The organism is Aliiroseovarius conchicola, assembly GCF_041403445.1.
Taxonomy (GTDB): domain Bacteria; phylum Pseudomonadota; class Alphaproteobacteria; order Rhodobacterales; family Rhodobacteraceae; genus Aliiroseovarius; species Aliiroseovarius conchicola.
Map to the genome: position 1 here is coordinate 115,344 of NZ_JBGEHL010000007.1, position 57,671 is coordinate 173,014.

Here is a 57,671-nt window from a genome sequence, read left to right on the forward strand (position 1 = left end):
CGGAAGAGGTTGGTTGTTCGCCAAGTGTTGTTCAATTTTTTGGGCCCGCAACCGGTCCTCATTCCGGCCCTGCCGACGCGACCGCCAGCCAAGCGCGAACTCGATATCCCATTTTCGAGCCGCCCATATTTTCTGAATAAACGACAATGGCTTAAGCGACATGTGTGGCGCGATTGTATCAAAATAAACCAGAGTCTCGACATCCTCACCCGCGTCCCTCAACTGGCGCATCATCTCGTATGCGACAACACCGCCTCCTGAATACCCAGATAATCTGTACGGCCCGACTGGCTGATATTCCCGAACAGCGCGCAGGTAACGCTCCGCCATGTCCTCAATCGTCTGATCAACCTCCGTACCGCCATCAGACCCACGCGCGCGCAAACCAACAAATGGGATGCTTTGATCTAGAAAGCCAGCGAGCGGCCGGAAGTTCAGGATGTTCCCGCCCGCGCCGTGAACACAATAAAATGGGCGTACATATTCCGAACCCTTGGAAATCACGACAAGCGGGCTCCACGTCCCCAACGGGCTGGGATCTCCATTTTCTTTGATCTTCGCCTCCATCGGGACTTCGCCACTCAGTTCCGCCTTTTCACGCACCAATGCCGCCAGTTTCGCGATAGATGGGGCAGCAAACAGGGTCGCCAGCGGTAATGACACCTCGTATTCTTTGCGAATACGTCCAAACATGCGCACAGCACTTAGAGAATGACCACCCAAATCGAAAAAGTCATCATCCAAGCCGACCCCATCGACGCCAAGGATCTCTCCCCAGATGTCAGCAATCTTGGCGGCGACCGGATCAGAAATCAGCCCCCCGGAACCCTCGCGTTTTTTATTGCTTGCCAGTGGTTTATTGGCCTCGACCATCGCCAAGGACACCAAGTCCAACGAGGACGGCGACACCACTAGATGTTTGCCTGGATGCGCAAACACCCGAGCAAATACATCTGCGGCCTCGGCATCACGAATGCCTGTCGCCAATAGCTGGTCGGTCAACCGTGGTGTAGCGGTTTCGGCTGACAGGCTTGCCCGATCAATGGCTCGCAACGCAAGATGTTCAATCACCACCAACGGCATTCCGTCCTCGGTGGTGATCAACACGTCAAACGCCACAAATGACCCTTGCGTGCCTGCCACTTTGACCGCGCGGCTGATCACCCGGCCCGGCATTGGTGCAAACACCCGGATACGTTCGGCCGACATGGGCGCATAGAGTGGATCATCGGGACCTAGCTCAAGTAACCCAAGCCCGAATGTAGCCGCCATGTCTAACAGAGCGGGGTGCAAAGGGTGCGTCCCAAGATCGGTCTCAAACGCCGCTGGCAGACAGAAATGTCCCTCAATCACTGTGGCATTTCGATAGGTGTCGGTCAGATTGTCCCAGCGCGGTCCGAAGGCAATCATCTCTTCCTGAGTGGCCCTCGTATCATGCGCTGCGGGCATCAACTCTGTAGTCCTGACCAATGCGTCAGGCAGAGTGCTGTCTTCCGATGTCACAACCTTGATACGCATCTGGGCGTGATCTGTGGCTTGTGATCCACTGCCAAGACGACTGCTGACCTTAAGATCGTACCCGTCCAGCACCGGTGTCAGCGCAATCTCCATCAACCGCGGCAGGCCCTCAGCAAACACCATAGGTTGGGCCAGTGAAACGGCCTTGATCTCAAACGGTTTGCCTTTCAGTTCCTGTTCGGCCGCCTCGTATGCCAGTTCAATATAGGCCGCTCCGGGCAACACCGCGTCACCTCCAACGATGTGCTCGTTAAGCGCCCAATCGGTTTCTGGGTCCAAAAGCCTGTGGAACCGGATCTTACCCGCTTCGCCATTTGATCGTTCACCCAATAGACCGGCTGAAGCACCCACCTGCTCGTGCCCATATGCGCGCGCGGCCATACCGCTATCTCGCCACGTACCCCACGCGATGGACAACCCGTCCGAGCGTGACGCCGCAAAAGCATCCACCGCCGCATTCCCCGCGACATAGGCAACCTGCCCCGGTGGACCGACCTCTACCGACGTCGATGATATTGTCGCGAAAAAATCCAACGAACCGTCTGGTAACAGTCGGCCCAACAGCTCAGCACCCGTCAGTTTTGGGGCCATAACAGCCGCGGCCTCTGCCGCCGAGCGCGCTGAAAGTGGCGCATCATCCAGAACGCCAGCTGCATGAATCAAGCCATGTATGTCGCCAAATTTTTCTTTTGCTATACCAACGGCTTGTTCGATTGATCGAGCTTCAGTGACATCCGCTGCCAACGTCAGCACCTGTCCGCCCAAGGCACGTATCTGATCGTCAAACGCAGGGTCTGGTGTAGCATTGCGCGAGATAAGAATAACTTGGGCCTGCGCTGTTTCGGCCAACCACAAGGCCATGTTGCGGCCGATACCCCCGGTTCCCCCGGTGATCAGATAAGTCCCACTCTGACGCAGCCGCGATGGTAGATCACTGCGATCCGCAAGGGGCGGCGCCGTGGCCGTCCGCTTGCGGATAAACCTCTCTCCCTCACCGCGCAGGGCGACATGGTCTGCCAGGCTCGAGTCAGCCAGTTCAAACAGGATATCCGCGACGAAATCCTTGGCGTTTGACGGGACATCGATCAGCGTTGTGCTTAAACCCGCTATCTCACGAGGCGCCGACCTGACCACACCCAACAACGTCGCCTGTTGGGCAGAAACTTTGTGACCGTCCAAAGCGGCTGTGTTGCGCGACACGAACCCCAGACGAATGTCCGGCTGCAGATCGGCCTGCTGAAGCATTCGCGCCAAGTCATAGGCATTTTCGAACGGTTGATCCTGCTCCAACGGCCATAAAGACAAGATGTATTGCGGTATTTCCGAAAGAGACTGACCCAGCAGGTCGTAGTCCTCTGACATATTGGGGCGTAGTTCAAACCCATCCTCGGTGGCCGCGAACTTATCGCCCGGCTTGATGCGGATCACGCGAGCACCCGCATCGGTAATCACCTGACAGACCTCATCTGAGAATGTGTCAGAGTTTGCAAACACCAGCCACTCTTGCCCAAGATCGGGTATCGGCCCCTGCCTGGGAGCTGGGCACCATTCCAGTGTCTCGAACCACTTGTCGATGTCTGGGATGCGCGGGATGATCAGGGCATCTTCGGTCTCCGCCCTGTGCAGCCTATTACCAGGCTCGATCCAGTGGCGCTGTTTTTCAAATGCGTATGTCGGCAGCGAAACGCGCCGGCCTGCGTCGTTGATGGCCTTACCCCAATCGATTTCGTGGCCGACCGCCCACAAACCTCCGAATGCGGCAAGGACTGCGCCGAATTCATCGACCTCTTCCGTAGGTGTCGGGGCAGAAGGCAGGATAGCAACGGCGGGGTGCGCTGTTTCTGCCGCGCCAACCAGTGGGCCGAGCGTTTGGCCCGGACCGACCTCGATCACGATGCGGTTTGGGCTGTCCAACGCAGCCGCTACCGCGTCTGTAAAACGCACGGTATGGCGCAGATGGTTTACCCAATAGTCGGCGCTGGTCAGATCACCCTCTACGGCCCAATCCCCGCGCAGGGACGAGATCATTGGGATCTTAGGTTGGGTAAAAGCAACGTCCGCAAACCCGTTGCGGAACCTATCCAATTGCCCCTCTAACTGACGAGAATGCGCAGCAACGTCGATGTGGATGCGGCGCGCTTCAAACCCATCATTGGACAGCGCTGCCTCAAAGGCTTCAATCTCAGCCAGGGGGCCAGAGACGACAGTTGTCTCTTCCGTGTTGATCGCGGCAATATCCAGCCCCACAGGCAATCTGGTCAGCGTCTCTGCTTCGGAGAACGGTACGGTGGTCATCGCCCCAGCCGGAGCCGCGTCCATGACCTGCCCGCGCAACGTGACAATTCTCATCGCGTCTTCAAGGCACAACGCCCCTGCAACAACGGCACCAGCATATTCTCCGACGCTGTGTGCAAGCACGAGGTCCGGCGTGATTCCCCAGCTTTTCCAATGCTCTGCATAGGCATATTCAAGTATGAAAAGCGCAGGAATTGCATAGCCGGATTGGCCAAGCTTCGCCCGCGCTTCGTCATCGTCTAATGCGCGTTCGAACATCATCTCCAACAGATCCGGTGGCGCGTCGGCCGGCAGAGCCTTAAAGCATGCCGTCACTGCGTTGGCGAAAACCGTCGATTGCACCAGCATCTCTGCGCCCGCACCTGGGTACTGCGCGCCCCCGCCGGGAAACAAAAACACGATTTCAGTTTCCTGATCACTTACAGTCGCTTGTTTCGATTGCAAATGGGTCTTGGCTGCCAGCACCGCTGCAAGCTCGTCGCGCGATCGCGCCGCTACCACCCTACGCTCGGCAAAATGTCGACGCCCTTCGCGCAGTGTAAATGCTATATCTTCGGACGCTACATCAGTATCTGCCAAAAAAGCGCACCAGTCCTTTTGCGCACCAACAAGTGACGTCTCGGTCCGAGCGGAAAAGGGTAAGAGCTGCCACCGGCCATCATCTGGCGTGTTCGGCACGTCCGGGGCTTCCTCCACCACTACATGGGCGTTGGTGCCCCCCACCCCAAGTGAATTCACCGCCGCACGCAGTGGCATGTCGCCCCGGGCCCAGTCCCGGCCTTCGCTAACAACTTGAAAAGGGCTGCGATCAAAGTCGAACTGCTTGTTCGGATGCGTAAAATTCAAGCTGGCCGGAAGATGCTTGTTGCGCAGCGCCTCGACAACTTTGATCAAGCTGGCAGCGCCTGCTGCAGTATCGGTGTGACCGATATTGGTTTTCACCGACCCGATCGCAATGCTTCCTTTGGGCGCTTCACCATAGACTTGGTCAAGAGCGGTTAGCTCAATCGGGTCGCCAATGGGTGTCCCGGTCCCGTGGGTCTCGATGTAACCGATCGAGGCCGGCTCTACGCCAGCCAGCGCCACGGCTTCTGCGGCAGCCTCCGCTTGTCCATCAACCGATGGTGCCAAGTAACTGGCCTTACCCACCCCATCATTGTTGATCGCACTGGCCAGAATGACGGCCTTGATGTCATCGCCATCTTCAATTGCATCTTCGTACCGTCGCAATACAACCATTGCGGCACCCGATCCAAAAACCGTTCCCTGGCTGTTTTCGTCAAAGGCTCTGCAAATTCCGTCCGGTGACAGAATTTCACCCTGTGAATACCCATAGCCGACCCGATGCGGCAGCTCGATCGTCACACCGCCAGCCAACGCCATGTCGCATTCCATATTCAGAAGCGAGTTGACGGCCGTATGGACCGCAACAAGAGACGTTGAACAAGCTGTTTGAACGGCCACGGACGGACCGGTAAGGTTCAAGACATAAGACAGGCGTGTGGTTAGGAAATCCTTGTCATTTCCCGTATGCCGCAGCAGGAAATACCCTATGTCATCAAGAAGTTCCGGATTAGTCAGCAGGTTATAGGTCATATAGGCCTGCATGCCCGACCCGGCATAAACCCCAATGCGACCATCGAAGTTCTCGGGCATATGCCCAGCATCTTCCAAAGCCTCCCACGAGGTCTCTAGGAAATGTCGATGCTGTGGATCCATGATCGACGCCTCTTTCGGGGAAAACCCGAAGAAACCGGCGTCGAAACACTCCATATCCGGCATGACGTGGGCAACTTTGACATACCCTGGGTCTGCGAGTGTTTTCCGCGATACACCCGCCGCCAACAATTCCGCGTCAGACAGACGTGTTTCGCCCGACCGACCGTCGACCAGCATTTGCCAAAAATCGCGAACAGTCGGCGCTGATGAAAAGCGGCCCGATCGCCCAATAATCGCGATCTTGGTGTGGCTGTTGTCACTCGTCATGCGCTGATTCTCATCCCCTAAGCCGCGCTTCAATAATGCAACCTATCAGCGTCTTCCCATTCGCGCCAACCTTGCAGCAGCGCGAGCCGCCCCTCGGCTGGCCGCACTGTCTTTTTTATCATCATTTCCGCCAGACAAATGCTCAGCCAACCCGCGGATTGTAGGGAAACGGAACAGATCGGTAATAGCGATATCCCGACGCAACTTTTCTTTCAGTAAGCGCTGAACCTGCACAACCAAGAGAGAGTGTCCACCCAGATCAAAGAAGTTCTCGGTGACAGATACCTCTGGCACATCCAGTGCTGCTTTCCAAATATCGGCGACTGTCGCTTCAATTTCGGTCTCGGCCTTCTCGATCCGACCCGAGATATTGCCAACAGACGGCACCGGCAGCGCATTTCGGTCTATTTTCCCATTCGGCGTCAACGGCATCTTGTCCATCGCGACGATAATCGACGGCACCATGAACTCGGGCAAATCTTCAGCCAACGCATCGCGCAAGTCATCAGGCAACACTGGCGCCGCTTCAGCGGTGACATATCCCACTAGCCGCTGGTCGGACGGACCGAAACTGATGGCCTTCACGACAACATCTTGGACACCGGGCTGTGCTGACAATGTGGCCTCGATCTCGCCCAATTCGATCCTGTAGCCGCGAACTTTTACTTGCGTGTCCATCCGCCCCAGAAACTCTATCGTTCCATCCAGGCGCCGGCGCACAAGATCGCCCGTGCGATAGAACCGACCTTCGGACGTTTCGACAAACCGCTCCTTGGTCAGATCAGGACGCTTCCAATAACCTACGGCCAACCCCTCCCCTCCGATCCACAGCTCTCCTTCAACAAGATCGGGAAGTGCGCGGCCTTCGGGTGACCGGATGCTCAGTTCAGTGTTCGTGACCGGATCGCCCAACGGTATCCGATCCCCAACCTCATCCAATCTGGCCACGGATGACCAGATCGTCGCCTCGGTCGGGCCATACATGTTCAAGAGGGTGCCTGACATCGCGTCACGAATTGCGCGCGCCAGTTCAAGCGAAAAAGCCTCGCCCCCCACCATCATGACGTCCAAATGCCCCAGCGCCGTTTTCCCGGCATCGTCGGCGGCCAGCAGGGTTGCCATCGGCGGCGTACATTGAAGATGCGTAATATCGCGATCCATAATTTCTTCGGCCACTGTCGCCTTGCGATCGACCCCACCTTCGTTTTCAAGATTGTCCATCAGCGCTTTGATGTTGGGCAGATTTTTCAACACCACATCCGTGTCGATGCCAAAGTCGATCAGACAGCCGATTTCGTCCACGCCCATCTCTGCAACACGGCGCACAATCTCGCCCGCGCTGTCTGGCGTGCCAAACAAGCCTGACGTCTGATAGTAACGATCAAATGCATGATCCAACAACACATCGAGGTCTTCAGGCGAAAGCTCTTCTTTTTCGAACATTTCCTGGGGCGTCAGCCCCTTACCCTCGGCGCGTTCCGCAATCAACGGCGATGTCCACGACGCCTTCTTCAGCAGATCCACAGAGCTTTTTAGATAGCCTTTCATCGGCTCACGCGCCATTTCACGTACGGTTTCTTCGTCGTCACCAACAAAGCTGTGCAGCATCAAAACCACGTGGCCGCTGCCCTCATGACCAGCATCCCGCCAAGCGACACGATAGGCGCGAATTTTCTCGGCGACCTCCTCAAAACTTTGGCCCAAAAGGTGGGTCAGCACGCCGCAGCCATGTTTTGCAGCGGCAGCGAATGTCTCGGGGTTACCAGCGGCGGTCAACCACAACGGAATATCTTTCTGAACCGGACGGGGGTGGATTTCCAGATCCACCGGCTTGCCGTCATGGCCATCAAAGCTCAGTATTTCTCCGTTCCAAAGCTTGCGCAGGGTATCAACGCCCTCCAACATAACATCCTTACGGTTCGCAAAACTGTCGGGGTTCAGGATGAAATCATTCGGTTGCCAGCCCGAGGCCAATGCGATCCCCGCCCGACCGTTTGAAATATTGTCGACCAGTGACCAATCTTCGGCAACCTGTACAGGATGGTGTAACGGCAGCACACAAGACCCGGCACGCAGCTTGATGTTCTTGGTGATGCCAGCAACCGCGGCGGCCGCAATGGCTGGGTTCGGATAAAGCCCACCAAACGCGTGGAAGTGGCGTTCGGGGGTCCAGATCGCCTCGAACCCGTTTTCATCGGCAAATTTGGCACCTTCCAGCAACAAGCGATAGGCGTGGGGGCCAGACCCGGACGCCTCGGACGCGAAATAGAACAGTGAAAAGTCTGGCAAATTCGTCTCGCTCGCCCCATCGCTTTGCAGCACAAGGGTCGCGCCACGTGATAAAACCCAAAAAATCTCTAGCACCGAGATATCGAACGACACAGACGTCACACCCAGTATCCGAGATGCTGGGGTCAGCGGCACTGCCTCGTCCATCGCTGCAAAGAAGTTCATCACCGTCTTGTGCGGGATCATCACGCCTTTGGGTTTGCCCGTCGATCCAGACGTGTAAATCAGGTTGAACAGATCTTCGGAGGTTCCGTCCCGATCATATGGTTGATCGCTGGTCGCGTGCGGGAACAGAGTTTTCTCGGGATCCAGTCCCAACCGCGCCGCCGCTGAAGCACTGGCGACGATCAGATGTGCCTCGCTGTCATCGATCATGTAGGTGATGCGATCTGCGGGATAAGACGGATCAAGAGGCAGGTAAGCCGCGCCGGTCTTCAAAATGGCCAGCATCGCGATGACCAAATCGGCAGACCGCTCTAGGCAAAGCCCCATGATCGTGCCACGCGCCGCGCCGCGCTCTGCCATCGCAGCAGCCAGCGCGTCAGAGGCTTGATCTAATTCGCGATAGCTCAGCTTAGCATCGCCAACCTCCAACGCCAGCGCGTCGGGCGTTTCTCCCACCTGTTGCGAGAACGCCTCGTGGACACGATGCGTATGGTCAAACGCTTCGCCCGTCCGCACCATCGGCGTCGGTGTTCCCAGTGGCAAAGTCGCAAGATCCGCATCGGGCGCATCCTGAAATTCGCCAAGAAACACCGAGAAATCATCGGCGATGGCCTGTATGGTCCCAGCCTCAAACGCGCCTTTCCGAATATGAAGGGACATGGTGTCCGCAATCAAGGCAATCACCGCGTTGTCTGGTGCAGGGGCCGCTTCACAAACGACCGTCGACAAAATTTGGCCGGCAACATCTTGCGACCCGCCATGACCCAACCGCGCAGGTAAATCGATGGCCATTGATCCGTAATCTAGGCCGGTGATACGCAGCTCCGCGACCTTCGCAGTTCGAGGAACATCGATGGCCACAGGGACAAATACGGCAAGGCTTGGATGCTCAAACCCAACAGGGTAACCTAAAGCGATCTTTGAATGGCCAGTCAGCCCCCCGACCCAAGCGGCCCACGCCTTCGCTAACCCAGCGATGTCAATCGGCTCCGCCAGCAGCGGCAGCACTTCAAACCCCTGCTCTACATTATGCGCTTTGGGATAGGGCGGGATTGCCGGTGACAGATCGGCGTTCAGAAGCTTATGCCAGCGGCTTTCCGCAGCAACCACATCGCGCTGCTGTTCATCGCTCAACGCCGCGACATTGGGCAGTTGGTCGCCCACTTTCGTGGCGAGAGAGGCCTTGTTACCTGCCACATCGGTCAACCCGGTGAATGTTACATCGTCCGTTGCCGTTGCGATCGTAATACCACCTTCATCGATGCGCAGAACGGACCCGACTGGTGCCGTACTCGTCGAACCCGCCTGCGCTTCATCAACCAGCAAAAGCTGGGTCCCGGTCCATAATTTGGCGCGACCCATCGGATTGGGCATGGTGCCGAAGTCCAACGCGCGGACCAAACGACAAATATCGTCGGCTCCGGCTATCGGATCGATCACACCGCCCGAAGGCAACCGCGCGTCGCGATCGTAAAACACGCTAGGCGCATCTAGAATCATTTCCTGTACCGAGCCACGCGCCAACTCAGCCAGTAAGTCACTGAAACTTTCGAGCGCAGCTTCGTAGCACCGTGTGTTAAGACTGAACGTGGTCTCGCCAGCCAAGACATCAAAACTCTGAGTCTTTAACACGGCCTCTGCGGACATTCCGTACCCTAGCCTGTACCACGTCACGGCATGCGTCTTCTCACCGGCCAATACAGACCAAAATGGCACATTCGAACCCGTCCGCTGCGGCAAAGGGCCATCATGCAAATTGATTGCATATCGGTCCGCCAGATCGATTACTTGGTCAGGTATGACCTCGGTATTTGCTATGCTGAAAACATAGTCGCACTGGCGGTCCGCAATCTTGGGATCGGCCAAGGTACCTAGCCAAGTAAGCCCCTGTCTACGCACCCACGCCTGAATCGCGGGGTCGTCCGTTATAACCCCAGAAATCTGGTGCCCATTCTCTACAAACACATCTGCGCATTGCGCCAAAAGCGCCCCGTCTCCACAGAATACAGCCTTCACGATCAAGCTCCTGAAATAAGGGTCAAGGCCAGCCTCAGAGAGGCCAACCTGTCGCGCGCGTTCTGTAGAGGATAGTCAACGATATTGTTCACGATAAGACAACAGCTACACAGAGAAATAGTGCTCGTACCGGCGTAAAATTAGCGCTTTGACAGCAACGGCTTAGGGCCAAAAGTGGCGAAGAAGACGGCACTGACAGAAAAATAAAACAGAGCAAAACCCCAGTAGGTCTCAATCCCGCCTGTGGTTGGCGCGACGGGAAACACGAGTATCGAGCTGTTAAAAAACACCTGCATGGTCAACACCACAAGGGCACTTCCGGTTCGGGCGTAGAAGAACGCACACATGATCGCGATACCAGTTTGATTGAACAACAGACCGCCCAGAGGAAGCCCTGGCACAATTCCCATCTGTACATAGACCATGGGCGTCCACCATGCGGTCCAAAACAACCCAACGATCAGCGCGGACACAAAAGGTGTAAACCGCTCCGAGAGTTTCTGAACAGCATATCCGATCCAAACGATTTCACCGATGAACGAGCTTATGATGATCACCTGCATCAGGCGGGGGCGAGACACCAGCTCAAAGCTCGCCTGAATCTCAGATATGCCGGTGCCAAGAATGATGCCTTTAAAGAAAAGGACAAGAATACAGTTTAGCGCCCCCCAACCCGCCGCGAGAATGAACCACATCGGGGAAACGCGCCAAACCGTCATGGGTTTCAATAGCGCCCAGACGCCACGCGCTTGCCGCGCCAGAAACACTATCAAGATCAGAAACGATCCAAGCAGCAGAAACCGGCCCATGTTGTACAAACCACGTGGCAACCAACCTGCATCGATAGCAGCAATGAAAAGAGCATTCAGGATGACGATGCCAAATAGAAAAACCCACACTTCGTGCTTACGAAGAAAATCCATTGCACGCGGCCCCGACGTGGAAGTGGTTGTCATGTGTTTCGCGGTTTCGAGTTTGTTGCCATCATCATGATCCATCGAATTGGGCCCATCTGGTGTTCTTCTTCAAAACGCACATGATAACCTAACTTTTCCAAAATATGTCTGTAGTTATGCGAAAAGGAATTTTCCTGGCCGAAAATCCGACTGTCGTGATCTTTTGTCAAATCATGTTTAGGGTCAAGCGGTTCCACAAGCGCGATCAGGCTACCGTGTTGCTTGGTATGCCGCGAGAACAGTTGGTTAATGCCCCGTTGCGAGAAATATTCAAGTACCCCGCCATAGGTGAACAAAAGCGTTCCGGGGCCGGTGTTTTTGGGCACCCACTCTTGCGCATTACCGGCGACGAAACTCAGCGCTGGGTTATCCTCGTACCGTTTTTGGTTAGCCGATATGATCATTGGATTGATATCCAAACCAGTGAACCTCTTTGTCCCTGTCAGGCGCTTCGAACAATAATCCAAAACCCGCCCATCACCACAGCCGATCTCAATCATCTGTTCAATTAGATTTCGTTGTGCATAGTCTTCGATCTGTTCAACAAGCTTGAGGTGAGGTCCAAGAAACCAGTCCTGAAACCGGTGCCCATACCGCAGATAATAGTCATTTGCAGTATCTGTTTGCCAAAATTGATGGAGCGAACTTTCACTCGCATCCTCATTGCCTGTTTTCATCGCGCGGTGGCTGCGGGAATACAGAATGGCCCGCTTCAGGCGAATATGACGTCCGCTGTGCCGACCGGTTTCGATGTCACGTACAACATCAGGGAACAGTTTCTCACCCATTTGACCGACCAAAATCTTGGCCTGTTTCTTGAGGATGCTCATGGCACACCTCCTTATGTAAAAATTCATTTGCTACAAAGCTGCAATCGTACACACGCCGCCAACAGAAATTTTTGGCAGATAATTTGCGCGTTCGGATCAGTATACTATAAAATTTAGCCTATTTCGAGCTTGCCCACGAAAACGTGTGGCCAGGGCAGATTGCGGCGGCCCTCAACGATACACGAAATCCCGTAAATACTTCTGCAATCTCGTTTTTTCCGGCGTATCTTTGAAGCTTGCTGGGGTCAGGTCGCGTGCCTTCAGCAACCGTTCAAGATCACTCTTGGACTCAGCCACATAGACACCCTCATGACCTTTCAGGTGATGGGCAGTTGCCAACTGATGCTCGTTTCTATGTTCGCCAAGCGAAGCCTTGCGCGGCATGATAATCACGGGTTTCTGGACCCGCTTTGCGGTCAAAATCGTGCCAATACCAGCATGTCCCACAAGTATGGTCGTGCGTCCGATGATGTCGTCATATTCATCCGGCGTCAGAAATGACGCATGGTCGATGTTAGCGTATTTTGCATCTGGATCGGCCGTCTGGGCGAAAACGTCAACAGGCAAGTCCGCCGCGATTTCGTCGATCATCGAAATCATGCGATCAAAGGAAAGTTGCGTCCCGACGGTCACGAAAATCATAGTAATGACCCCTTATACTGGCCACCTTCAGCCTCTGCCACAGACTTCCACTGCGACAACCACAAACTCGCAAATCGCTTGGCCAATTTGCCCGATGCTGATGCCTCTTCTGCGTTCGCAATGCTGTCTACCCAAATCGTCTTGCGGCGCATTATCCACGCAAGCGCCAGCGCGATCACACCAGGCAAAGCTCCGGTGGTGATCACCACGTCAGGGCGGACGCGAATCAAAACACCCATCATTTGCACCGTACAGATTAAGGCCTTGAAGGGCGCGTTCTTGTTGCAATCCTTGACCAAAGCAAAGCGCTCAAACCCAGATTTTTGCGGTAAACCGTCCATCGTGGTGACATAGGTCACATCCTTGGTATCGAAGGCCGCACAAATTTGGCCCAGTTGATGCCAATGCCCGCCCGCGGAAGCAACCGCTAGAATACGAGGTGGCGTTTCGGATATTTCTGTCATCGAGGATGTCCATCAATATTGCGCAAATGTCATATTCCAAACCACTGGCGCGATTGTCTAATTCGATTTCGCGGCGCTAGTTTCGTAAGCCACATAATGGGGACAACGTACACCATCCCAAACCGCCCGTCACCTGTAAGCACGACAGCGATAGTCGCGAGATTTGCATCTTGTGAAACACCCGACGAGCAGGCACATCTGTATGATGATCGCGCGTGCCCACATATCGGACAAGGCCAGCCGGGTGCTTCTGTGCCTAATCGCCATCAATGTGGCCATTGAACTTGTGCTAACGGCTTCGGACGTCGGCATTCTGGATCGCGGAGGTCTTCGCCAGAGCGTCTATCAAAATGGCGCGTTCTGGGCGGGCCTCTTACACAACTGGCGCCCCAACTACGCCGCGCAGCCTTGGACCATGTTTGCGACATATGCATTCTTGCACGGTGGGTTGGCCCATCTCGCAGGCAACATGCTGACCCTTTGGATTCTGGGGCGAATGGTCATTGCGCGTGCCGGTCTGAAAGGTTTTTGGATCATCTATATCCTATCAGCGATTGGCGGCGGCCTGGGTTTCGGCCTTCTCAGCCTGTCGGCCCGCCCCATGGTCGGTGCGTCCGGAGCGTTATTCGGCCTGATCGGCGCGGTGCTTTATTGGCGTTGGAGCTTTCATAAACGAATGCGACACGCCCGGTGGCCGGTGCTGAGAACCGTCGGCGTTTTGGTCGGTCTCAACCTTCTATTGTGGGTCCTATTGGGCGGTTTCCTTGCATGGGAAACACATTTAGGGGGCTTCGTCGCAGGGTGGCTGACCGCAGTGGCATTTGATTGGCACGCGCGCCGTCAGCTCCGCCGAGGTTAAATCTTCTGGCCGATCGCCTGACGCAGCATCCAGATCATGCGTTGCGTACGAAGGCGGATCAACGTCGCAGCCGCGCGAAGCTTCTCGCCCATACTATCCAACTTGTCGCTACCCAAAACTTTGGGAAGGTGCACGATCGCACTAGCGGGCATTGCCAGCGCCCTAAGCGCCCAACTCGCGCGCGCACGCGCGCCGTCGCCATTCACACCGAACAGTTCCTGGGTCAAACGTAGCCACTTATGGCGCAAGGCAGCCCAGTCTGAACGGGAAGGATGGCTTACCACTAAATCCTCTCGGTAAATCAGCTTGTGCCCCTTCGAGACAGCACGGGTGCTCCAATCCAAATCCTCAGAGACACCTCCACGAAAACCACCCACATCTTCGAAAACTTCGCGTGTCGTGACAAGATTTCCGGATCCAGTAAAACCTTGAACTTCAATGTAATTTTGAAAATTGAAGGCAAAGACTGCCTCAAACGCCTCGGCACCGTTTCTTGGCGGAGGCGTTTCATCAAAGACATCAACCCGCCCGCCGATCAGATCAGCCGTCGGCGCAACTTCATGTGCCTTAGCCACCCAATCATCGGCGGCCACACAATCGGCATCGATGAAAAACAACAGCGGCGCAGTTGTTTCAGCAACACCACGATTGCGCGCGGCAGCCGCGCCCTTTTCTGTCTCGACCACAAAACGAACTTGCGGAAACTCGGCCTGAACATCGGCATACGATTCCGTGGAATTGTTGTCGACCACAAGGATGTCCACATTCGACACGTCATTACGCATCAACGCAGTCAAACAACGCCCAAGCCGCACCGGATCATTATAATGTGGAATGATGATGGCTGCGTCAGGCGTGGCCATAACCATACCCGTATGCCCCGTCCGTGAAACGGCTCTTGTTTAACACAATCCCCATTACGCTGGTGAGTTCGGACAATTGCCGCTCCGCCACATCGACCTGCTCCGTCGTCGTGCGCTCGGCTTCGGCCACCAAAAGCGCACAATCCACGTTCTGTAAGAACCCAAAATTATCATCAGCCCCAATCAGCGGTGGCATATCAAACAGCATAAGATCTGGTTCATACTCATCCTGTAGTTCATCCAACACCAACTTGGTTTGAGAGTTTTGCAGGATCTCCGATGCGTTATGGATATGGCCGCTGTTCAAACCGACTGCGACGTTGTCACCAATCCTGCGCCCGTGTTCAGCAAAGCCTTTCTTACCGGTCAGCACGTCACCCATGTTACCATCGCTTTGCTGACCAAGAACCTTCGCCAGGCCTTGGCGTCGTAAATCTAGATCTAAGACGATTGTATGAAGGTCCGACTGGCGCCCAAAACTGAAAATCAGGTTAGCCGCTGTCGTGGTTTTCCCACACTCGCTATGCGGAGAGACCAGCGCAACGCGCTTCCAACCATTGTTAGCAGCCTGTTGAATTATACGTGTACGCAGCATATCAAACGGCCCGGCTTCCGCGCCACCATTGCGCGCAACCAGTCGGTTCTGCTGTGCAGCTCTGTCGGATACCTCAAGCGGCGCAAGTTCTGACCAAACCCCGGAACCTACGGTTGCCGATGCGGCCCGTGCTGCTGGCGTCTTACGGGCAGGCGCAGACCCTTGGCGCTGTTCTCGCGCCTTTTCAATGGCGGCTTGTAGCTTTTCCATATCATCAGATCCTTTCTACAAAACCAGCACGCTCACCAGCGTACGCCCAACTTGTCCATGATCCGCTCAGCCAGCAAATCAAGCGGCTGATAGAATGCATGCACGGCGTAAACGGCAACGGGGATTCCCATTAATATCAACAGTACACCAAGTATTCGGAATGTGCGCCCATGCGACTTTTCACCAACTGCCGGAATATAGGGGATCGTCGCCAACGGCGCGATTCCCAACTTCGAAACAAGATCCTCCGGCCGTCGGATAGAGCGGTTGAGGAACTCCAATAGAAACACCAAACCGGCACCGACCAGTATTCCAAAGAAGCTTCCGCCACCGGCGATCAGCGGCCGATTTGGCTTGCTAGGTTGGCTCGGCACTGCTGGCGGCTCAATTACCGAGATGCGCTGACCCCTGGACATAACCTCGATACGTTCACCGGTACTTGCGCGCGACAACCGGTCGACGGCGGTGTTATACTGCAACTGAAGGTTTTCGTAGTCTAGTTGAAGCTCATCCAGTCGAATCGAGTTGCTCGGTGTCTTCTCGATGGATTCCGTCAGCTCAGCCAACTGCTTCTGGGCACTTAACTTTTGTTCGTTCAGCCCGTTCTGGCGAGCAGAAATCTCCGCAAGCTGAACATCCAAAAGCGAGTTCCCGGTAACCTCTTGATCATCTTCCGACGCAGGCAATGAGCTGATAGTTTCTTCCAGCTGCTTGATGCGCGCTTCCAAGATTTTCACACGTGGGTTCTCTTTGGAATAAACGGCTAGCGCGGTGTTAAGCTCTGCGCGTAGTGTATCCAGCTGCTTTTGCTCGGGCGTAAGAGAAGGACCCCGCAACCCCCCAACCTGCCCAGTCGTTTCAAAGATACGCACCAGACGCTTGCGTTGTTCATCAAGACTCAGGGTTTCACGCTCTAATTGCGCCAATCTCTCTTGCATTAGGGACTGCTGGCTCAACCGATAGTCCAGACTCTCGGGCAGAGCGTCCACATTCTCGGTCTTGAAGGCCAGAATACGTGCGCTCCGCTCTGCGAGCTCCTGGTTCAAACGGCCGACCTCTTGCTCAAAGAACTCCAGTGTCTGCGTCGCCCGTCCGGTACGCGATTGGACGTCTTCTTTTTGGATCAGCGTCAGATACTCGTTCAAAACACCCGCTGCCTTCGACCCGGTCGGAGCCACAAATGTGATCGTCATCAATGCCGCTTGGTTCAACCCCGCAGTGCTGCGAATGGAGGTGCGTGCCCGCATCGCCTGGGTAATCCGATCAGGAGTCATTTCATCTTGGTTTTCAAAGACTTGTAGTTTATTCGCAATCTCGATCAAATTTGCGCGCGTCATCAGTTTCTGTTCAAGAACCTGCAGCTGTTCCTGCGCCGGAGTGCGCGCCGTAGATGCGGCGAGCTCATCCGGGATTTGCGGTGATTCCACAATCAGCGTCATCCGTGACTCGTAGGCTGGCGGCAAGCTCATAGACATGATGACGGACGCCGCACCGATAACGGTTGCAACGATCAGAAAATAAGGCAATCGCCTGATGAATATGGATCGATAATATTTGAAGTTGGTTGAAGCCATAGCCTGTTATTCCTCGCCCTGGCACGCCTAGAAAGGTAATGCGCACATCAGAGCCGTGATCCTAATCAATAATTTTTTTCATATACGCCGCCGCTATCCAGTTTTCTTCTCGGGCAGGCCGACGCGGCGACCTTGTCGCAAGAACAAGGGTTTGGAAAGGTCTTCTTCATCATCCTCCACTTCGGGTAGATTGCTGGCAAAGAAAACGCCGTCTTCCAAAACGCTCCGCACTGCACTGACCGAAACGCGCGACTGATCGCTGCTCCAAGCATATAGCAATGACAGCTCACAAAGCTGATTGACCAGACGGGGAATACCCTTGGTTGCGGCGAATATCTCTCCGCAGGCTAGGGGCGTGATTTCCCGCCCTGTTCCCCCAGCAACCTTCAAGCGATGTTTGATATAAGAACGGACCGTCGGTTCATCCATGCCCTCAAGATGGAAGCTCGCCGCAACGCGTTGCGCCAGCTGGCGCATGTTTGGGCTCAGCACGATCCCCTTCAGCTCTGGCTGCCCGACCAAGATCAACTGGATCAATTCGTCCTTGTTGGCGTTGATATTGGTCAGCATGCGCATCTCTTCCAGACCTTCACTGGATAAGTTCTGCGCCTCATCAATGATCAAAACGACCCGCCGACCTTCGGCATATTCACTGATGATGCTTTCCTGAAAGCGTTGGAATAGCGTGACATAATTTTCCGCCGGCTCGAACGGGATCGACAGAGCGTTCATAACCCATTGGAGCAGCTCGCCACGGTCTCCCTGCACGTTGGACAGCAGACCGACACGCACAGAATCATCCATCTGACTGAGCAGTTTCTGCACCAGCGTTGTCTTACCCGATCCAATCTCGCCTGTAATCAAAGTGATGGGCGCGCGCGACATCACACCAAACTCCAGCACGGCATAGGCACGCTTGTGCTGCTTGGACCAAAACAAAAAGCTCGGGTCCGGCACCAGAGTAAAGGGCCGCTCGGTCAATCCGAAATGCCCGGTATAGAGTTCGTCGGAATTCATATTCCTATCTGACTTCCTGATATAATCCCACAATGGCTAAAGCTTACTTGTGGCTAAAAAATGTCAAAATCCAAATTGCTTCTCGCATAATACAGGGCGCTCTACAAACTGACAGGTCTCCCTCAGACCGTATACCAGATCACCCTTAACATAGCGCATCTGCCCTATCCTCTTCGTGGGCGGACACGCAACCAAAAAAGATTCGAGAAGAATCATAACCCTGCCATCGTTATGACATCGTGAAAGATCAATAAAATCGTGCGGGGCATCGCATTATACATCTAGACGAAACAATTAACGGGGGGTAAAGAGGCCCCGAGTGTAGATAAAATTTTTAGTTTCCAAATGCTTAACTGCACTGTTGGCGCTCTAGGCGGAATTGTGCTATAAATAGGGCATTAATGTGGTAAGCTCTTGTTGGGGTAAGGAGAGCCGGGAACTGATTTTAACTGACTCGGCTGGTTCGCAAGCTGCTGCGCCTGCATGACAATAGAGATTATTTTATCTCATGGGTTTCCCTTGTCAGGTGCTGCTTTTTTTGAGGTGTAGAAAGAAATGACTACTCATTTTAAAGACTTTTCCAATGCCGGAACTGATCTGGCAAAAACACAGAAATTTTACGTCGCTGACACCCATGTTCGCCCTTATCGCGATCGTTTTAAGCGCCTTTTTGACATCGCTTTTGTCATTGCTGCGGCGCCAATCGCGATTCCTTTGGTGGGGTTCATGCTGCTCTTGGCAATGCTAGATGGCGGAAAGCCATTCTATCGCCAGCGCCGCATCGGCAAAAATGGCCGGATCTATAGCATGATCAAAATCCGCTCGATGGTTCCAAACGCTGATCAGCGTCTTGAAGCGTATCTTGAGGCTAACCCTGAAGCACGCGAAGAATGGGACAGCACACAAAAACTGAAGAATGACCCGCGTATTACAAAAATCGGGAAGTTCCTGCGCAAGTCATCCATGGATGAGCTGCCGCAACTTTGGAATGTGTTGAAAGGCGACATGTCCGTCGTTGGGCCCCGCCCAATGATGGAAGACCAAAAGTCGCTTTATCCTGGCGCGGCATACTATGCGATGCGCCCCGGCATCACTGGCCCTTGGCAGGTGTCTGACCGTAACGAAACTACTTTTGCGCAACGCGCAACCTTCGACACGCAGTACTATTATGAGCTGACGATGAAGAAGGACGCAGAGATTCTTTGCAAAACGGTAGGTGTCGTGCTGCGGTGCACAGGTCACTAAACGAATAAGGCTTTCGGGACTGTCTCGAAAGCCTATTTTTGTTATGCGTCCAGAACCTTAGTTGGTCGGGCGCAATACATGTTTGTAGAGCAGATGCTCCGAAAGCAATGTCGCAACCCATAACTAGTTCAACGCCAGGTCCGCTTTTCAATTGTGTAAATAGGCGACATTGCCGCCAAAACGACCACCAAATTTGGTTTTTATCTTTTGATTACAAGCCCACCCGCGTTATCTTAAAGCAAGCCTTATGGCAGCCAGGGGATTCAAGATGTTTAAGAAAATTTTCGCACTAATCGCTGCCGTCTTCACGGTCAGCATTTTTTCATCGAATGACGCACTTGCTCAGAACGGATATAAAATCCGCGCTGGTGACACATTGCGTGTCGAGGTTGTCGAGGATGCGAACCTAAATCGTTCGGTTCTGGTTCTTCCCGACGGCTCGATCAGTTTCCCGTTTGCCGATGGCGTACGTGCAGCAGGCAGAACGACCGGGCAGGTCGCCGCAGCGCTAGCCAGCAGTATGTCATCCAATTTTGCGGCAACTCCGAATGTCTACGTATCGGTCGGAGAGATCGGCCGGAGCACCGGTGGTTCAAGTGCGCCCAAAGCACCCAAAACACAGGATATTTACATCACGGGTGAGATCAACAGCCCCGGCAAGCTAGAAGGCCGCCGTGGCATGACGGTCTTGCAAGCGATCGCCCAGGGTGGTGGTCTTACTCGATTTGCAGCCCCGAAACGCATTCAAGTGCGCCGTGGTAGCAAGATTTACAGCTATAACTACAACACCAATGCTGGCAACATCCGCCTGAAAGCGGGAGACGTCATCATTGTACCGCAGCGCAAACTTTTCGAATAGGCGTACGCGGCTAAACGAGCAGAGGTAAGCAGGTGGGCAAAAAAACAAAGATTACCGCCTTACTGGCCGGAACCACCCTATTGGCAACTGGGCTGGTTCCCGTCATCGCACAAGAAGCCAGCACTGGAGACACGACAGCGGGCGGTGTCTCCATGACGCTGGGTGTCTCGTCAACGTTGCGCTTCAACGACAATCTAAGTCTCAGCGATCCCTCTCCGGGAAACACAACATTGTGGGACAACACGCTTTCATTTGGGTTGCTCAGTGAAACTGGTGTGGCAACCTTCAGCTTCGATGCGGCCGGCACGGTTCGGACCTCAAATACGCCAGGCCGTTCAACCGAAACCAGCTTTGACGACCCTTCGGTGGCATTGCGTTATCAATTAGAAAGCGTGGACACATTGTTCAGCGCGGAGGCCAACTATCAGCAGGTCTCGCTTCGATTTGAAGACCCACTTCTTGGCCTCGATGACCTGATCGAAGATGGCTCCGGCCCCGAGGATCCGCTGTCACTTGATGGGGTGCGGGGCCGCGCAAACGCGCGCCTCAGCTTTGAAACCGGGCGAACGCGGCCTTTGGGTTTCGGGGCTGCTGTTGAGTACGAACAGACAAGATACTGGGACACGACAAACACCAGCCTGTTTGACGATGATACAACCCGCGCCGAAGTATTTACACGCTTGCAATTCTCACCTGTTATGGAAGGTCGGGTCGAGCTGTTTTGGGAAAAATACGACGAACTTGACGACACGGCTCCGAACGGATTGCGGTCATCGCGCGAAACACGCGGGGCTACGGCCAGTCTAAGTTACGAAATCGATGCGATAACGCGGATGAACGCCAGCCTTGGCTACACCGAAATCGATCGCTCTGACGCACCAAATCAAGACGGTATCACCGGCGCAGTATCAATCACACGGGACTTCCCGACCGGCAGCCTGACCGCCGAATTCTCTAGTGACATCAACACGACCGGACGGCGCGATACGGTGGAAGTTACCGGCGCGTTCGACCTTCCAAACGGCTCGCTGACTGCGGGGGTTGGAGCCACCCGCTCCAACGACGGCGATGTTAATTTCATCGGCAATTTGGGCTACACGCATGAGTTTGCTTTGGGCACGATCACAGCAACACTGGATCGCAGCTACAGCAACTCTGATGCCGGGATTGAGAACGAAACAACCCGCGCAGCGCTTGGGTTCGACCGAGAGCTGACGCCAGTTTCATCCATCGGGTTTGATCTGGACTACGCAGAAGTAACCGACATCGCCGCCGCAAGCACCACCGCAGTGTCAGGTCTTCGCGCGACATATACTCATGAGCTAACAGCAGATTGGGGCTTGTCGACCGGATATGAATACCGGCGCACCGAAACGACAGGCGAAACCGACCGTCATTCGAACGAGTTGTTCCTGACGATCGAACGCGAGTTCCGCATTCGCTAGGTTTTCCAGCAACGCTAACTAGACAAGAAAATACCCACCCCGGCTTTCTGTCGGGGTGGGTATTTGAATTCGTAGACCTAAATGTTAGATCAATTCGCGATGGAGGAAGCGGGGCCCTCTTTGACGGCCACAACCTGCTCCGACTTACCTCCGACGTTGCTTCCCGCCCCTAAAGCGATGTTCAAACGCACATAGTTCAGTCCAAGCTGGCGCAGGTTTTCAGCCAATGCTGTGTCCGCATCCGCGATCCGTTCTTCGGCGTTGATCAAATCCCGAATAGTCGCGCCTTCCCGCTTCAAAAGCTCCTGCGTCAGCTCCAACGCCTCGCGGTTCAAGCGAACGCGGCGCTGTGCCTCGACGACCGAACTGCGGCTGGCTTGATAGGCAGCCAGTGCATTTTCAACCTCGCTGAGCGATGTCAGAACTGTCGACCTCCAACCGCTATATTGCTGGCGTGCCACCGAATGACGCGCGGCGACCCGTGATTTGCCACTTTTCAGAGGCAGAGATGGCAAGTTCAAGGCCGGGCCAATTGAATATTCCCAACCATCGTTTGTGCCATTGGTGCCGTACCCAATCATACCGCTGAGTGACAAAGACGGATACAAATCTGCGCGTGCAATGCCGACATTTGTGACGGCTTCATAGTAACTGCGCTCGGCGATCTTCAGATCGGGGCGGTTGCGCAGAAGATCTGCAGGAACCCCAGTGCGCAGTGATTTTGCAGGGCGTGGTTGTTTGGCGTTGCCGTCAAGATTGATCCCCAAACGCGCAGGTCCAACACCGGTCAGAACAGCAATTTCATTCTTACGGCTGCGGATTGCAGCCCTAACAGCCGGAATCTGCGACTGTGTTTCGGCGACAAGTGCTTCGGTCTGCACCACATCCAATTTTGTCGCTGCACGACGATCAAACAGTTGCTTTGTCTGCGACACAGCACTGCGGCGCGACTTTAACTGTTGTTGGCGCAGGACAAGAAGACGTTGGTTATATCGAAGATCGACATAGGCATTCGACAAGCTCAGAAGAACTGTCAAACGCGCCGCATCAACCTGTGCGTCCGCCACATCGACACGCGCGGCGGCAGCTTGAATCCGCTGACGGCGCAATCCATATGGATCAAGGATCCACGCAAGGTTAAGCTGAGCCGAACCACTGTCAGTCGACCCAAGGCCTAGGGCATTTTGGGTAATACTTTGGGAATTCGTGTACGACGCCGACGGTGTCGCACTCAGATTACTTGGAATTGTGCCTTTATTGGCATTTGCCTCGATGACCTTTTCTCGGGCGATCTCTAGGTCGATATTGCCCGTCATTGCCCGTTCAACCAGGTTGTTGAAGACGGGGTCTTTGAACCCCAGCCACCAACGTTCATCTGCCAGGGGCACAGGAACTGCATGTGACGAAATACTCGAATATGATTTGGCAAATTTAAAGAATGGAAGTTTATAGGGTTCGTCTGTTGCACAACCCGAAAGCCCGATTGTGGCTGCCAACACGCATCCCAAGACTGGCGCATTGCGCCTAGTATTCTGTTTCATAATGCTACCCGTCTGCCTCGCCAGCCGTCTTTGCGACTGTTATTTTCACGGTTATTTTGAGCAAACACTGCCACAGAAGCGGGTTTTCACCAAGAAATAGTCAGGTTTCCCTTAATCTACATGCGAAGGTTGACAAAAAAACCACATAGGGAACTTGCAGGTGCTGTGCCCTACCCTTCACGGAACGCCCGTCTAAGCTGCTGCACCAAAGGCTCTGTCAGATAAGTCAGGACCGACCGCTCACCGGTTTGCAAGAAGGCCTCCACCGGCATGCCGGGGATCAATTCGACCTCTCCCAATCGTGCGATCTCGTCGTCAGGCAAGGTCAGGTCAATGCGGAAATAGCTTTCCCCTGTTTGAGGGTCTTCCACCGATGTCGGTGATATCCCCGACACCGAACCGTAAAGTTCTGGCGTGGTACGTTGGTTAAACGCCGGAAAGATCACCTTGGCGGTTTGACCGACAAACACCTGATCAATCGAGCGTGGGTCGACCTGCAATTTAAACTCCACACCGTCGGACAACGGCACAATTTGCGTGATCGTCGCCTCGGGCGCGACGACGCCACCTTCGGTCGTGGCCTGCAATTCATGCACAATCCCGTCGGTCGGCGCGAGGATATCTACACGTTCCAGCTGTTTCTCGACGGTGACAATTTGCAAGATCAGTTCTTCGCCCTCTGCCGTGGTCTCGCGCAACTCAGTGACCACTTGTTCTTTGAATTCACGGTCCGCCTGCAGAATTTCCAGCTCTGTGTCGCGGATCGAGTTATGGATGCGCGCCAGTTCAGACTGATGTTCTGCAATTTGGCCCAGCAGCGACGACTCGCGCCCCTGAAGTTCCAACAATTCACTTTCGCGGATTAGACCCTCGTTGTTCAAACCTTGAAGGTTTGCCAGTTCCTGACTGACATATTCCAACTGGTCTTGTTTGGATTTGATCAGCGCCTCCACACCCGAAATCTGATTGCCAAATTGCAGGATGCGTTCGGCCAATTGCTCTTTACGCCCGCTCAGAACTTCGGCTCGGGCGACAAAGATCTCGCGCTGTCCCTTGAAGTGTTGGTTCAGGTCGATGCCAGACAAATATGGACTGTCGATATTAAAAGTCGGTGCTGTCAGTTCCTGATACTCGGAGTCCAGCCGGGCTTCGCGTGTTACGACTTCGGCCAAGCGGTTGCGGTAAATTTCCAAGTTGATCTGCAAAAGGCTGGGATCCAAACGCAACAATACGTCACCCTTGCTGACAACATCGCCATCTCGGACCAAAATTTCGTCGACCACACCACCATCAAGGCTTTGAACCTGTTTGGGTAAGCCCCGCACAACAACCTTGCCGGGGGCAATCACTGCGCTGGTTATCTCGGTTGCGTACATCCATACGAAGCCGCCAATCAGAAGGGCCAAACTGGCCACGGCCCCTAGAAAAATGGGCAATGCCATGCCAGTTTTTACATTCCGAAGCGACTGTTTGGGCAGATTACTCATTGGGTCATACCTCGAATACAGCGCTGGGGCCCGCCGAGGGGGCAGCGGCCGGACGTTGTGGGGCTGCGTGTTGCAACACATCTTCCTTCGCGCCAAATCGGCCCAACCTGCCCTCATGCAGGATCAAGATTTTGTTGACCGCCTGAATAACACTTGGCCTGTGCGCCATGACAAGAACGGTGCATCCTTTCTTGCGCATGCCCATGACAGCGCTAGCCAACGCCTCGTCCCCTTTCGCATCAAGGTTCGAGTTCGGCTCGTCCAGCACCAACAATCGGGGTGTTCCGTAAAGCGCCCGCGCAAGACCCAGACGTTGGGTCTGTCCGCCGGAAAGGGGTTGATCCGTGGTGCCCACGAAAGTCGAGTAGCCTTCCGGCATCTTCAAGATCATGTCGTGCACGCCAGCGATGCGGGCCGCGTCGATCACGTCGTCATCCTTGGCGTCGGGATCAAATCGCGAGATATTCTCCGCAATCGTCCCCGGCAACATTTCGACCCGTTGAGGCAGGTAACCGACGTGGCGTCCCAAATCTTCGGTGCTCCACTGATTAAGCGTCGCGCCATCCAGCCGGATTTCCCCATGATCGGGTTGCCAAAGCCCAACCAGTAAGCGGGCCAGGCTGGACTTCCCCGCCGCAGAGCTGCCAACCACGCCAAGCCCATCGCCGGGTTCCAGTTCAAAACTGATACGATCCAAGATGCGGGGACGGTCGCTGACCAGTGAATTCTTGGCGGTCAGTTTGGACAGGTTAATGACCTTCAAATGCCCTTTGGGTTCGGGCAAATCAAAACCGCTTTGCGGATCCGGCAGGTATTCCATCGCCTCTTTCAAACGTCGATGTGCATCCCCTGCCCGGCCAATGGTCCGCCAGTGGCCGATGACCTGATCGACAGGCGCCAGCGCCCGCCCTGCAATGATTGAGGTCGCGATGATCATCCCCGGCGAGATTTCCTGACGCAGCGCAAGGAAAGCGCCAACGGTCAACAAGGTCGATTGCAACAGAAGTCGGAAGGATTTTGAGAACGCAGTAACAACCTCGGACCGATCACCGCCAGCTTGATTGTGCCCAAGCGTCCCTTCGTGCAATCCACGCCAGCGCGCCGTAACTTTGTCGAGCATCCCCAGCGCCAGAACAGCCTCGGCGTTGCGACGCGTGCGTTCAACGAAAGAGCGTTCGATCCCTTCACTTGTTCCGGCGTTTTGGATCGGATCGCGCGATGCCATCCGGTTAATGGCCGCCGCCAAAATCACAACGCCCGCGCCTGCGACGGTTAGCCAACCAAGCCACGGGTGAATGAAGAACACCACAGCAAGAAAAATTGGAATCCATGGCAGGTCAAACAGACCCAGAATTGCCGGGCTTGCCAAAAAAGACCGTATCATCGACAGGTCCTGCACCGGATTATAGTGTTCCTTGTTGTCAACAAAGCCCGATCGCAACCAGAACCCGAACGCATCCGCCCCTAGTTCCTGATCCAACCGATAACTAGCGCGCGACAACAGACGCGCACGCAAAAACTCATACACACCCAAGAACGCGTAGAGTACGACAACGATGATAAACAGTCCCTGCAACGTCGCGACTGAACCACTGGACAGCACGCGGTCATAGACCTGCAACATATATAGCGGTCCGGTCAGCATCAGCAGGTTGATGACGGCGCTAAAAAGGCCAACGGTAATAAAGGCACGACGAAGGCGCGACAGCTCTTTCCGATACGGATTCTTCTTGGTTCTCACAGAAAGCTGTTCTGACACATCAATCATCCCCGCGCGTGCCTGCATCTATATTGTGCCTACTGTGTTCCGATGTGGGATGTGATGCAAGAACTGAACGGCATTTGATCGCCAATTGGCGCGTACGAATGTGTCTGGGGTGTGGTAGTCAGGCCGGCGTTGCTCTGAATTAGCTTTGCGGTTCGTCGGGTCCGTGCATGACATAAGTACGGATCAAGTAGATCATCCCAATGCTAAGCAGTGCGGCTCCGGTTCCAACCGAGCTGTAAAACCACAGCGCCATCCAGAAGGAATAGCCATTGAACAAAGCAAGCACGGCGGTTCCGAGCCCAACGAGCATTCCAAGAACAAGAGCACCGATTACCATGTTCAACTCCCGTCTGACCGCTGCCTATTCAAGCACATACGGCCCACTTCATTCATATCTTCCTTCCGCAGAATCAATCATGCGGCAGATTCGTGGCACAATTAAGGCGCGAACGCCTGTAAGTCAGGGTTGTAAACGCGAACGATGCGTATCGCCGAAGGTTCGATCCACATCGCGCGCTTGGTTCCTGAGTGGTACAAGCATTAAATCACACCCTCAACCAATGCGGGAGTCCTCAAAACAGAAAATTTGAGAATAAGCGAATCCGTGCCGAGGGCAAAAACGAGCATCCTCAATAGAATAAGGGAATAAACTCGCACTCCCTATCCCAAAGGATATATGATAAACCGCCTATCGGTTGAGTCTATTGGGTTTTTTCCAGTCTGGCCCCCATCCCGATGTCACACACAGCAGTGCCGGTTCCCCGCCGAACATCACTGGGAAAGCAAGCGGCAACATGCTGACCGCTTCCCATCCCTTGTCGCCCGACGGCCTCGATCGTGTTGGCGGAAAAGAATCACCCTGAAATTCGCTTCGCTAACACCGGGAACAGAACGGCGCCTAGAAAAATGCCCAAAATCGAAAAATTATTGCGCCAAATCCCACTGAAATTGCATATCAACCCGCACCTTCACGCTGGATTCACGCACACATGACGCCCACCCCCTAGGTATGCCTTCGGTTCATCATCCTTGGGGGCGCACATGCTTGCTGCTCAATTTTTGCAAGAAACGCCAAATTTGGGTATCATTTCGAAACAATCTTGTGCGTCACGCACAAAGGTTTCCGAAGGAATGCCAATGGACGTCGAACACACAAGCCATCGCGAGCTGGACATTTACCTATTTGGCCCGCTCGCCGTACAAGATCTTGATGGCACCCCTTTCACACCAAAGAACCAGAAATCCAAAGCTGTTCTGGCCATGTTGGCCCTTGCACCGCGCGGGTCCAGATCGCGGGTCTGGCTGCGCGACAAACTCTGGAGCGACCGCGGCGAAGATCAGGCCTCTGCCAGTTTACGGCAGGCGCTTTTGGACATTCGCAAATGCTTCGGGCCCGAAAAGAAAGACATCTTAAGCGCCGACAAATACTCGGTGTCTCTGGACCTGTCGCGCATCCGCGTCGACGCAATTGAACTGATCGGGCAGGTGGAACGTGGCGAGGCATCGACACCGGTCAGCATCGACACCGTTGCAGAACACTTTCTTGAAGGTTTTGACATCTGCGACCCGGAGTTTGAAAGCTGGCTGACACTGGAACGCCAGATCTGGGAACAGCGTCTGGTCGAACACGACACCGATACAGCCGAAGCGCCCAGATCAGATGTCGCCAGCGATGTATTGGGCCTGTCGCGCGCGCCAGATCCCCTGAACGGTTCCGACCCGAAAATCAACACGCACTTGAACACGACACCAACAACACCGACTGCGCAGGACAGCAATTGGGCCATTGGCATTCAAAGCATGGTGGCCAGCGATCAACACGCCAATCTGATGATTGACAAACTGTCACGCAACCTGCGCGAAATGGGGCGCATCCCTGTGGTGCGCACGTTTGAAAACCAGCCCGTGTCGCAAATGCGCGGGGCCTTTGGACGGGTCGATGTCCCGCTTGTGCTGCGCATAGCCGAGATCAATCAGGGCCCTGTGGTGCGCTTGTCGGCCGAATTGCTGACCGGGTCGAACGGCGTGACGGTCTGGACTGCCAGTCAGGCCTTCACAGCCGAAGACTTCGCCCAACCCGCCTGCCCTGCTTTGAACGGGCTGGTTGCGCAGGCAGTGATCCAGATCGGACGCCATCTGCAAACGCAGGCCATCAATCCGCAGATGGCAGGTGCTGGACAGTTGATCGAATGCATCTACCAGATGTTCGGCCTGTCGGTGAACGAGCTCAGCACAGCCGAAGACAAACTGACTCACTTGCTGAAACAACAACCGAACGCGCAGACCTATGCGTGGATGGCCTTTGCCAAGTCGTTTCAGGTCGGCCAACGGTTCACACCCGATGCCGCCGCGCAGATATCCGAGGCGCAGTACTACGCCACGCGTGCGCTGGAGGAAGACGAGTTCGATCCGCTTGTCCTGTCGCTCGCGGCCCACATCCATTCATACTTGTTCAGCGAATTTGATATGGCCGCATCTCTGTTCGAGCGCGCGTTAAAGATCGACCCGGAACAGGCGATTGGTTGGGACCTTTATGCGACGATGAATGCCTATGCTGGCGACACGCAAAAATCGCTGGCAATGGCATCATGGGCGCAGCATTTAGGATCAAATACACCCATCAGTTACTATTTCGACACGACGAAATGTATCGCCGCCGCTTTGGCTGGCGACCATCATGCCGCCATCGAAGCCGGTGAAAAAGCACTGGTCCAACGTCCAAAATTCAACTCGATCCTGCGCTATTTGATTTCCAGCCACGCCCATCTGGGCAATGTCCAGATGGTGGAAAGCCTGCGCCAGAAGCTGGTCGAAATCGAGCCCGACTTCTCGACCGAGGTACTGCAGGGTTCGGGCTATCCAGGGCTGGCCACCGAGGGTGGGCGACAGTTCCTAATTGGGCTGCGCAAAGCTGGATTTGACAAAGACTGATTTGAAATTTTCTTGATCAATGGGGATGACATTATGAAAGACAGCACTGAAACCGCTCATGAATGCGGCTCTATTGCCGAGTTCCTGACGCTTGGCCAGATCACAGTCGGCCCGGCGGGCCTTTTGTTTGACGACACGACCGATCAACTGGCCGAGCTTTCGGTCCAGAACCGCACGGGCGCACAAGGCGCGGGCGGCGTCAGCGCCGTGCGCATGGTCTTGAACAAATCTGCTTTCAACAAGTCCGCTCTCAACAAGAACAAAAATAAGAATAAAAACAAGAACAAGAATAAAAACAAAAATAAGAACAAGCTGATGGCCCCCAGCGCCGCTGGTGGAAGCGGATCATTGATGCCAACAGACGCGCTGTTGCGATTGCACCGTTCTGGTACCGATGACCTTGGCTCACGTTTGCCAGATGAGTGGACAAATGTGATTTTGCCCCCTCCCCCCGGCCCCGATCACACGCGTCTGGAAACCGAGCTTTTGCTTGCCATGCAACGCAATACGAAAGAGCGCAAAGAGCGCATTCCGGATATCATTCAAGAAGCCACACTGGACCTAACCGCCTTCACACGACCTCTTGGTATTGATGGACTGTCCGGCTTCGAAAACACCGAGGCCTGCTTTCTGGAGCTGCTGACTGTCACCGAATATATCGGACTGTACTACAAGGGACTGTTCGGACGTCTGCGGCCCAATCAAGTTGAGCCCCGCCTGCGCCCGGTCCTTGCCAACCCGGCACACCAAGCGTTTCCGAGCAACCATTCGTTCCAGTGTCACACACTGGCTTATGCGTTCAACACGATCCTGCCTGAACACCCCGCGACGCAGGTCCTGTCTGATAATGCATTGAACGTGGCACAGAACCGCGAGTGGGCTGGGTTGCATTACCCAAGCGACACCGCTGCCGGTCGGATACTGGCCAAACGGTTTGCACCAATTTTTGCTGACGCCTTTGCTGAACGCTACCAAGCAGTTCAGCAGGAATGGATTTGATTTCGGGGGATATGAACATGAACAAGATGGACAAAAACAGCAAGGCCACCGAAGTCGCGGATGAAAGCAACTACTACTACTTGTGGCACCTGGTGGCACTTGGGGTCATTACCCCGGATGAAACCGGCAAAGGCTTTGCCGATACGCTTTGGGACAAGCTGGGGGCTAAGGAAACAGCCGATCCCTCGACAGTCGTTTTGATAGATGTTGGGTGCAGTGTGGATCATCCAAACTTGAAGGGTCGGGTGGATGCTGAGCGCTCGATTGATTTCACATGCTCGCCCTATGGATCCCGGCTGAAAGGTGACGACGAGGGTGAACAAAAGAATTTTGCCGGGCTCGACATCTCGGCCCTGAATCTTGACAGCCTGCCGGCCAAAGAAGCCGATATGTTTGGTGAAATCGTCCAGCACCTAAAGGACAGCACGGGTGAGCAACGCCCATATGGTAACGCCGAGGCGAAGTTTGCCTCGCATGGTACCGCGGTCAGCGGATTGATCGTGGGTGGGCCTGAGCATTGCTGTAATCACGAAGACAAACCCTCGACAGGGGTGATCCCTTATTTTGGGGTGGATCCCTTCTCGCACTTGATTTCGTTGCGCACGGGGTTTGACAACGATCCACTGCAATTCATCGCAGCCCTTCTTTACGCGTGGAATCAAAAGCCGGATGTGATCGTTATGCCACGCGGGCTGCCTGATCCTGTTGGCTCAATCGTTTCACCCAAAACCGACCTGAAAGCCGAACTGCAAAGCTGGGCCAGCCACGAAGCCGCAGACCTTCTGCACCGGATCGATGTGATGGATGCAACCGCTTCCGACGTAGATCCGACTGCGCCTCAACAGTCCCAAACCGGGCGGCACTTGTGGACCGTCGTGCGCGCGCTGTTCGTGGCAATCAGCAAAAATGTCCCGATTGTCTGCGCTGCAGGTAACGAAGGCGAAAGCCAACTATTGTTCCCTGCCAATCTAGCGGATCGCGAAAATGGCATCATCGCTGTAGGCGCGGTCTCGGGGCACGGCTATCGCTCGGGCTATTCCAACTATGGGGATGGCCTGACGCTTGTGGCGCCGTCGGATGATATGGAGGTTTTCAACCGCCATCAATTGCGCGAGTTGACAAAGCGGCAGGACAAGGTCGCCTATCTGATGCCAAAAGGTGCGATGTCGGTGCCGTATAGCAAGAAAGGCCTGCTTAGCACCGATATCCCCGGCCCCTTCGGCTATGATGGTGACGAGGATGGTGACGTCGACGTGCCGATGTCCAAGGCCAAAAACGGCTTCTACACTCAGTTTGGTGGAACGTCGGGTGCCTCTGCCCTAGTGGGGGGCGTTGTTGCATTGGTGCGCCGGGCTGAACGACAAACTCAAAACGGAACAGGTCCGCGTGACGGAAGCGATATGAAGCGACTGCTTCAGGAAAGCGCCCGACAGGACCTGCCATTAATGGGCGGGTCGGTGGACTTAACACCAGATGCCATGAATTCAGCCGACGAAGAGGCAGATACTCATGTCTCCTTCTTTGGCGCGGGCCTGATTGACGCGAAAGCTGCGGTTAAAGCCGTCCTTGGCTAAAGCGAATCCCTAACGATGTGTCCAACAAGATGCCGCTGGGTCACCCTCAGCGGCTTTTTGTTGCCGTATTTGCACTGAATTCACGCAAATTATTCGTTTAAACACCAATTCTAACGCAACATTCACGCCGCCCTTTCGCCGCGTTAATGCCCCTACGTCATATTATAAGTGCGTACTGAGTAGCCAATCTGACAAAGCCATTTTCATCACCTGTTCCTTTCCACCCAGGTTGGCTGCTCAGTTCGCACCAAGACTTTAACAAGACCCAAACCCTTGGATCGCGACAATACGGCCAAGAACCCGGATGAACCTTTGGGGGCCAACGACCAAGAATAATAACCGACTTCAATGCCGGAGAGACGAAGATGCACAAACTAGACCAACAACTAAAAGATCGGATGGAGAGCTTGTACGGTAATTCTCATCCTGTGTTGATTTCCTGCAATGACGACTGCACGCCGGTGATGGACCATCTGAACAAGAACGGCATCATGGTCGATGACAACCTATTTGAATTGCAAATGCTTGTGGCGGATCTGACGTCGCGCCAGATCGAGGATCTGGCCGCTCATGACGCGGTCGCCAAAATTGCACTGGACGACGACGCAAGCGTCGTTTTGTGATCTGCGAAGCCCCAGCGGGCAATGCCGGTGCCCTATGGGGTGGCTCATCGCAGAAAAAACGGGTCGGTCCCTCCCACCGGCCCGTTTTCTATTGCCCAGCTTTCTATTGGGTTTCGCTAGTCCGCGTTGAACACGAACAGCGTCTCGCCGTTGATCTTGTAGTCATTGATCAACGACCGGGCGGTATCTGACACCAACCATTCTTCCAACCGCACCGCCAAGTCCGCTTTCACATGCGGATGCTTGTCCGGATTCACCGGCAAGTAAGCATATTGGTTGAACAACACCGGATCACCGGAAAACAACAGCGCGAGATCACCTTTGTTGCCAAAGTTCAGCCAACTGGCCCGGTCCGACATGATATAGGCGTTCATACCCGATGCAGTGTTCAAAGCAGCCCCCATGCCAGCGCCCACCGCGCGATACCAATCGCCGTGCGGAGCAACCCCAGCGCCGTCCCACAAGCTTAGTTCTTTTTTGTGTGTGCCGCTGTCATCACCCCGGCTGACAAACGGCGCCTGTGCGTTTTCGATCCGCTGAAGGGCGCCCGCGGCGTCCGCGGCGTCGGCCACTTTGGCCCCATCCCCATCCGGTCCGATAAACACAAAGTCATTATACATAATCTCACGCCGATGGGTGCCGAAGCCCCCTTCCAGAAAAGCGTCCTCGGCTTTGCGAGAATGCACAAGGATGGCGTCGACATCGCCTGCCTCGCCCAGCTTGATCGCCTGCCCGGTCCCGACGACCAGAAGCTGCACGTCGATCCCTGTGTCTTCCTTGATCTGCGGTAGCAAGATGTCTGCCAGTCCCGAATTGTGGAACGAGGTTGTGACGGCCAGCTTCATCTCGTCCGCCACAGCCACGGCTGCGGTCAGAGCGGTGGCAATGATCGCAATGATCACCTGTTTCATTCGACGATATCTCCTTGAAGGAATGCGCGGGCTTGCTTGGTCTTCGGCTCGTTAAAAAACTCAGAGGCCGGAGCGTGTTCGTGGACCTTACCGTTCAGAAAAAACAAAACCTCTGTGCCAAGTCGCCGCGCTTGGCCCATGTTGTGGGTCGACATAATCAACCGCGTACCATCAGCTGCGGTACGGGTCAGAATGTCTTCGATTTCACGCGTAGCCCGCCCATCAAGCGACGCGCAGGGTTCATCCAAGAACAACAGTTCCGGCTTGGTGATCAACGCGCGTGCCAATGCCAATTTCTGCCGCTCCCCCCCCGATAGAAATGGCGCCGGGCGATCCAGCATTGCACCCAATCCAACCTTCTGTGCCGCGTCCGAGGCACGCAATCGCGCCTCGGCCCGTGGAACCCCGGCCAGCCGCAACGGGTAGACCAGATTGCCCAGAACGGATCGGCGCATCATGATCGGGGTTTGAAACACAAAGGCTTGATGCGTGCGCGCCGTTACCTCGTCACACGCCCATGTGACCGATCCGCTGCCCAACCGCGCAATCCCATGCAGCATCCGAAGAAGCGACGTTTTCCCCGCCCCGTTCGGCCCGATCACCATCGTGACCCCTTGCCCTTGCAGCTCCAGATCAACCGGCCCAACAAGAACCTTACCGCGCCGCCGGACAGAGGCGTCTTTGACAGTCAGAGGGAATAGCGTGCTCACCACCGACCCTCCTGTTCTGTACGTCCGATGATGTGGATTGCAAGGTTCACCGCGATAGCCATGGCAATCAACACGAAGCCCAGACCAAGCGCCAACCCGAAATCCCCTTTGCCGGTTTCAAGCGCGATGGCGGTGGTCAGAACACGGGTGTGGTGGTCGATATTGCCGCCTACAATCATAATCGCGCCGACTTCGCCAATGGCGCGGCCAAAGCCCGCCAGAGACGCCGTCAAAAGCGCGCGCCGTCCGTCCCATAGAAGCGCCTGAATGCGCTGAAACTGGGTCGTGTTCATGGAAATCAGCAGATCATGGTAGTCCGACCAAAGCTCTCGCAATGTTTGATGCGCGATCGAGGCGATCAGCGGCACAATGATAATCACCTGCGCGATGATCATAGCGGTTGGTGTAAACAAAAGACCAAACACCCCGAACGGCCCAGATCGGCTTAGGAACACATAGACGATCAGACCAACCACCACTGGCGGCAATCCCATCAATGCGTTCAAAACCGCAATGGTGATCCGGCGCGCGCGAAACCTGCGCACAGCCAACAAAGCCCCCAACGGCAACGCGATCAATGACGCGATCACAAGCGCGGTCAGCGTGACGCGCAGCGACAGAAGCGTGATCTCAACCAGATCAGCGTTCAGCGTCGCAAGCATCCAGAACGCCTGTGTTATACCGTCCCACAAGTCGGACATGTGGCCTCCTGCCAGGGCGGATCAGGTTGACCGGCCCGTGGGTTTCACTTGGCGTCATCTGTTGCACAGCCTGACCATATCGCAAGGTGTGAGAAAACCACTTTTCGGTACGAAAAGCGACATGCGGTCGAAAATCGCGCGTGATCGTGGGGATTAGTCGAGCAAACCCAGACGCGATTTCAACATGTCCATACCATCGGTCAGATCATCCAGCACAGCTTGATCGCGCATATGCGCCCGCAAGGTGGCGTTCAGCCCCCCTTCGGTGGATAGGCTGTCCAGAATGTCGGCAAAATCGGTATGCGGTTCCTCGATTGTCTGGCGCAGGAAGCCTGCAAAAAGCGTGGCCACATATTGCTCTGCCGCCTTGGGATCGCCGGTCATGTTAGCCAACCACGCCGCCCCTTCTCGCATCTGATCAAGCAGGGTTGCCGCCATCGAAGACGCCCCGAAATGGGCGTTCAACGCGGCCTCGCTCCGGCACGGAATGATCACGTCGCTGTCCCCGAACAAAGCACGGAGTGCCGCGTTTTCTGGATAGACCGGCATAGCCGATCCGCCCACCGCGACCGAGGGCAAGGGGATGGTGATCGCAATATCTGACGCCGGCGCGCAGAGTATCGCAAGGTCGCTGACCGAAACGTCGACCATTGCCGAAATCACGCTGTGGTCGGCTCGGAAGGGCAAGTTGACCAAAATGCCGCGCGCAACATCCGCCAGAAGGCACAGAAACACCGTTTCGCTTCCGGCGACAACTTCGTCGTTCCGCGCAACTGTCACATCGTCAAATTGGGCGGCGAGTTCGGCTGAAACCACCGCATTCCGCTCTGACACCATGATTTGGTGCCCGCGACCGGACAGCCCTTTAACCATCGCCGCCGCGATCTCTCCTGTCCCAATGAAACCAATTTTCATCCGGTCACCCCTTCGCAATTAGTTTCGCGAGATCAAGCATCCGGTGCGAAAAGCCCCATTCATTGTCATACCAGCCAAAAACCCGCAGAAGCCCACCTTCGGACACCGAGAGTTCGGGGCCAGAGATCACAAGGCTTTCGGGCCGCATTCGCAGATCGGATGACACCAACGGCTCTTCGGTCCAGCCAAGCACGCGTCCGTCGGCGGCAGCTTGCACCCGGTCTCGCGCCTCGGGCTCGGAAACTTCGGTCTTCAACCGTACAGTCAGATCAATGGCCGAGACACTGGCTGTTGGCACCCGGATCGCGCGCGCCTCGACCCGCCCGGCCATATGCGGCAACACCTCGCCCACCAGCTCATGCGCGCTGGTTGTCGTCGGCACCATCGACAATGCCGCAGCCCGCGACCGCGCAGGATTGGCACGGGGTTTGTCGACGGTTGGCTGGCTGCCGGTATAGCAATGCACCGTGGTCATGTGCCCGCCGATTACGCCCAACTCGTCATCCAACAGTTTCAAAAGCGGCGCCAAGGCGTTTGTCGTGCATGACGCGTTCGAGACAATCTTTTGCCCCGCCAGTTTCTCGTCATTCGCGCCCAGAACTATGGTCACATCCGCCTCGGATGACGGGCCAGAGATCAGGACATTCGTCGCCCCCGCCTGCAATCCACGTTCCGCCACAGCGCGTTTGCCCGCCATTCCGGTGCATTCCATCACCACGTCGACCTTCGACAGGTCCATGACGCTGATGTCTGAATGCCCATAGAATGGGATCGACGACCCGTTGATGATCAGTGCGTCTTCGCCCGTTTCAACCTGCCCCGGAAAAGGTCCAAAAACGCTGTCGTATTTGAACAGATATGCACAAGTGTCCAGGCTTTCGATATCGTTGATGAACGCAACCTCGAACGGGCCGGGATCAGCGGCCAGGATACGCAGGATCGACCGACCGATGCGGCCAAACCCGTTTAGTCCGATGCGGATTTTCTGTGCCATGGCTTCATCCTTCGCGCGCATGAGTTACCCCCACAGAAGGGGAAACGCGTTCGGGGTTCAAGGGTTAGTTCTGGATTTTTGATCAAATATTGTGCGATCAGAGTTTCCCAAGCGGCATGTGCCGGTTCACGTCCTTGTAAAGCAGGTAGCGAAACGGACCCGGACCGCCTGCATAACAAGCCTGCGGGCAGAAGGCGCGCAGCCACATGAAATCGCCGGCCTCAACCTCGACCCAGTCTTGGTTCAGGCGATAGACGGCCTTGCCCTCCAGCACATAAAGCCCGTGTTCCATCACATGGGTTTCGGCAAACGGAATGACGCCGCCGGGCTGAAACGTCACGATGTTCACATGCATGTCGTGGCGCAGATCATCGGGGGCGACAAATCGCGTCGTGGCCCAAGCGTCATCGGTATTCGGCATCGGGATCGGATCATGATCGGCTTCGTTCGTGACAAACGCGTCCGGCGCGTCGATCCCCTGCACGGGCTGATAGGCCTTGCGAATCCAGTGGAACTTAACAGGCACATCACCCGTGTTGCGCAAAGACCAGTTGGCACTTGGCGGCAGAAACGCGTAACCGCCTTCGCCCATCTGATGGGTGTCGCCGTTCAACGTAAGCTCCATCGCGCCCTCGACAACGAACAGCACGGCTTCGACGCCATCGTCAGTTTCAGGCGTATCGCTGCCGCCGCCCGGCTGAACCTCTGCAATGTACTGCGAGAACGTCTCGGCAAACCCGGACAAAGGCCGCGCCAGCACCCAGAACCGGGCATCGTTCCAATGCGGCAGGTTCGAGGTCACGATATCGCTCATCGTGCCTTTTGGGATCACCGCGTAAGCCTCGGTAAACATGGCGCGGTCGGTCAGAATTTGGGACTGCGGGGGCAATCCACCTGCGGGCGCGTAATACGAGCGTTTCGTCATCCTTGGACCTCTTGCGTGTTGAACCGCCCAATTGAACCCTGAATGGGCAGAGTGTCCAACCTTTTTGCCGATTTTTAATGACGACCGCTCACGTTTTCGTAGGTCGGATGGACGAACAGGGGGTTTCCGGTCCACATATCGAAACGAATGAACCCCGCAGGCCAGCGGGATGGGAAAGGGCCGCGTCATGTTGGACGCATATGCACGCAAATTGATTGATCCGCCGTTGAATGCGGCCGGGCGCGGCTTGGCGCGTGCGGGCATTGGGGCCAACACGGTTACACTGGCTGGATTGGCGCTTGGTCTGGCCGCTGCTGGGACCGTGGCATTCGGAGCCTTCACGTTGGCTTTGTGCCTTATTCTATTGTCACGGATCGCCGATGGGTTGGACGGCGCGGTGGCGCGTGCCTCGCAGAAAACAGATTTCGGCGGATACCTTGATATCGCCTCTGATTTTTTGTTCTACGGCGCGATCCCGTTCGGGTTTGTCCTGTACGACCCAGCCACAAACGGCATTGCTGGCGCGTTCTTACTGCTCAGCTTCTACGTGAATGGAGCCAGCTTTCTTGGCTACGCCATTCTGGCCGAGAAAAAGGGGATGGAGACGCGCGCCCAAGGCATAAAGTCGCTCTATTATTCCAACGGGTTGCTGGAAGGAACGGAAACCATCGCGTTCTTCGTCCTTCTGTGCCTTGCCCCCACCTATTTCATGCCGCTCGCTTGGGCGTTCGGCATCCTTTGTTTCGCCACTGCCATCCTACGCGTTTACGGCGCGTATCAGGCATTCGGCCAAATCACGACCGACCAACAGGAGACCCAATGAAACACCTCGCTTTTGCCGCCAGTTTGCTGGCCTCAACCTTCGTGCCGCTCGCGGCGATCTCAGACCCCGATCCCGCTAATTGGGACGCGGTCGTCGCCGAGGCCGAAGGCCAAACCGTCTATTGGAACGCATGGGGTGGCTCGCCCACCACAAATGCCTTCATCGAATGGGCCGGCGATCAGGTCAAAGACCGCTATGGCGTGACGTTGGAGCACGTAAAGCTGACCGACACAGCCGATGCTGTGACTCGTGTTCTGTCGGAAAAGCAAGCCGGTCAGGATGATGACGGCGCGATCGACATGATCTGGATTAACGGGGCCAACTTTGCTTCGATGAAAGAGGCTGGCCTGCTGTTTGGTCCCTTTGCCGAGCAACTGCCGAACTGGCAATACGTCGATGCGGACGGCAAAACCGTACGCACGGATTTCACCGTCCCGGTTGAAGGGTACGAGGCCCCGTGGGCCATGGCGCAGGTCGTGTTCATGTATGACACAGCGGACATTCCCGCCCCCTTGCCCTCGGCCGAGGCGATCTTGGAATGGACCAAGGCCAATCCGGGCCGCTTCACCTATCCGCAGCCGCCCGATTTCCTTGGCACGACATATCTGAAACAGATGCTGGTCGAGCTGTCGGACGATCCTACTGCTTTGGCGAATCCCGTGTCGGACGAGACGTATGAAACGGTCACGGCACCGCTTTGGAACTATCTCGAAGAACTCACGCCGAACCTTTGGCGCGAAGGTCGTACCTATCCACCCACCGGCACGCGTCAGATCCAGCTGATCAATGACGGAGAGCTGGACATGGCGGTTACCTTCAGCCCCGGCGCGGCCTCGACCGCCATCGCGAATTTCGAACTGCCCGATACCGTCCGTACCTTCGTTCTGGACAAGGGCACCATCGGCAACGCGTCGTTTGTGGCGATCCCGTATAACTCTGGCTCGAAAGCCGGCGCGATGGTTCTGGCCAACTTCCTGATGTCGCCCGAGGCACAAGCCAACGCGCAAGACCCCGAGGTCCTGGGCTATGGCACAGTCCTGAACATGGACGCCCTGCCGGACGAGGACCGCGCCCGCTTTGATGCGCTTGAGCTTGGCATCGCCACCCTGTCCCCCGCCGAGCTTGGCCGCGTTCAGGACGAACCGCACCCAAGCTGGATGACCCGGATTGCCGAGGACTGGCAGTCCCGTTACGGCGTCCAATAACAGACTTGCCCCGCGCATCATGTGCGGGGCAAATTTGACCCTGATATGGTCCGCTTCCCCTCCCTCCCTTTGTTCCCTGCGTTGACAGTCCTTGTGCTGCTTGGCCCGCTTGCGGCTGGGTTGTGGGGAACCATCCTGCCCGCGTTTGGACACCTGCCAGCCGCTGGTCAAACCGGGCCAAGCCTCGCGGCATTCCACGCGCTTTTTGACTGGCCCGGCATCGACCAAGCGATCCGCTTGTCGCTTGTCACCGGCTTCGCAGCCTCGATCCTGTCACTGGCCATCACTGCTTTGATCCTTGCCGGTTGGGCGGGCACACGCGGGTTTCGTATCCTCGAACGTCTGCTGTCGCCCTTCCTTTCCGTCCCGCACGCCGCCGCCGCTTTCGGGTTGGCCTTTCTGATCGCCCCATCGGGCTGGATTGCACGCCTGTTTTCGCCGTGGCTGACAGGGTGGGAGCGTCCACCAGACCTGTTGATCTTGAACGACCCGTGGGGGTTGTCGCTCATCGCCGGTATGGTGATGAAAGAGGTGCCGTTCCTGCTTCTCATGTCCATCGCCGCGTTGGGCCAGATCGACGGACGCCGACGCATGGCGCTGAGCCAAAGCATGGGCTACGGGCGCATGTCGGCATGGATGTTCGCAATCTTCCCGGCGGTCTACGCCCGCATTCGCCTGCCCGTTCTTGTGGTGCTGACATGGTCCATGTCCGTGGTCGATGTGGCGGTGATCCTTGGCCCATCAACGCCCCCCACCCTGTCTGTTCAAATCGTGCGCTGGATGTCGGACCCCGACATTGCGTTCCGCCTGCAAGCTGCTGCCGCTGCGTTGCTGCAACTCGCATTGGTGATCGGCGCGGTCGGTCTGTGGTTCCTTGGTGAAAAGCTGGTGGCCCGCGTGGCTTGTGCACGGATCGAGGCTGGCCATCGCGGCCACCATGATCTGCCCCTGCGCGTCATCGGCTTCACCCTTGGCACCGCCACCTCACTCGCCCTGATCTTCGGCCTTCTGGGTCTGATCATCTGGTCCTTCGCCGGCTTCTGGACCTTCCCTGATATTCTGCCCGACCAGTTCACGATGCGCAGCTGGATGCGCCATCGCGCTGGCAGTCTGGACGCCCTTGGCGAAACCGCTCTGATTGCCGCCCTCGCCGTTGGGATCGGCATGCTTCTGACCATCGGCTGTCTTGAGACCGAGGACCGCCGCAATCTGCGCCTGACCGAGCGTGGCATGTGGTTGATCTATCTGCCCCTGATCGTGCCACAAACGGCATTCCTGCCGGGGCTGCAAACCCTGTTTCTGAACTTCGGTTTGGACATGGGCCGCGCGCCCGTTGCCTTTGCCCATCTGGTCTTCGTCCTGCCCTATCTGCGCTTGTCGCTTGAAGGACCGTGGAAGGCGTGGGACCGCCGCCAAGCCACGGTTGCCGCTGCCCTTGGAGCCAGTCCAAACCGCGTTTTGTGGCGTATCCGTCTGCCGATGCTTCTTGCCCCCTTGCTGACTGCCATCGCCGTGGGCGTCGCGGTTTCTGTTGGACAATATCTGCCGACGCTGCTGATCGGCGGTGGTCGGGTTGAGACCCTTACCACCGAAGCCGTCGCGCTGGCATCGGGCGGGGACCGGCGTGCGATTGGTGTCTTCGGGCTGATGCAAACCGCCGCGGCTCTGGTGCCCTTTGCGCTGGCATTGCTGTTGCCCGCCCTGATATGGCGCAATCGAAAGGGACTTTTGAATGGCTGACGGGCTGCATCTGGATCAGGTCGAGATCACGCAATCGGGCGCACGCTTGATGGCCATCGACACCCATGTCGCCCCCGGCGAAGTGCTAACCATCATGGGGCCCTCCGGCGTGGGGAAATCCACTCTGCTGTCTGCCATCATCGGTACACTCGCGTCAGATTTCACCTTGTCTGGCCACATTCGCCTGATGGGCCGCGACCTGATCGATTTACCCCCGGACGAGCGCTGTGTCGGTGTCCTCTTCCAAGATGCGCTGTTGTTCCCGCATCTAAACGTCGGGGCCAACCTCGCCTTTGGTTTGGCCCAGGGCGGCACCAAGGCCGAGCGCCGCGCCAAGATCGACGCCGCCCTTGCCGAGGTTGGGCTGGAAGGTTTCGCCGACCGCGATCCGGCCACACTATCCGGCGGACAACGTGCACGCGTGGCCCTGATGCGGATGCTGCTGTCGGAACCCCACGCACTGCTGCTGGACGAGCCGTTTTCGGGGCTGGACGCAGAGCTTCGTGGGCAAGTACGACGGCTGGTCTTTGAACACGCGAAGGCACGCGCCTTGCCGGTGCTGCTTGTGACCCATGATCGCGAAGATGCGGAGGCCGCAGGCGGTGAGATTATTCAGCTTTGATCGTCAATTGCGAGTCAGGCATCTGTCTTTTAAGACATACCCATCCGGCGCTATCTCAGCCCGAAATTCTGGGTCATGGCTAACCAGAATAATCGCTTGATCCAGCCCTTTCAGGATGTCCACCAGACGCGCATAGTTGTCCGGGTCCAGCGCATTGGTTGGCTCGTCTAGGATCAGCACTTCCGGCTCCATTGCCAGCACGGTCGCCAACGTGACCAGACGCTTCTCGCCACCCGACAATTTATGGGTCACGCGGTCGCGCAGATGCATCAACCCGAGCCGCCCCAACACATCGTCAACAATCGCCAGCGCCTCGTCTTTTGACTTGCCAAGGTTCAGCGGCCCGAATGCCACGTCCTCGGCCACGGTCGGGCAGAACAACTGGTCATCCGCGTCTTGAAAGACAAAGCCGATCCGGCGGCGCAGCTCGTGAAAATCCGCTTCTTCATTGCGCGGCGTTCCGAACGCTGTGATGGTCCCTTGGGTCGGCACCAGCAGCCCCATGATGATCTTCAACAGCGTCGATTTTCCCGCCCCGTTTGGCCCGACAAGCGACAGCCGCTCGCCTGCTTCCAACTGCATGGACGCGCCTTCCAGAACAGGGTCCAGCGTCGGGTACGCAAAGTGGATGTCTGAAAGCTCAATAAGCGGCATAAAGGAACTCGGCCCACACAAGCGTCGCAAGTGCCGCACAAAGCGCAACTGCGAAGATAAAGTCGGTGCGGGTCAGCCGGAACTCTTCCAGCAACACGATCCGACCCGAAAAGCCGCGGCATTTCATTGCCGCCAGAATACGCTCCGACCGTTCAATCGCACGCACCAGCATCATCCCCACCAGATAGCCATAGCTGCGATAGGTGTGCCAATTCGTGCCGGGTCGAAACCCCCGCAGCTTCATCGAGGTACGAAGGCGCAAGTATTCTTCGCGCAGCACGTCGATATAGCGGATGGTGAACATCATCAGATGCACCAACCGCTCGGGTGTCTTCAGGGCAAAAAGCGCGTGTCCCATTGTGACGGGTTCCATCGAGCCAACCAACGTCATTACCGCCAGAATGACCGCGTTGGCGGTCAGTGCTATCTCGGTCGCGCGCCACAGGCCCTCCCACGTGGCATCAAAACCCCAGATCGTAAAAATGGGCGTGCCGGGCATCGTGAAAGGCAATAAAACAAGCATGAAAATGATGAACCCGTCCATCATCGCCATCCGCTTCAGCGTCTTTTGAAACGGCAGGCCCGAGATCGCCAACAGCCACATTGACAGGATCAGCGCGCCGGATAAAACCCGCAGATCAGACAGGCTAACCACGGTAATGGCATAGATCACCGTCAGCACAATCCGCATGCGCGGATCAAGCCCAGTGACCGCCGATCGAAGACCACCGAACCCGGCAAAGGGTTTGTCGTCACCCGTCAGAACATAGGTCATTTGCTCCCCTCCAGCTTGCGACGCGCGGCGATGTAGAAGCCCAGACCAAACAAGCCGACGATATAGCCAATGCCCCCCAGAACGGACTGGAAGTTCGACTTGTTCTTGAACGCGGTCAATTCCTGTCGGATCGGGCGCAACTCGGTGCGTAGCATCGCTGCGAACTCAGCGCGCGCATCATCCGACAATCCAGACGCCATCACAGGCGCGGTCTGAGGCTGACCTGCCAGAACCGAGGCGCCGGCGGACGCATCAGCGGCCCCCTGCCCCATCAGACCTGCCACCTCGGCGGCGGGCATGATCACCTCGGCGATATGTCCTGCACCAAGATCACCCCGAAAAATGTGCGTCACCGGTTGGGTTGGAGTGAACAGAAAAAACCCATCGGCATCGGTTTTCGTCTCGCCCAGTTTGGCCCCGCTTTCATCAAACACTTCCACAGCCAGGTCAGTGGCCATTTCACCGTTTGAAAACCCGATCTCGCCCTCAATCGCATCGCCAGACGGAAACACCGAGGCGATGACGTTATGGGCCATTGCGGGCAGCGGCATCAGGCAGGTCAGTGTCACTAGAAGAATTCGGATCATGCCCATCCCCCCTTTGCGTCTGAGAACAGCTCGGGTTTCACGCGGCGCGCCAGGAAAATGGCGGCACCGGTCAGTAGCGCCTCGATGACCATCACAGGGATATGCGCCACAAAAACGAGCTTTGCGGCGGTAACAAATTCATCTCCCGACAGGGCCAGCGAAATGGCCACTGCAACGGTGGTTGCCGCAATCGCGATACCGCCACCAATGCCGCCCCAGATCGCACCTTGCATTGGCGTGCCACGGGCGACCAGCGGGCGGAATGCCAGACCGACCAGCACGGCGGGTAATGCGATGTTCACCGCATTGACCCCTAGCACCGTCAAACCTCCGAACCCGAAAAACACAGCTTGCAACAACAGACCAACAAACAGAGCCGGAAACGCCGCCCAGCCCAGCACGATCCCCGCCAACCCGTTCAGGATCAGGTGGACCGAGCTTGGCCCGATTGGCACATGGATCAGCGAGGCCACGAAGAAGCTGGCCGACAGAACACCTGCCGCCGGAATACGTTCCAGCGGCAAATGCTTCAGCCCGATGGCCAGCCCGCCCACGGTCAACACCGCGCCCCCGATCAACACGGGGTTAGACAGGGCGCCGTCTACGATATGCATGACGGTCCCTTCACTTCAGATCCTCGGCCTTGATCCAGATAACCGCATCTTGGGACAGCTCTTTGCCCTCATGCTCTTTCGCAGGGCCTGATCCGAGGGCCGCAAAACCCCAATAGCCCGCCTTCGGAATACCGAATGTGAAAACGCCGTTCTGGTCAGCAATAGCAACAATCGCGCCGCCTGCCATTGGTTGCACCGTGGGCGCGGTGGTTGAGAACGCATCTAGATCCGGCTCGGCCGCCATATACTCGACTTCGATCTCTGCACCCGGCACAGGTTTGCCATCGGCCAGCACCTGACCCGAGAATGTCGATCCGACAATCACGTTATAAGGTTTGTTCAGCGGCAGGATTTCGGTGGGCAAGCCAACGGGCTGATCCCAATCCGTAGGCAGCGTGTTGCGGTTCAGTACGACCTTGGTGATCTGCTGAATGAAGATGTCTTCGCTTTCTTCGTAATACGGCGCAGGCACCGTCACGACCACATAGTCGCCCGAACGTTTCACCGGCACAGAGGCTTTGAACGCAGCCGCCTCGTTCGCGGCACCTTTGAAGGTCACAGGCTCTAACCGATCCGACAGATCAGTCTTTTCGCCATTGTGCACCATGAAGAATTCGACCGGCTGGCCCATATCCATCACATGGCCGTTCTCAAACGGATGCCAGAAGATCAGACCCATGGGCACATCGCCCGGACGGTCGATCATCGCCTCTTCGGTATAGTTCAATTGGAAATGTGCTGCCGCGGCAGCGGGTAGGAAAGCGGCCAGAGTAGCGGCCAGTAGACAAGTTTTCATGTCGTCCTCTTTGGGTACGCAGACAAATGCCTGCAATAAAGAAGGAACAACGGGGATAATGGCTCGGGAGGGTCTGGTGACCGCCGGGCCAGACGCTCACCCCGGCGTCCGGTGGAATTGGGCAAATGCCCAGCGTCCGGCAGGTCTCCTGACTCGCGGGTCATAGCTTGGCTGGCCTTCCCGGGCGTGGCCCAGTGACATATTCAGCTTCGCTCGCCGCTCACAGTTGCGGGGGCAGTCACGGTTTTGGCGCCTAATGGCTACACCTCACCGTATTCCCTATTACTACCGCGGTGCCTCTGCACACACGGAACCGATCGCAAGACTTCCATGTCAGATAGGCGCCTGATGAGTCAAGCAAATGCACCGAGTTGAAGGGGTCGCAGACAGGCATATATAGGTCGCGAAACATCGCAACCTATTGAAAATTTTCAATTTTTTCTAAGCAAAAAAGTCAGCTTCCGCGGTAGGTAGAATACCCATAGGGGCTCAGCAACAACGGTACATGGTAATGCGCGGCTTCGGCCATACCAAAGCGCAACGGAACCTGATCCAAAAACAAGGGCTCCGCCCCGTTTTGCCCGGACGCCCGCAGATAGTCACCAGCATGAAACACCAGCTCATATGTCCCGATCTCAAACTCGCCCGTCGGCAATATCTGCTCGTCCGTGCGCCCATCATCATTTGTCACAAGCGAGCGCACCAAAGCGCGCGTCTCGCCCTCGATCCGGTAAAGATCAATCTGCAACCCTTCCGCAGGGCAACCCTTGGCCGTGTCGAGTACATGGGTCGTAAGATATCCAGACATTTGCGCCTCCGTTTTGTCGTCGGGCCAGTATGGAGCGACACAGGAGGTTGGGCTAGTGGATATTTGACGGTGGTAGTAATCAGATAGTTATGGGGATGCGAAAGACAATGGCTGCTTTGCGGGACTTTGCTGCCGTTGGTTTCTTCGACAACCCTCGTGAACCTCGGTAGGATTGTCAGCGCCAATGCTGAGAAAGGAACCCGCTACCATGCCAATGCCTTGGACATATCGGCACGCCTCAAAGGAGTGGCGCGCTTTCCTTGATGACGTGAAAGAGCGCATGTCCCTTGAGTCAGACAACATGGCTTACACGGCGGTTGATGCGGTTTTCCAAGTGTTCAGGCGTCGCTTGAACGCTCAAGAGGGATTGGAATTCGCAAGTGTTTTGCCGAGTGTACTTCGTGCAATTTTTGTTCAAAATTGGGATGTTACGGAGCCTCGCACGGCATTTGAAAACCGAGAGACGCTCATTTCTGAGGTCCAAAATGTGCGTGTGAACCACAACTTAACGCCCGACAATGCGATTGAGGCAACGGCATGGGCGGTTCGGCGCTGCACGAATGGAAGAGACTTCGAACGCGTTTTGGCCAGGCTCCCAGTTGAAGCGCGGGCCTTTTGGCATGTCGACGTTGCCGATCCTGCCGAGCTGGAGCAACGGATAATATAACTGTGTTGCGGCATTCGGTAGGTAAGGGCTCAATCCCGCCCTTCGCCCCCCAAGAACACCCCATCACGCAAGTTCTTCGTCGGTCAGCAACTTCGACGATACCGCTCTGCCCAGTCCCGGCTCACCAAATCTGAAAGTCGCGCCGTAGGAACATCAACTATGTCCGCCAACGCTGCGTCCAAACCTAAGGCCTTTAATATCCGCGCCAACGTTTTTGCAGGATCGTTCGCAAGATCATCATAGTAAACCCGGCGCGGTTCAATTCCCTCGCGCGCAAACCAATCGTGCCAAGCCTGATCTAAGCCAGAGAGGTTCATCATATGACGTTCGATTGCTTCTGGGTCATAAATTGGATCGCGCGGCTCTGATAAACGTTCCAGCTCGCGCCCATCAGCCGACTTGTGCCAAAGACCGGTCTGTTCGGCTTTGACCCGCGATATCGCCTGCTCCAGCTTGTTCTGACGCGTGAGGTAGATAAACAGCGTCGACCCGAAAGTGGCCTCGATGCGGGCCAAGTCGGTTTCGGCATCTGGAACAAGCATCGCCAGCTGAGACATGAAGTAGTCGAAGCTGTCCCTTTGCAATCGCAGGCCAAACACCCCCGTGTCGGCCGATCCAGTTTGTTGGGCAGCATCGACCACTGCCTGCACCCTTTCACGATCCGAGCCGTAGTCACCCCACACCAGCTCATGGGCCTCGACCCACCGTTCAAGCGATGGCACATGAAAATAGGACTCCGGTTTGCCCGCACGGCCCGTGGCAGACAGGAGCCCACAAAGCATCGTGCTTCCACTGCGTGGCGTGGTGCAGATGACGTAGGAATTATACCGAGATGTCATTGATATGGTCGGTCATTGCTGGTGCTTTTGATACTTCCAGTCAGTAACGCCGGTTATGGGCCCAAAAAGCAACCCGCCGCATGCCAAACCGTGCCACAAAGACGCGACCAGCGACGGGTTGCCCATTTGGATCCGCTCCACTCACAGTAAAGCACCCCCAAACACCAAAGGATATCAGTTCTTGCAGTCGGGAAATACCGCCACGAAAGAACATCCGTTGATCCACTCAGATGAAAACACGAGGCCCGCCGCTGATCCCTCAGCCACGAAAGCCTCGTGCCATTACCATACGCCCACCCCCAGATTGGACATGATCAACATCCGCCAAAGCCGATGATTGATCCGTGAACCCCTGCCAAGCAGCAATTCGGGAATTTCCCTAAAATTGAGAAAACGTTCGGCAACTTAAATTCCCTGATAAAATATCGTGGCTTCAATACCTAAAGTTTAGAAAACACCGGGCAGAAATTCATACCCAACATTGGGTAAAAGTTAACGAGCGAGGTGCTTTTCCGCCTCGCTCAGCGCTTCTTGCCAGTGTCGGAAAAAGATCAACTGCCCGCTGTCATCGAAAACCCGGTAGTCAATCCAGTCGTGATCGTGCTGGAACTCCTCCAATGTTGCCACGGGAACCTGCGGATCATGGGTGCCGTTGAAAAATACGACCGGTAACTTCCCGCGCAGCGCATTGACCATCGGGGTCCAGTCGCTTTTCTGTTCGCCCAGAACCATTCGCGAGAACGCCTCGTGCGAGCTATGATCATCTGTCAGGGCAGTTTCAGACCCGGTCACCATCGCCTCGAATACCTCGGGATCTTCGAACGTGTCGACGTCAGCTTGGCAATTTCCGTAAACCGCGTGGATGAAGCCACGCTTGCCGATCTTACGCGCCAAATAGAACCCGGCCTTCACCATAAACGGCAACAGATGGGGCGTGTATTTCGCGCCCGCCAGAATAAACCGGTGCCATTTCTCCATCCGCTCATATTGTTCGCGCCGCGTCATCGGCAGGATGCCTCCGCAGGCGACAATCGCGGAAACGCGGGTCGGGTCCTGATAGGCCAACTTCATCGCATAAAAGCTGTCGGACCCCAGACTGATGATCGGACAGCGCGCAACACCTTCGGCATCAAGTATCTGCAATGTGTCCTGCGTTGCCGCCACATCATAATCCTGCTTTTTGGCGACCATATCAGACAGACCATAGCCCGCGCGGACCGGCACGATCACCCGAATGCCACGGCGTTCGGCCTCGGCCTCCGCAGAGGCAGGCCAGCGCACAAGGCCGTAGTCCAAAGGTAGGAACAACATCGGTGTTCCGTTTTCGGCACCAAGTGTCAGGTAGTCCAGGCGCCGACCGTCTGGTGTCGTCAGGCTTTTGAAAGGTTGCTCTTTCAGCGTGGCGTACCCGCGGCTGATCAGGCGTGGCCCGGGATTGGCGTCCATCGTCAAGTTCGACATATCCATCAACGACAGCGCCAACCGCACCAGTTCGATCTGGGAACGTGTCTCTGTCTTCGACAAGATCGACTTGATCTGCGCGCGCACCGTATCGACCGACCGACCGCGCTGCTCTGCAATCTCTTTGACGGAACAACATTCGACCAGTGACTGCACCACATCCGCCTCGGCAGTGGTCAGATCGAAGGCGCGCTTCAGAATATCGCTAAACCCATTAGGGCAGCTGACTTCAGATGACGCCGCCAGAATATAGCGCTCTCCTGAACCAACTTGCGTCACCTGCAAACGGACGACGATGAAGTGCCCTTTTTCGCGCGAGCGAAGCCGTAGAACTGCGGCGCGTTGGGTCAGCCCCGCAAACAGAGTTCGCGACGTGGCAAGGATGCTGTCGACATCTTCAGCATTCACCAACATTGACGCCAAGGGCGTCTTGACCTTCAGGCCCAGCAACGCCCCCGCCGCCGGGTTGGCCGCTGCCACGAAATGGCTGTCATCGAATAAAAAGGCCGCAACTTTGTCAAAAGGTGCCAGCGCCGCGTCCAGTTCGTCTTGGGTACTGCTTTGATCCAGCCGATCCAGAAAGGCCCCCGCACGGTCAAAATGGCTGGAAATTGTTGTGTCATCCAACAGACGGGGCGACGCGAAATCGGCCCCCTCTCGCAGCGGCGCGACGGCCGTTTCCCACAGGTCCAACAGCGTCTCATAACGCGTCGGATCAAGTGCGACATCGTAAAGTCGCTCGATCGCTTCGTCTCGTGTTTTTCCCGTCAGACTGTCTTCACGCGTCTGATTAGATCCGGTTCCCCGTTCCATTTCATGTATTCCGGTTTGGCCCCCGTCGGTGTGACCGACCGTTATACGATAGCCGCAATCCCGCGATCGACCAAGGCTTCGGCAGTCAAACTTGGCTGATTTGACGCAAAATTGACGTGATCACCTAAAGCACATCCAACGAGACTTTGACCCGATCCATAACCACAGCGGTCTTAAATCGACTTATATTGCTTTCCTCAAAGAAATATTCCTGCGTAAACGCCTCATATTCCTGAATATCCTTTACGTTGAGGATCAGAACAAAGTCTCCCTCACCGGTGGTATAATAGCATTGCTGAACGGCAGGGGCTGTACGCATCTTGCGCTTAAACGTGTCCAGATGGGACCGATTCTCGCGCTCCAAAATGACCTCAACTATGATGGTCATCTCTCGACCCAGCTTGTTGGGCGAGACGACGGCGATTTCTTTTTCAATGACACCATTCGCGCGCAGTTTTTGTAGACGCTTCTGAACCGCGGGCGGCGACAGGCCGACATCCTGACTGATCGCCTCTGCGGTTAAACGTGCATTTCCTTGCACAAGACGGAGTATATCAAGGTCTTTGGCGTCCATATCCGTTTCCAATCACCAACTCGTTGCAATGCGATGAATTTCATCGCAGTTGTCGTAAATGATACCACAATCAGACGCAATTCCCGATATTCTTTAGCAATACACACCACGAGGACGCGATGACTGATTTTGCCGCCCGACTAACCGCACTGCGTCGGGATTTTCACCAACATCCAGAGCTTGGCTTCGCCGAAGATCGCACCAAGGCAGAGGTTGCGAAACGGCTAACCGATCTTGGGATCGAGGTGCATCAGGGCGCTGGGGTTGTCGGCATTCTTCGCAAGGGTCAAGGCAACCGCGCCATCGGTCTGCGCGCCGACATGGACGCGCTGCCAATCAACGAGACGTCGACACATGACTACCCGTCATACACCCCCGGCACGATGCATGCGTGTGGCCATGACGGTCACATGACCATGCTTTTGGGCGCGGCGGAACGGCTGGCCACCGAAGGCGAATTTGACGGCACCGTTGTGTTTATTTTTCAGCCGAACGAGGAACACGGGCTGGGCGCGAAGGCGATGATCGACGAAGGTGTGTTAGACGCCCATCCGATTGACGAGGTTTACGCCATCCACAACTTGCCGGGCGCGCCGGTTGGGCAAGTCTCGACCCGCACCGGTCAGATATGCGCCAGCGAAAGCCTGTTTGAAATCACGATCAATGGTCAGGGCGGTCATGCCTCGATGCCTCAGGTGGGCGTTGACGCCATCACCGTTGGGGCCGAGATGGTCACCGCCCTGCAAACCATCGTGTCGCGTAAACTTGCCCCTGATGCTGGCGCCGTGGTGTCTGTCACCGAGTTCATCACCGATGGTCAGCGCAATGTTTTGCCGGGTCATGCGGTATTGAAGGGCGACGTGCGCACCCGCCAACCTGATGACCGAAAAGCTGCTGAACGCTTCATGCGTCAGATCGCTGGAGGCATCGCGGCGGCGCACGACGTCGAGGTCAGCGTCAGTTTCAACACCGAGTTTGTCGAGGTGATCAACACCCCCTCCCCGACCCAAGCCGTCTATCGCGCGGCGGACGCCGCCGGGCTGGAGCTGATCCGCGAACGCCCTCCGATGAGCTTTTCCGAAGACTTCGCCCATCTTTCAAACGCAGTCCCCGGCTGCTTCCTGTTGATGGGCAATGGGCAGGACGGGCCAAACGGCCAGCCGCTCCATGCCTCCGACTATGATTTCAACGACGCGCTTCTGCCCATCGGCGCGAATTTCTGGGTCGAGCTTGTGCGCGACCGCCTCCCCGCTCGATAAGACCCGCTCGAAAGGACTGATCATGAAAGATACGTTTGCCGCCGCCGACCTGCACCACATTGCCGTGCCCCCTGCCAGTGGTGACGCTGCCCATCGGGTTCTGTCGGAAAAGGACTTCGTTGACAGCTGGGCCGAGATCACGCAGTGGGACGGCTACGCGCCGACCCCGTTGGTGTCGCTGTCTGGTCTGGCGGGTCAAATCGGTATCGGTCGCATCGACTATAAACACGAAGGTCCGCGTTTCGGGTTGGGCAGCTTCAAGGCGCTTGGTGGCGCTTATGCAGCCATGCGCGTGTTGCAGCGCGAACTGGGTGAACGGTTGGGCCATGCCGTCACGCTCGAGGACATCCGCAAGGGCGTCTATGCGGACGCGTGCAGCCAGATCACCTTGAGCTCGGCCACCGATGGCAACCATGGCCGATCACTGGCGTGGGGCTGCCAACGCGTGGGCGCACCATGCAAGATCTATATCCATGCCGAGGTCAGCGAAGGCCGCGCGCAAGCGATGCGCGATCTCGGTGCCGACGTCGTGCGGATCGATGGCGATTACGACGAGTCCGTCAACCTCGCCAAATCCGAGGCCGAAGAAAACGGCTATTTCGTTGTGTCTGACACCTCGTGGGAGGGTTATTCAGAGCCACCCCGCGATGTGATGGCAGGCTATGGCGTGATGACCCGCGAAGCGTGCGAGGCGATGGGCGCCGCCCCAACCCATGTGTTCCTGCAAGGTGGCGTTGGCGGCTTGGCGGCCTCGGTCGCAGCCTTTCTGCGCCAGTATTGGGGCGAAAAAACCCCGCGCGTTGTAATTGTCGAACCCGATCTTGCTGCCTGTCTTTACGAAAGCGCCCGCAAGGGTGCCCCGACAGTTGTGCAGATCAACGAAGAAACCATCATGGCGGGGCTGTCTTGTGGTGAGCCATCCGAAATGGCGTGGGACATCTTGCGCGAAGAAGCATCCGATTTCGTGACCATGCCCGACAGCATCGTCGCCCCTACGGTTCGCCTGCTGGCAAACGCAGAAAGCGGTGACGAAAAGGTCGAAGCCGGCGAAAGCGCGGTCGCTGGCCTCGCCACTCTGATCGCCGCCATGCGCGATGCAGATATGGCCGAGGCGTTGGGACTGAACGCATCTTCGCGGGTCATGCTAATCGGGTCCGAAGGCATCACAGACCCCGCGATTTTCGCAGCCATCATGGGTGGGGCAGATCATGTCTAGTCCCGCGCGCGGCTTTCCAGAGGATGAGTTCGCCACCCGCACCGCCAACGCCCAAGCGCTGATGGCCAAAGACGGGTTGGCCGGGATGTTACTTTTGACAGAACCAGAGGTGCGGTATTTCTCGGGCTTCCACACTCTGTTCTGGCAAAGCCCAACCCGCCCGTGGTTCTCGTTTGTGCCTGCCAGCGGCAAACCCATCGCGATCATCCCGGAAATTGGCGCGGCGCTCATGCGCACCACGTGGATCGAAGATATCCGCACATGGTCCGCCCCTGCGCCGGAAGATGACGGGATTAGCCTGCTGACCGAATTGCTCACCCCCCTCGCCCAACAGGGCGCGGCAATTGGCGTTATGAAGGGCCACGAGACGATGCTGCGCATGCCCCTTGGCGACTACGAACGCCTGATGGCGGGACTGCCCGGATTGCGCATCCAAGACGCCACCGGGATCGTTCGCAGCCTGCGTATGGTGAAATCCGAGCGTGAGATCGAGAAGCTTTCCCACATCTGCGCCATCGGCTCGCGCACATTCGGTAACGTGCCGACTTTCGCTCATGAGGGCCAACCTTTCGAAGACCTGTTCCGTGCCTTCCGCCGCGAGGCTCTGACGCAAGGCGCGGACGATGTGCCTTATCTGGTCGGCGGCGCGGATCAGGGTGGCTATCACGACGTGATCTCGCCCCCTACCCCGCGCCCACTCGCAAAGGGCGATATCGTAATGCTGGACACCGGTGCCACATGGGATGGGTATTTCTGCGACTTCGACCGCAACTGGGCCATAGGCCACGCCGACGATGCATCGCGCCGCGCCTATGACGTGCTCTGGCGCGCCACCGAAGCCGGGATCGAGGCCGCAAAGCCCGGCACCACCTGCCGCGAACTGTTCCGCGCTATGCAGAATGTGATTGCTGAGTTGGGCGATCAGGGCGGCGATGTTGGGCGCTTGGGTCACGGCTTAGGCATGCAACTGACCGAATGGCCGTCACACGCCGCCTTCGATGACACGGTGATTGAGGACGGCATGGTCCTGACCCTTGAACCCTCGCTTGGTTACAGCGCCGGGCGGATCATGGTACATGAAGAAAACATTGTGGTGCGCGCAAGTGGAGCTGAGCTTTTGACCACCCGCGCCGCACCAGAGCTTCCAGTGATTTAGGAATCGCTTATGAAACTCGACTTCGACACTGATGACGGCATCGGCACCCGCGCCAATCTGGGCGTGATCGTTCTGGAAACGGACGAGACGCTGGAAAGCGAGTTTCGCCGGATGTTGGATTTGGACGGCATCGCGCTCTATCATTCGCGCATCCCGATGGTGCCTGAAGTTCGGCCCGAGACATTGGCGCGGATGCTCGACGACATGCCCGCGTCAGCGCGTCTTTTGCCGCCGTCGCTTGACTTCGACGTGATCGGATATGGCTGCACGTCGGCCTCAACCGTGATCGGGTCCGACAAAGTGGCCGCGGCGATCCAATCCGTTTGCCCCACCGCGCGCGTTACCGACCCACTGGCGGCCATCATCGCCGCAGGGCGCCACCTTGGCGTCAAACGGCTCGGCTTCATCACGCCCTATGTGGCATCAGTCTCCGAACGAATGCGCGAACGTTTAGAGGGCGCCGGATTCCAAATTGCAGGCTTCGGCTCGTTCGAAGAAGGAAGCGACCCCATCGTCGCGCGCATCTCTGAAGCTTCCATCATCGCCGCCGCCGACCACGTCGCAGCCGATGCCCATCCTGATACTCCCTGTGACGCCATCGTCATCTCTTGCACCAACCTACGCTGCCTGTCGATCATCCCAGAGATCGAAGCACGCACGGGCGTTCCGGTTCTTTCGAGCAATCAGGCTCTGGCGTGGCACATGCTTAGGCTCGCGGGGATTGAGGACACGCACGAAGGGATGGGACGGCTGTTTGAGGGGCGATAGTCCGAAGTGACGAGCCCGAGCGGGTTTAACTGTCATAACAATCGCTGCCCAACGGTGATCGATTTCGCCTTATTCTCCCCTTTATATTAACATCCTTGTCGTTTACACAACCTAAAGTAAAGCTGTCTAAGCTAACAGTTGGCTGGCGTAATGGTACGAGAATGACGAGTAAGAAAGACACTGAAAAACGCGATCGAAGATCGATGACACCTCGCGGGGTTGCGGACCCTCAAAAGGGTCCCATCAAGCCTGTTTCTACGGATAGCCTGCGAAAGATTCTGTGCACGCTGAATGACAATCCGAAGGACACAAAGTAAGTGCCGACCTACACCGTGACCGCATATCAATGGGCTGGGTTCACTACCTATCCGACATCGTTCGAGTTAACGGTTGATGACGATGATGCGCAGCTTGATTGGTTTGGTGGGGACACCGGAACAGCGCAAACAGCCACGTTCGGCGGCTCGACCTATACCATCAACGGTGCTGGCCTTCTTCCGTCCAACATTCAGGACAATGATGGCGGTGGTGGCACCTCAAGCGAAGAACTTCTGTTCATGAGCCTGAATGGCTACGGTTGGGTATTCGTGCCAATGCCTGGATCGGCCTTTTCAGAAGGTGACCAAATTCTAGGCTGGACAACAGGCACATGGAGCGACACCGATGGTGTGGAGCACTCGTCCGTGATCTGTTTTACAGGTGGCTCAAAAGTCTCAACACCATTCGGTGATCGCAAGATAGAAGATCTGGTAATCGGTGACCTCGTTCTGACAAAAGACAACGGCCCGCGACCGATAAAATGGATCGGAGCACGGACTGTCTCCAGCGCCGAACTTGTGATCCATCCCAAGCTTCGACCCGTTATCATTCCGCGAAACTGCTTTGGTCCGGGTGTTCCAAATGACGACATTCAGCTTTCACGGCAGCATCGCATCCTGATCGAAAGACAGAATCTGAAAAACCTATTTGGGCAAAGCGAAATGTTACTGCCCGCCATCGGCCTTGAAAAAGCGAGCAAAGCCCAGATTGATGGCTCATGTGTTGCAGTAACCTATTTTCACGTACTTTTTGACGATCACCAGATTATCACTTGCGACGGTCTTCAGAGCGAGAGCTTTTACCCTGGTACTTTTGGTGTTTCCTGCATGGCCGATAAAGCCCGAGCCGAGATGTTCAATCTGTTCCCGGACCTCTGTGGAAATCTGGATTCCTACGGCCCTCCGGCACGCTCTGTATTGAAGCCGAAACACGGGCTGCAAGTATTCAGCTAGTGCTTATCGGTGGCCAATTTTACCGCCGCTCCGTTCGAAGCGACGGCAGGTTTTCTCGTTTGCGGCGCGTATCAACACGGCCGCAGAACACACGTCCTCAGCGCCTCCTAGGCGCGTGACAAAACGCTTGCCGGGCGCGCCTTGGCCAAAGCGGCTGTCAGCATCCCTGCAATTGCGGCTTTCAGAAGGTCTCCGGGGATGAATGCGGAGACCAAAGCGGTCGCCTCAAACGGTGTTTTGCCAAGCACAATCGACAGGCCCGCGATCCCAAAGATGTACAGCACGATGATCCCGCCGATCACAGCAGCGATACCGGCGCTAATCGCAAGTGGCCCAACGCGCCATTTCTCGGTGATCAACCCTGTGACAAACGCCGCGATGGGGAATCCGACCAGGAACCCAGCAGTTGGGCTTGTGAAGACACCCAGGCCACCGCGACCACCCGACAGAAGCGGCAGACCAACAGCAACCAGCAACAAGAACAGCAGCACAGCCAGCGCACCGCGCTTGGCCCCCAGAACTGTCCCGCACAGCATGATGCCAAGGCTTTGGGCCGTAATCGGAACACCGAATGGCAGCATGATTTGTGGGATCAGCCCAAGTGCCGCGATCAACGCCGCAAACAGAGCAATTAGGGTAACGTTTCTTTCCATGTCTCTTAGTCCTTCATGGCTTCAAATCCGCCGCGCGCGCGCAGCGCTTCGGCGATGTGGTCCGCGTCATCTAACGCAAGGACCGTAAACGGGAGGATGATGCGCCAGCCAGGCCGGCGCGGGGATCGGGCGCGCCATGCGTCGATCAATTTCGTGCCTTTTGACAGCAACACGGGCGTAAAGCGGATGACCAAGGCAATCGCGGTCTCAAGGTATTCGGTTTTCAAACCCAATGCCCGCAGCGGTGTGGCGAGCCAGCGCACCACCGCGATCAGTTCGGACAGCTGAGTGGTCATTGTGACCAGAGTGGCAAGTCCAACCGCCGTGACCATCCGCAAGATGATCATAGCCCCGTCTCCCGGGGTTCGCGTGATCAGATGATACAGCGTCAGGATTGCCACAAAGGGCCACAAGACCTTCAAAGCCCGCAGCCCAGCGTGGAAGAACACCTGCCCCGGCAGTC

At 56.2% G+C, this 57,671-nt stretch carries 49 protein-coding genes and 1 riboswitch (2 of these 50 cut by a window edge); of the genes, 18 read left to right on the top strand and 31 right to left on the bottom strand.

Annotation, left to right across the window (positions count from 1 at the left end):
* The 6 genes from V6N04_RS12945 to V6N04_RS12970 all read right to left on the bottom strand — a co-directional run.
* Nucleotides 1-5,799, bottom strand: the 5' portion of a protein-coding gene (locus V6N04_RS12945) for a type I polyketide synthase (RefSeq protein ID WP_371170604.1). 273 nt of this gene lie to the left of the window's left edge; only the first 5,799 of its 6,072 coding nucleotides appear in the window; the start codon lies at nt 5,797-5,799; its stop codon lies beyond the left edge, outside the window.
* A gap of 45 nt (nt 5,800-5,844) precedes the next feature.
* Nucleotides 5,845-10,269, bottom strand: a complete 4,425-nt coding sequence (locus V6N04_RS12950) for a MupA/Atu3671 family FMN-dependent luciferase-like monooxygenase (protein ID WP_371170605.1) — start codon at nt 10,267-10,269, stop codon at nt 5,845-5,847.
* Nucleotides 10,270-10,409: 140 nt separating this feature from the next.
* Nucleotides 10,410-11,225, bottom strand: a complete 816-nt coding sequence (locus V6N04_RS12955) for a CPBP family glutamic-type intramembrane protease (RefSeq protein ID WP_371170606.1) — start codon at nt 11,223-11,225, stop codon at nt 10,410-10,412.
* A complete protein-coding gene (locus V6N04_RS12960; RefSeq protein ID WP_371170607.1) occupies nt 11,222-12,013 on the bottom strand; it encodes a class I SAM-dependent methyltransferase in 792 nt (263 codons plus the stop codon). Before V6N04_RS12960 ends, V6N04_RS12955 begins: the two co-directional genes overlap by 4 nt.
* A gap of 213 nt (nt 12,014-12,226) precedes the next feature.
* Entirely contained in the window at nt 12,227-12,697 is a 471-nt protein-coding gene (locus V6N04_RS12965; RefSeq protein WP_371170608.1) for a glycosyltransferase, read from the bottom strand.
* On the bottom strand, nt 12,694-13,161 hold the full coding sequence (locus tag V6N04_RS12970) for a UDP-N-acetylglucosamine--LPS N-acetylglucosamine transferase (protein WP_371170609.1): 468 nt from the start codon (nt 13,159-13,161) through the stop codon (nt 12,694-12,696). Before V6N04_RS12970 ends, V6N04_RS12965 begins: the two co-directional genes overlap by 4 nt.
* Nucleotides 13,162-13,363: 202 nt before the next feature.
* Between V6N04_RS12970 and V6N04_RS12975 the strand changes: the two genes are divergently transcribed.
* The gene (locus V6N04_RS12975) at nt 13,364-14,020 is read left to right on the top strand and encodes a rhomboid family intramembrane serine protease (protein WP_371170610.1); all 657 of its coding nucleotides are present in this window, start codon (nt 13,364-13,366) and stop codon (nt 14,018-14,020) included.
* Here V6N04_RS12975 and V6N04_RS12980 read toward each other — a convergent pair.
* The 4 genes from V6N04_RS12980 to V6N04_RS12995 form a co-directional block, all read right to left on the bottom strand.
* Complete coding sequence (locus tag V6N04_RS12980; RefSeq protein WP_371170611.1) at nt 14,017-14,883, bottom strand: glycosyltransferase family 2 protein; 867 nt, start codon at nt 14,881-14,883, stop codon at nt 14,017-14,019. The genes V6N04_RS12975 and V6N04_RS12980 overlap by 4 nt on opposite strands.
* Nucleotides 14,870-15,688 carry a CpsD/CapB family tyrosine-protein kinase gene (locus tag V6N04_RS12985; RefSeq protein WP_371170612.1) on the bottom strand — a complete coding sequence of 273 codons (819 nt, stop codon included), beginning with the start codon at nt 15,686-15,688 and terminating at the stop codon, nt 14,870-14,872. The genes V6N04_RS12980 and V6N04_RS12985 overlap by 14 nt, the downstream gene beginning before the upstream one ends.
* Nucleotides 15,689-15,720: 32 nt before the next feature.
* On the bottom strand, nt 15,721-17,127 hold the full coding sequence (locus V6N04_RS12990; RefSeq protein ID WP_371170613.1) for a GumC family protein: 1,407 nt from the start codon (nt 17,125-17,127) through the stop codon (nt 15,721-15,723).
* 228 nt (nt 17,128-17,355) lie between these two features.
* Nucleotides 17,356-18,279: an ExeA family protein gene (locus V6N04_RS12995; RefSeq protein WP_371170614.1), complete on the bottom strand. Its 924-nt coding sequence runs from the start codon at nt 18,277-18,279 to the stop codon at nt 17,356-17,358.
* A 555-nt stretch (nt 18,280-18,834) separates the two neighbouring features.
* Here V6N04_RS12995 and V6N04_RS13000 point away from each other — a divergent pair.
* From V6N04_RS13000 to V6N04_RS13010, 3 genes are all read left to right on the top strand, one after another.
* The gene (locus tag V6N04_RS13000; RefSeq protein WP_371170615.1) at nt 18,835-19,524 is read left to right on the top strand and encodes a sugar transferase; all 690 of its coding nucleotides are present in this window, start codon (nt 18,835-18,837) and stop codon (nt 19,522-19,524) included.
* A 268-nt stretch (nt 19,525-19,792) separates the two neighbouring features.
* Nucleotides 19,793-20,383: a polysaccharide biosynthesis/export family protein gene (locus V6N04_RS13005; RefSeq protein WP_371170616.1), complete on the top strand. Its 591-nt coding sequence runs from the start codon at nt 19,793-19,795 to the stop codon at nt 20,381-20,383.
* A gap of 32 nt (nt 20,384-20,415) precedes the next feature.
* Nucleotides 20,416-21,828 (top strand): TonB-dependent receptor, encoded by a 1,413-nt coding sequence (locus V6N04_RS13010; protein WP_371170617.1) that lies wholly within the window; start codon nt 20,416-20,418, stop codon nt 21,826-21,828.
* Nucleotides 21,829-21,917: 89 nt separating this feature from the next.
* Here V6N04_RS13010 and V6N04_RS13015 read toward each other — a convergent pair whose 3' ends face one another.
* From V6N04_RS13015 to V6N04_RS13030, 4 genes are all read right to left on the bottom strand, one after another.
* On the bottom strand, nt 21,918-23,369 hold the full coding sequence (locus V6N04_RS13015; protein ID WP_371170618.1) for an efflux transporter outer membrane subunit: 1,452 nt from the start codon (nt 23,367-23,369) through the stop codon (nt 21,918-21,920).
* Nucleotides 23,370-23,539: 170 nt separating this feature from the next.
* The gene (locus V6N04_RS13020) at nt 23,540-24,856 is read right to left on the bottom strand and encodes an HlyD family type I secretion periplasmic adaptor subunit (RefSeq protein WP_371170619.1); all 1,317 of its coding nucleotides are present in this window, start codon (nt 24,854-24,856) and stop codon (nt 23,540-23,542) included.
* Nucleotides 24,857-24,860: 4 nt separating this feature from the next.
* Entirely contained in the window at nt 24,861-26,597 is a 1,737-nt protein-coding gene (locus V6N04_RS13025; RefSeq protein WP_371170620.1) for a type I secretion system permease/ATPase, read from the bottom strand.
* A 166-nt stretch (nt 26,598-26,763) separates the two neighbouring features.
* The gene (locus V6N04_RS13030) at nt 26,764-26,961 is read right to left on the bottom strand and encodes a hypothetical protein (RefSeq protein ID WP_371170621.1); all 198 of its coding nucleotides are present in this window, start codon (nt 26,959-26,961) and stop codon (nt 26,764-26,766) included.
* An 800-nt stretch (nt 26,962-27,761) separates the two neighbouring features.
* Here V6N04_RS13030 and V6N04_RS13035 point away from each other — a divergent pair.
* The 4 genes from V6N04_RS13035 to V6N04_RS13050 all read left to right on the top strand — a co-directional run bounded on the left by V6N04_RS13035 (nt 27,762) and on the right by V6N04_RS13050 (nt 32,751).
* Entirely contained in the window at nt 27,762-29,555 is a 1,794-nt protein-coding gene (locus tag V6N04_RS13035; protein ID WP_371170622.1) for an AfsR/SARP family transcriptional regulator, read from the top strand.
* A 33-nt stretch (nt 29,556-29,588) separates the two neighbouring features.
* Complete coding sequence (locus V6N04_RS13040; protein ID WP_371170623.1) at nt 29,589-30,554, top strand: phosphatase PAP2 family protein; 966 nt, start codon at nt 29,589-29,591, stop codon at nt 30,552-30,554.
* A 17-nt stretch (nt 30,555-30,571) separates the two neighbouring features.
* Nucleotides 30,572-32,128 carry a S8 family serine peptidase gene (locus V6N04_RS13045; protein WP_371170624.1) on the top strand — a complete coding sequence of 519 codons (1,557 nt, stop codon included), beginning with the start codon at nt 30,572-30,574 and terminating at the stop codon, nt 32,126-32,128.
* Nucleotides 32,129-32,493: 365 nt separating this feature from the next.
* Nucleotides 32,494-32,751 (top strand): hypothetical protein, encoded by a 258-nt coding sequence (locus V6N04_RS13050; RefSeq protein ID WP_371170625.1) that lies wholly within the window; start codon nt 32,494-32,496, stop codon nt 32,749-32,751.
* Between the two features lie 116 nt (nt 32,752-32,867).
* On the opposite strand, the gene V6N04_RS13055 is transcribed toward V6N04_RS13050, so the two are convergent.
* The 6 genes from V6N04_RS13055 to V6N04_RS13080 form a co-directional block, all read right to left on the bottom strand.
* Nucleotides 32,868-33,662 carry an ABC transporter substrate-binding protein gene (locus V6N04_RS13055; protein WP_371170626.1) on the bottom strand — a complete coding sequence of 265 codons (795 nt, stop codon included), beginning with the start codon at nt 33,660-33,662 and terminating at the stop codon, nt 32,868-32,870.
* Nucleotides 33,659-34,372, bottom strand: coding sequence for an ATP-binding cassette domain-containing protein (locus tag V6N04_RS13060; RefSeq protein ID WP_371170627.1), 714 nt, complete (start codon nt 34,370-34,372; stop codon nt 33,659-33,661). The genes V6N04_RS13055 and V6N04_RS13060 overlap by 4 nt, the downstream gene beginning before the upstream one ends.
* A complete protein-coding gene (locus tag V6N04_RS13065) occupies nt 34,369-35,073 on the bottom strand; it encodes an ABC transporter permease (RefSeq protein ID WP_371170628.1) in 705 nt (234 codons plus the stop codon). The genes V6N04_RS13060 and V6N04_RS13065 overlap by 4 nt, the downstream gene beginning before the upstream one ends.
* A 153-nt stretch (nt 35,074-35,226) precedes the next feature.
* Nucleotides 35,227-35,988: an NAD(P)-binding domain-containing protein gene (locus tag V6N04_RS13070; protein ID WP_371170629.1), complete on the bottom strand. Its 762-nt coding sequence runs from the start codon at nt 35,986-35,988 to the stop codon at nt 35,227-35,229.
* 4 nt (nt 35,989-35,992) lie between these two features.
* Entirely contained in the window at nt 35,993-36,982 is a 990-nt protein-coding gene (locus tag V6N04_RS13075) for a type I glyceraldehyde-3-phosphate dehydrogenase (protein WP_371170630.1), read from the bottom strand.
* 97 nt (nt 36,983-37,079) lie between these two features.
* Nucleotides 37,080-37,907, bottom strand: a complete 828-nt coding sequence (locus V6N04_RS13080; protein ID WP_371170631.1) for a bifunctional allantoicase/(S)-ureidoglycine aminohydrolase — start codon at nt 37,905-37,907, stop codon at nt 37,080-37,082.
* A 187-nt stretch (nt 37,908-38,094) separates the two neighbouring features.
* Here V6N04_RS13080 and V6N04_RS13085 point away from each other — a divergent pair, with 187 nt between their 5' ends.
* Genes V6N04_RS13085 through V6N04_RS13100 form a run of 4 tightly spaced genes read left to right on the top strand, consistent with a single transcriptional unit; the run spans nt 38,095 to nt 42,297 of the window.
* Nucleotides 38,095-38,730: a CDP-alcohol phosphatidyltransferase family protein gene (locus V6N04_RS13085; RefSeq protein WP_371170632.1), complete on the top strand. Its 636-nt coding sequence runs from the start codon at nt 38,095-38,097 to the stop codon at nt 38,728-38,730.
* Entirely contained in the window at nt 38,727-39,935 is a 1,209-nt protein-coding gene (locus V6N04_RS13090) for an ABC transporter substrate-binding protein (RefSeq protein WP_371170633.1), read from the top strand. Before V6N04_RS13085 ends, V6N04_RS13090 begins: the two co-directional genes overlap by 4 nt.
* A 45-nt stretch (nt 39,936-39,980) precedes the next feature.
* Nucleotides 39,981-41,675 (top strand): ABC transporter permease, encoded by a 1,695-nt coding sequence (locus V6N04_RS13095; RefSeq protein ID WP_371170634.1) that lies wholly within the window; start codon nt 39,981-39,983, stop codon nt 41,673-41,675.
* Nucleotides 41,668-42,297 (top strand): ATP-binding cassette domain-containing protein, encoded by a 630-nt coding sequence (locus V6N04_RS13100; RefSeq protein ID WP_371170635.1) that lies wholly within the window; start codon nt 41,668-41,670, stop codon nt 42,295-42,297. The genes V6N04_RS13095 and V6N04_RS13100 overlap by 8 nt, the downstream gene beginning before the upstream one ends.
* Nucleotides 42,298-42,300: 3 nt before the next feature.
* On the opposite strand, the gene V6N04_RS13105 is transcribed toward V6N04_RS13100, so the two are convergent.
* From V6N04_RS13105 to uraH, 6 genes are all read right to left on the bottom strand, one after another.
* Nucleotides 42,301-42,951 (bottom strand): energy-coupling factor ABC transporter ATP-binding protein, encoded by a 651-nt coding sequence (locus V6N04_RS13105; RefSeq protein WP_371170636.1) that lies wholly within the window; start codon nt 42,949-42,951, stop codon nt 42,301-42,303.
* Nucleotides 42,938-43,726: a cobalt ECF transporter T component CbiQ gene (cbiQ, locus tag V6N04_RS13110; RefSeq protein WP_371170637.1), complete on the bottom strand. Its 789-nt coding sequence runs from the start codon at nt 43,724-43,726 to the stop codon at nt 42,938-42,940. The genes V6N04_RS13105 and cbiQ overlap by 14 nt, the downstream gene beginning before the upstream one ends.
* Nucleotides 43,723-44,313: a cobalt ABC transporter permease gene (locus tag V6N04_RS13115; RefSeq protein WP_371170638.1), complete on the bottom strand. Its 591-nt coding sequence runs from the start codon at nt 44,311-44,313 to the stop codon at nt 43,723-43,725. The genes cbiQ and V6N04_RS13115 overlap by 4 nt, the downstream gene beginning before the upstream one ends.
* Complete coding sequence (gene cbiM / locus V6N04_RS13120; RefSeq protein ID WP_371170639.1) at nt 44,310-44,927, bottom strand: cobalt transporter CbiM; 618 nt, start codon at nt 44,925-44,927, stop codon at nt 44,310-44,312. Before cbiM ends, V6N04_RS13115 begins: the two co-directional genes overlap by 4 nt.
* A 10-nt stretch (nt 44,928-44,937) precedes the next feature.
* Nucleotides 44,938-45,723 carry a DUF4198 domain-containing protein gene (locus V6N04_RS13125; RefSeq protein WP_371170640.1) on the bottom strand — a complete coding sequence of 262 codons (786 nt, stop codon included), beginning with the start codon at nt 45,721-45,723 and terminating at the stop codon, nt 44,938-44,940.
* Nucleotides 45,724-45,844: 121 nt separating this feature from the next.
* A riboswitch (cobalamin riboswitch) is annotated at nt 45,845-46,056 on the bottom strand.
* 121 nt (nt 46,057-46,177) lie between these two features.
* The gene (uraH, locus tag V6N04_RS13130; protein ID WP_371170641.1) at nt 46,178-46,531 is read right to left on the bottom strand and encodes a hydroxyisourate hydrolase; all 354 of its coding nucleotides are present in this window, start codon (nt 46,529-46,531) and stop codon (nt 46,178-46,180) included.
* Between the two features lie 214 nt (nt 46,532-46,745).
* On the opposite strand from uraH, the gene V6N04_RS13135 reads away from it, so the two are divergent.
* Nucleotides 46,746-47,198: a DUF2267 domain-containing protein gene (locus tag V6N04_RS13135; protein WP_371170660.1), complete on the top strand. Its 453-nt coding sequence runs from the start codon at nt 46,746-46,748 to the stop codon at nt 47,196-47,198.
* A gap of 83 nt (nt 47,199-47,281) precedes the next feature.
* On the opposite strand, the gene V6N04_RS13140 is transcribed toward V6N04_RS13135, so the two are convergent.
* The 3 genes from V6N04_RS13140 to V6N04_RS13150 form a co-directional block, all read right to left on the bottom strand.
* Nucleotides 47,282-48,037 (bottom strand): Stf0 family sulfotransferase, encoded by a 756-nt coding sequence (locus V6N04_RS13140; protein ID WP_371170642.1) that lies wholly within the window; start codon nt 48,035-48,037, stop codon nt 47,282-47,284.
* 492 nt (nt 48,038-48,529) lie between these two features.
* A complete protein-coding gene (locus tag V6N04_RS13145) occupies nt 48,530-50,311 on the bottom strand; it encodes a bifunctional helix-turn-helix transcriptional regulator/alpha/beta hydrolase (RefSeq protein ID WP_371170643.1) in 1,782 nt (593 codons plus the stop codon).
* 124 nt (nt 50,312-50,435) lie between these two features.
* The gene (locus V6N04_RS13150; RefSeq protein WP_371170644.1) at nt 50,436-50,885 is read right to left on the bottom strand and encodes an Lrp/AsnC family transcriptional regulator; all 450 of its coding nucleotides are present in this window, start codon (nt 50,883-50,885) and stop codon (nt 50,436-50,438) included.
* Nucleotides 50,886-51,004: 119 nt separating this feature from the next.
* Here V6N04_RS13150 and V6N04_RS13155 point away from each other — a divergent pair, with 119 nt between their 5' ends.
* The 5 genes from V6N04_RS13155 (at nt 51,005) to V6N04_RS13175 (ending at nt 56,555) form a co-directional block, all read left to right on the top strand.
* A complete protein-coding gene (locus V6N04_RS13155; protein ID WP_371170645.1) occupies nt 51,005-52,144 on the top strand; it encodes an amidohydrolase in 1,140 nt (379 codons plus the stop codon).
* A 22-nt stretch (nt 52,145-52,166) separates the two neighbouring features.
* Complete coding sequence (locus tag V6N04_RS13160; protein WP_371170646.1) at nt 52,167-53,360, top strand: diaminopropionate ammonia-lyase; 1,194 nt, start codon at nt 52,167-52,169, stop codon at nt 53,358-53,360.
* Entirely contained in the window at nt 53,353-54,516 is a 1,164-nt protein-coding gene (locus V6N04_RS13165) for a M24 family metallopeptidase (protein ID WP_371170647.1), read from the top strand. The genes V6N04_RS13160 and V6N04_RS13165 overlap by 8 nt, the downstream gene beginning before the upstream one ends.
* Nucleotides 54,517-54,525: 9 nt before the next feature.
* Complete coding sequence (locus V6N04_RS13170) at nt 54,526-55,284, top strand: maleate cis-trans isomerase family protein (protein WP_371170648.1); 759 nt, start codon at nt 54,526-54,528, stop codon at nt 55,282-55,284.
* A gap of 317 nt (nt 55,285-55,601) precedes the next feature.
* The gene (locus V6N04_RS13175; protein ID WP_371170649.1) at nt 55,602-56,555 is read left to right on the top strand and encodes a Hint domain-containing protein; all 954 of its coding nucleotides are present in this window, start codon (nt 55,602-55,604) and stop codon (nt 56,553-56,555) included.
* A gap of 107 nt (nt 56,556-56,662) precedes the next feature.
* Here the strand turns inward: V6N04_RS13175 and V6N04_RS13180 are convergent, their stop codons facing one another.
* Together V6N04_RS13180 and V6N04_RS13185 are read right to left on the bottom strand one after the other, a co-directional pair.
* Nucleotides 56,663-57,208 carry a biotin transporter BioY gene (locus V6N04_RS13180; protein WP_371170650.1) on the bottom strand — a complete coding sequence of 182 codons (546 nt, stop codon included), beginning with the start codon at nt 57,206-57,208 and terminating at the stop codon, nt 56,663-56,665.
* 5 nt (nt 57,209-57,213) lie between these two features.
* A protein-coding gene (locus V6N04_RS13185) for an energy-coupling factor transporter transmembrane component T family protein (protein WP_371170651.1) crosses the window boundary here: on the bottom strand, nt 57,214-57,671 show its 3' portion. It continues 154 nt past the right edge of the window; only the last 458 of its 612 coding nucleotides appear in the window; the start codon falls outside the window, past its right edge; the stop codon is at nt 57,214-57,216.

What these genes read in the sequence shown, in the direction of transcription:
- V6N04_RS12955 (WP_371170606.1), bottom strand. Translation starts at nt 11,225, where the DNA reads ATGACAACCACTTCCACGTCGGGGCCGCGTGCAATGGATTTTCTTCGT.
- V6N04_RS12960 (WP_371170607.1), bottom strand. Translation starts at nt 12,013, where the DNA reads ATGGGTGAGAAACTGTTCCCTGATGTTGTACGTGACATCGAAACCGGT.
- V6N04_RS12965 (WP_371170608.1), bottom strand. Translation starts at nt 12,697, where the DNA reads ATGATTTTCGTGACCGTCGGGACGCAACTTTCCTTTGATCGCATGATT.
- V6N04_RS12970 (WP_371170609.1), bottom strand. Translation starts at nt 13,161, where the DNA reads ATGACAGAAATATCCGAAACGCCACCTCGTATTCTAGCGGTTGCTTCC.
- V6N04_RS12975 (WP_371170610.1), top strand. Translation starts at nt 13,364, where the DNA reads ATGATGATCGCGCGTGCCCACATATCGGACAAGGCCAGCCGGGTGCTT.
- V6N04_RS12980 (WP_371170611.1), bottom strand. Translation starts at nt 14,883, where the DNA reads ATGGCCACGCCTGACGCAGCCATCATCATTCCACATTATAATGATCCG.
- V6N04_RS12985 (WP_371170612.1), bottom strand. Translation starts at nt 15,688, where the DNA reads ATGGAAAAGCTACAAGCCGCCATTGAAAAGGCGCGAGAACAGCGCCAA.
- V6N04_RS12990 (WP_371170613.1), bottom strand. Translation starts at nt 17,127, where the DNA reads ATGACGCTGATTGTGGAATCACCGCAAATCCCGGATGAGCTCGCCGCA.
- V6N04_RS12995 (WP_371170614.1), bottom strand. Translation starts at nt 18,279, where the DNA reads ATGAATTCCGACGAACTCTATACCGGGCATTTCGGATTGACCGAGCGG.
- V6N04_RS13000 (WP_371170615.1), top strand. Translation starts at nt 18,835, where the DNA reads ATGACTACTCATTTTAAAGACTTTTCCAATGCCGGAACTGATCTGGCA.
- V6N04_RS13005 (WP_371170616.1), top strand. Translation starts at nt 19,793, where the DNA reads ATGTTTAAGAAAATTTTCGCACTAATCGCTGCCGTCTTCACGGTCAGC.
- V6N04_RS13015 (WP_371170618.1), bottom strand. Translation starts at nt 23,369, where the DNA reads ATGAAACAGAATACTAGGCGCAATGCGCCAGTCTTGGGATGCGTGTTG.
- V6N04_RS13020 (WP_371170619.1), bottom strand. Translation starts at nt 24,856, where the DNA reads ATGAGTAATCTGCCCAAACAGTCGCTTCGGAATGTAAAAACTGGCATG.
- V6N04_RS13030 (WP_371170621.1), bottom strand. Translation starts at nt 26,961, where the DNA reads ATGGTAATCGGTGCTCTTGTTCTTGGAATGCTCGTTGGGCTCGGAACC.
- V6N04_RS13035 (WP_371170622.1), top strand. Translation starts at nt 27,762, where the DNA reads ATGGACGTCGAACACACAAGCCATCGCGAGCTGGACATTTACCTATTT.
- V6N04_RS13040 (WP_371170623.1), top strand. Translation starts at nt 29,589, where the DNA reads ATGAAAGACAGCACTGAAACCGCTCATGAATGCGGCTCTATTGCCGAG.
- V6N04_RS13045 (WP_371170624.1), top strand. Translation starts at nt 30,572, where the DNA reads ATGAACAAGATGGACAAAAACAGCAAGGCCACCGAAGTCGCGGATGAA.
- V6N04_RS13050 (WP_371170625.1), top strand. Translation starts at nt 32,494, where the DNA reads ATGCACAAACTAGACCAACAACTAAAAGATCGGATGGAGAGCTTGTAC.
- V6N04_RS13055 (WP_371170626.1), bottom strand. Translation starts at nt 33,662, where the DNA reads ATGAAACAGGTGATCATTGCGATCATTGCCACCGCTCTGACCGCAGCC.
- V6N04_RS13065 (WP_371170628.1), bottom strand. Translation starts at nt 35,073, where the DNA reads ATGTCCGACTTGTGGGACGGTATAACACAGGCGTTCTGGATGCTTGCG.
- V6N04_RS13070 (WP_371170629.1), bottom strand. Translation starts at nt 35,988, where the DNA reads ATGAAAATTGGTTTCATTGGGACAGGAGAGATCGCGGCGGCGATGGTT.
- V6N04_RS13075 (WP_371170630.1), bottom strand. Translation starts at nt 36,982, where the DNA reads ATGGCACAGAAAATCCGCATCGGACTAAACGGGTTTGGCCGCATCGGT.
- V6N04_RS13080 (WP_371170631.1), bottom strand. Translation starts at nt 37,907, where the DNA reads ATGACGAAACGCTCGTATTACGCGCCCGCAGGTGGATTGCCCCCGCAG.
- V6N04_RS13085 (WP_371170632.1), top strand. Translation starts at nt 38,095, where the DNA reads ATGTTGGACGCATATGCACGCAAATTGATTGATCCGCCGTTGAATGCG.
- V6N04_RS13090 (WP_371170633.1), top strand. Translation starts at nt 38,727, where the DNA reads ATGAAACACCTCGCTTTTGCCGCCAGTTTGCTGGCCTCAACCTTCGTG.
- V6N04_RS13095 (WP_371170634.1), top strand. Translation starts at nt 39,981, where the DNA reads ATGGTCCGCTTCCCCTCCCTCCCTTTGTTCCCTGCGTTGACAGTCCTT.
- V6N04_RS13100 (WP_371170635.1), top strand. Translation starts at nt 41,668, where the DNA reads ATGGCTGACGGGCTGCATCTGGATCAGGTCGAGATCACGCAATCGGGC.
- V6N04_RS13105 (WP_371170636.1), bottom strand. Translation starts at nt 42,951, where the DNA reads ATGCCGCTTATTGAGCTTTCAGACATCCACTTTGCGTACCCGACGCTG.
- cbiQ (WP_371170637.1), bottom strand. Translation starts at nt 43,726, where the DNA reads ATGACCTATGTTCTGACGGGTGACGACAAACCCTTTGCCGGGTTCGGT.
- V6N04_RS13115 (WP_371170638.1), bottom strand. Translation starts at nt 44,313, where the DNA reads ATGATCCGAATTCTTCTAGTGACACTGACCTGCCTGATGCCGCTGCCC.
- cbiM (WP_371170639.1), bottom strand. Translation starts at nt 44,927, where the DNA reads ATGCATATCGTAGACGGCGCCCTGTCTAACCCCGTGTTGATCGGGGGC.
- V6N04_RS13125 (WP_371170640.1), bottom strand. Translation starts at nt 45,723, where the DNA reads ATGAAAACTTGTCTACTGGCCGCTACTCTGGCCGCTTTCCTACCCGCT.
- uraH (WP_371170641.1), bottom strand. Translation starts at nt 46,531, where the DNA reads ATGTCTGGATATCTTACGACCCATGTACTCGACACGGCCAAGGGTTGC.
- V6N04_RS13135 (WP_371170660.1), top strand. Translation starts at nt 46,746, where the DNA reads ATGCCTTGGACATATCGGCACGCCTCAAAGGAGTGGCGCGCTTTCCTT.
- V6N04_RS13140 (WP_371170642.1), bottom strand. Translation starts at nt 48,037, where the DNA reads ATGACATCTCGGTATAATTCCTACGTCATCTGCACCACGCCACGCAGT.
- V6N04_RS13145 (WP_371170643.1), bottom strand. Translation starts at nt 50,311, where the DNA reads ATGGAACGGGGAACCGGATCTAATCAGACGCGTGAAGACAGTCTGACG.
- V6N04_RS13150 (WP_371170644.1), bottom strand. Translation starts at nt 50,885, where the DNA reads ATGGACGCCAAAGACCTTGATATACTCCGTCTTGTGCAAGGAAATGCA.
- V6N04_RS13155 (WP_371170645.1), top strand. Translation starts at nt 51,005, where the DNA reads ATGACTGATTTTGCCGCCCGACTAACCGCACTGCGTCGGGATTTTCAC.
- V6N04_RS13160 (WP_371170646.1), top strand. Translation starts at nt 52,167, where the DNA reads ATGAAAGATACGTTTGCCGCCGCCGACCTGCACCACATTGCCGTGCCC.
- V6N04_RS13165 (WP_371170647.1), top strand. Translation starts at nt 53,353, where the DNA reads ATGTCTAGTCCCGCGCGCGGCTTTCCAGAGGATGAGTTCGCCACCCGC.
- V6N04_RS13170 (WP_371170648.1), top strand. Translation starts at nt 54,526, where the DNA reads ATGAAACTCGACTTCGACACTGATGACGGCATCGGCACCCGCGCCAAT.
- V6N04_RS13180 (WP_371170650.1), bottom strand. Translation starts at nt 57,208, where the DNA reads ATGGAAAGAAACGTTACCCTAATTGCTCTGTTTGCGGCGTTGATCGCG.